Origin of the sequence: Bradyrhizobium sp. CCGE-LA001, assembly GCF_000296215.2 — a bacterium.
Lineage (GTDB): Bacteria > Pseudomonadota > Alphaproteobacteria > Rhizobiales > Xanthobacteraceae > Bradyrhizobium.
This window is the reverse complement of record NZ_CP013949.1, coordinates 2,726,115-2,783,033: the sequence shown is the minus strand read 5'-3', so window position 1 is coordinate 2,783,033 and position 56,919 is coordinate 2,726,115. Positions and strand designations below refer to the sequence as shown.

General features: G+C 63.8%; 49 protein-coding genes (2 of these 49 running past the window's edge). 13 read left to right on the top strand and 36 right to left on the bottom strand.

Annotation, left to right across the window (positions count from 1 at the left end; all coding sequences use genetic code 11):
* The 10 genes from paaC to BCCGELA001_RS12970 form a co-directional block, all read right to left on the bottom strand.
* Nucleotides 1–679, bottom strand: partial view of a 1,2-phenylacetyl-CoA epoxidase subunit PaaC gene (gene paaC / locus BCCGELA001_RS13015; protein WP_060735465.1) — the 5' portion only. It extends 98 nt beyond the left edge of the window; 679 of the gene's 777 nt are visible here — the first part of the coding sequence; the start codon lies at nucleotides 677–679; its stop codon lies off the left edge, out of view.
* The gene (gene paaB / locus BCCGELA001_RS13010) at nucleotides 679–966 is read right to left on the bottom strand and encodes a 1,2-phenylacetyl-CoA epoxidase subunit PaaB (RefSeq protein ID WP_008136594.1); all 288 of its coding nucleotides are present in this window, start codon (nucleotides 964–966) and stop codon (nucleotides 679–681) included. Before paaB ends, paaC begins: the two co-directional genes overlap by 1 nt.
* A gap of 10 nt (nucleotides 967–976) precedes the next feature.
* Nucleotides 977–1,969: a 1,2-phenylacetyl-CoA epoxidase subunit PaaA gene (paaA, locus tag BCCGELA001_RS13005; protein WP_008550205.1), complete on the bottom strand. Its 993-nt coding sequence runs from the start codon at nucleotides 1,967–1,969 to the stop codon at nucleotides 977–979.
* A 76-nt stretch (nucleotides 1,970–2,045) separates the two neighbouring features.
* Nucleotides 2,046–2,912 (bottom strand): phenylacetic acid degradation operon negative regulatory protein PaaX, encoded by an 867-nt coding sequence (gene paaX, locus BCCGELA001_RS13000; protein WP_008550206.1) that lies wholly within the window; start codon nucleotides 2,910–2,912, stop codon nucleotides 2,046–2,048.
* 91 nt (nucleotides 2,913–3,003) lie between these two features.
* Nucleotides 3,004–3,774 carry an esterase/lipase family protein gene (locus BCCGELA001_RS12995; protein WP_060735464.1) on the bottom strand — a complete coding sequence of 257 codons (771 nt, stop codon included), beginning with the start codon at nucleotides 3,772–3,774 and terminating at the stop codon, nucleotides 3,004–3,006.
* A 201-nt stretch (nucleotides 3,775–3,975) separates the two neighbouring features.
* On the bottom strand, nucleotides 3,976–5,262 hold the full coding sequence (locus BCCGELA001_RS12990) for a DUF445 domain-containing protein (protein WP_008550209.1): 1,287 nt from the start codon (nucleotides 5,260–5,262) through the stop codon (nucleotides 3,976–3,978).
* 170 nt (nucleotides 5,263–5,432) lie between these two features.
* Nucleotides 5,433–5,888 (bottom strand): phasin, encoded by a 456-nt coding sequence (locus BCCGELA001_RS12985; protein ID WP_060735463.1) that lies wholly within the window; start codon nucleotides 5,886–5,888, stop codon nucleotides 5,433–5,435.
* A 194-nt stretch (nucleotides 5,889–6,082) separates the two neighbouring features.
* Nucleotides 6,083–6,676, bottom strand: a complete 594-nt coding sequence (locus BCCGELA001_RS12980; protein WP_008550222.1) for a GNAT family N-acetyltransferase — start codon at nucleotides 6,674–6,676, stop codon at nucleotides 6,083–6,085.
* Nucleotides 6,673–7,755 carry a PHA/PHB synthase family protein gene (locus BCCGELA001_RS12975; protein ID WP_008550224.1) on the bottom strand — a complete coding sequence of 361 codons (1,083 nt, stop codon included), beginning with the start codon at nucleotides 7,753–7,755 and terminating at the stop codon, nucleotides 6,673–6,675. Before BCCGELA001_RS12975 ends, BCCGELA001_RS12980 begins: the two co-directional genes overlap by 4 nt.
* On the bottom strand, nucleotides 7,752–8,135 hold the full coding sequence (locus BCCGELA001_RS12970) for a hypothetical protein (RefSeq protein ID WP_060735462.1): 384 nt from the start codon (nucleotides 8,133–8,135) through the stop codon (nucleotides 7,752–7,754). The genes BCCGELA001_RS12975 and BCCGELA001_RS12970 overlap by 4 nt, the downstream gene beginning before the upstream one ends.
* Nucleotides 8,136–8,291: 156 nt before the next feature.
* Here BCCGELA001_RS12970 and BCCGELA001_RS12965 point away from each other — a divergent pair, with 156 nt between their 5' ends.
* Nucleotides 8,292–9,203, top strand: a complete 912-nt coding sequence (locus BCCGELA001_RS12965; protein ID WP_060737637.1) for an alpha/beta fold hydrolase — start codon at nucleotides 8,292–8,294, stop codon at nucleotides 9,201–9,203.
* On the opposite strand, the gene BCCGELA001_RS12960 is transcribed toward BCCGELA001_RS12965, so the two are convergent.
* From BCCGELA001_RS12960 to BCCGELA001_RS12935, 6 genes are all read right to left on the bottom strand, one after another.
* Entirely contained in the window at nucleotides 9,200–9,874 is a 675-nt protein-coding gene (locus BCCGELA001_RS12960; RefSeq protein ID WP_060735461.1) for a spermidine synthase, read from the bottom strand. The genes BCCGELA001_RS12965 and BCCGELA001_RS12960 overlap by 4 nt on opposite strands.
* A gap of 130 nt (nucleotides 9,875–10,004) precedes the next feature.
* A complete protein-coding gene (locus tag BCCGELA001_RS12955) occupies nucleotides 10,005–13,241 on the bottom strand; it encodes a bifunctional cytochrome P450/NADPH--P450 reductase (RefSeq protein ID WP_060735460.1) in 3,237 nt (1,078 codons plus the stop codon).
* Nucleotides 13,242–13,379: 138 nt separating this feature from the next.
* Complete coding sequence (locus BCCGELA001_RS12950) at nucleotides 13,380–14,375, bottom strand: alpha/beta fold hydrolase (RefSeq protein WP_008550232.1); 996 nt, start codon at nucleotides 14,373–14,375, stop codon at nucleotides 13,380–13,382.
* A 9-nt stretch (nucleotides 14,376–14,384) separates the two neighbouring features.
* Nucleotides 14,385–15,935: a wax ester/triacylglycerol synthase family O-acyltransferase gene (locus BCCGELA001_RS12945; protein WP_060735459.1), complete on the bottom strand. Its 1,551-nt coding sequence runs from the start codon at nucleotides 15,933–15,935 to the stop codon at nucleotides 14,385–14,387.
* Between the two features lie 47 nt (nucleotides 15,936–15,982).
* Entirely contained in the window at nucleotides 15,983–16,783 is an 801-nt protein-coding gene (locus BCCGELA001_RS12940) for an esterase/lipase family protein (protein ID WP_008550240.1), read from the bottom strand.
* A complete protein-coding gene (locus BCCGELA001_RS12935) occupies nucleotides 16,783–17,040 on the bottom strand; it encodes a DUF6489 family protein (RefSeq protein WP_008550241.1) in 258 nt (85 codons plus the stop codon). Before BCCGELA001_RS12935 ends, BCCGELA001_RS12940 begins: the two co-directional genes overlap by 1 nt.
* Nucleotides 17,041–17,345: 305 nt before the next feature.
* Between BCCGELA001_RS12935 and BCCGELA001_RS12930 the strand changes: the two genes are divergently transcribed.
* From BCCGELA001_RS12930 to BCCGELA001_RS12900, 7 genes are all read left to right on the top strand, one after another.
* Nucleotides 17,346–18,941 (top strand): ABC transporter substrate-binding protein, encoded by a 1,596-nt coding sequence (locus tag BCCGELA001_RS12930; protein ID WP_060735458.1) that lies wholly within the window; start codon nucleotides 17,346–17,348, stop codon nucleotides 18,939–18,941.
* A 104-nt stretch (nucleotides 18,942–19,045) separates the two neighbouring features.
* Entirely contained in the window at nucleotides 19,046–20,026 is a 981-nt protein-coding gene (locus tag BCCGELA001_RS12925) for an ABC transporter permease (protein WP_008550243.1), read from the top strand.
* Nucleotides 20,027–20,036: 10 nt separating this feature from the next.
* Nucleotides 20,037–21,008, top strand: a complete 972-nt coding sequence (locus tag BCCGELA001_RS12920) for an ABC transporter permease (RefSeq protein WP_008550244.1) — start codon at nucleotides 20,037–20,039, stop codon at nucleotides 21,006–21,008.
* A 13-nt stretch (nucleotides 21,009–21,021) separates the two neighbouring features.
* Nucleotides 21,022–22,008 (top strand): ABC transporter ATP-binding protein, encoded by a 987-nt coding sequence (locus tag BCCGELA001_RS12915; RefSeq protein WP_060735457.1) that lies wholly within the window; start codon nucleotides 21,022–21,024, stop codon nucleotides 22,006–22,008.
* Nucleotides 22,005–22,994, top strand: coding sequence for an ABC transporter ATP-binding protein (locus BCCGELA001_RS12910; protein ID WP_060735456.1), 990 nt, complete (start codon nucleotides 22,005–22,007; stop codon nucleotides 22,992–22,994). The genes BCCGELA001_RS12915 and BCCGELA001_RS12910 overlap by 4 nt, the downstream gene beginning before the upstream one ends.
* 81 nt (nucleotides 22,995–23,075) lie before the next feature.
* Entirely contained in the window at nucleotides 23,076–24,881 is a 1,806-nt protein-coding gene (locus BCCGELA001_RS12905) for a gamma-glutamyltransferase family protein (protein WP_060735455.1), read from the top strand.
* A gap of 9 nt (nucleotides 24,882–24,890) precedes the next feature.
* Nucleotides 24,891–25,601 (top strand): DUF1028 domain-containing protein, encoded by a 711-nt coding sequence (locus BCCGELA001_RS12900; RefSeq protein WP_008550260.1) that lies wholly within the window; start codon nucleotides 24,891–24,893, stop codon nucleotides 25,599–25,601.
* Between the two features lie 51 nt (nucleotides 25,602–25,652).
* Here the strand turns inward: BCCGELA001_RS12900 and cnbZ are convergent, their stop codons facing one another.
* The 9 genes from cnbZ to BCCGELA001_RS12855 form a co-directional block, all read right to left on the bottom strand.
* A complete protein-coding gene (cnbZ, locus tag BCCGELA001_RS12895; RefSeq protein ID WP_060735454.1) occupies nucleotides 25,653–26,399 on the bottom strand; it encodes a 2-amino-5-chloromuconate deaminase CnbZ in 747 nt (248 codons plus the stop codon).
* Between the two features lie 9 nt (nucleotides 26,400–26,408).
* Nucleotides 26,409–27,659, bottom strand: a complete 1,251-nt coding sequence (locus tag BCCGELA001_RS12890; RefSeq protein ID WP_060735453.1) for an adenylate/guanylate cyclase domain-containing protein — start codon at nucleotides 27,657–27,659, stop codon at nucleotides 26,409–26,411.
* Nucleotides 27,656–28,045: a response regulator gene (locus BCCGELA001_RS12885; RefSeq protein ID WP_008550277.1), complete on the bottom strand. Its 390-nt coding sequence runs from the start codon at nucleotides 28,043–28,045 to the stop codon at nucleotides 27,656–27,658. The genes BCCGELA001_RS12890 and BCCGELA001_RS12885 overlap by 4 nt, the downstream gene beginning before the upstream one ends.
* Nucleotides 28,042–30,090 (bottom strand): sensor histidine kinase, encoded by a 2,049-nt coding sequence (locus tag BCCGELA001_RS12880; RefSeq protein WP_060735452.1) that lies wholly within the window; start codon nucleotides 30,088–30,090, stop codon nucleotides 28,042–28,044. The genes BCCGELA001_RS12885 and BCCGELA001_RS12880 overlap by 4 nt, the downstream gene beginning before the upstream one ends.
* 125 nt (nucleotides 30,091–30,215) lie before the next feature.
* Nucleotides 30,216–33,314, bottom strand: coding sequence for a MexW/MexI family multidrug efflux RND transporter permease subunit (locus tag BCCGELA001_RS12875; RefSeq protein WP_008550299.1), 3,099 nt, complete (start codon nucleotides 33,312–33,314; stop codon nucleotides 30,216–30,218).
* 71 nt (nucleotides 33,315–33,385) lie between these two features.
* A complete protein-coding gene (locus BCCGELA001_RS12870; RefSeq protein ID WP_008550301.1) occupies nucleotides 33,386–34,576 on the bottom strand; it encodes an efflux RND transporter periplasmic adaptor subunit in 1,191 nt (396 codons plus the stop codon).
* A 1-nt stretch (nucleotide 34,577) separates the two neighbouring features.
* Nucleotides 34,578–35,264 (bottom strand): TetR/AcrR family transcriptional regulator, encoded by a 687-nt coding sequence (locus BCCGELA001_RS12865; RefSeq protein ID WP_060735451.1) that lies wholly within the window; start codon nucleotides 35,262–35,264, stop codon nucleotides 34,578–34,580.
* 139 nt (nucleotides 35,265–35,403) lie between these two features.
* Nucleotides 35,404–35,994, bottom strand: coding sequence for a thiamine pyrophosphate-dependent enzyme (locus tag BCCGELA001_RS12860; protein WP_060735450.1), 591 nt, complete (start codon nucleotides 35,992–35,994; stop codon nucleotides 35,404–35,406).
* A complete protein-coding gene (locus BCCGELA001_RS12855; protein WP_060735449.1) occupies nucleotides 35,991–36,533 on the bottom strand; it encodes a phosphonopyruvate decarboxylase in 543 nt (180 codons plus the stop codon). Before BCCGELA001_RS12855 ends, BCCGELA001_RS12860 begins: the two co-directional genes overlap by 4 nt.
* A gap of 106 nt (nucleotides 36,534–36,639) precedes the next feature.
* On the opposite strand from BCCGELA001_RS12855, the gene BCCGELA001_RS12850 reads away from it, so the two are divergent.
* From BCCGELA001_RS12850 to BCCGELA001_RS12840, 3 genes are all read left to right on the top strand, one after another.
* Entirely contained in the window at nucleotides 36,640–37,860 is a 1,221-nt protein-coding gene (locus BCCGELA001_RS12850) for a cytochrome P450 (RefSeq protein WP_060735448.1), read from the top strand.
* Nucleotides 37,861–38,086: 226 nt separating this feature from the next.
* Nucleotides 38,087–39,301 (top strand): ornithine--oxo-acid transaminase, encoded by a 1,215-nt coding sequence (rocD, locus tag BCCGELA001_RS12845; protein ID WP_008550313.1) that lies wholly within the window; start codon nucleotides 38,087–38,089, stop codon nucleotides 39,299–39,301.
* 582 nt (nucleotides 39,302–39,883) lie between these two features.
* On the top strand, nucleotides 39,884–41,383 hold the full coding sequence (locus tag BCCGELA001_RS12840) for a Spy/CpxP family protein refolding chaperone (protein ID WP_236840865.1): 1,500 nt from the start codon (nucleotides 39,884–39,886) through the stop codon (nucleotides 41,381–41,383).
* A gap of 806 nt (nucleotides 41,384–42,189) precedes the next feature.
* Here the strand turns inward: BCCGELA001_RS12840 and BCCGELA001_RS12830 are convergent.
* From BCCGELA001_RS12830 to BCCGELA001_RS35935, 4 genes are all read right to left on the bottom strand, one after another.
* Nucleotides 42,190–44,409, bottom strand: a complete 2,220-nt coding sequence (locus BCCGELA001_RS12830; protein ID WP_060735445.1) for a hypothetical protein — start codon at nucleotides 44,407–44,409, stop codon at nucleotides 42,190–42,192.
* Nucleotides 44,410–44,444: 35 nt separating this feature from the next.
* The gene (locus tag BCCGELA001_RS12825) at nucleotides 44,445–45,452 is read right to left on the bottom strand and encodes a hypothetical protein (protein WP_008550324.1); all 1,008 of its coding nucleotides are present in this window, start codon (nucleotides 45,450–45,452) and stop codon (nucleotides 44,445–44,447) included.
* Between the two features lie 122 nt (nucleotides 45,453–45,574).
* Nucleotides 45,575–47,206 carry a hypothetical protein gene (locus BCCGELA001_RS12820; RefSeq protein WP_144441281.1) on the bottom strand — a complete coding sequence of 544 codons (1,632 nt, stop codon included), beginning with the start codon at nucleotides 47,204–47,206 and terminating at the stop codon, nucleotides 45,575–45,577.
* A 482-nt stretch (nucleotides 47,207–47,688) separates the two neighbouring features.
* A complete protein-coding gene (locus BCCGELA001_RS35935; RefSeq protein WP_193409774.1) occupies nucleotides 47,689–48,030 on the bottom strand; it encodes a PilZ domain-containing protein in 342 nt (113 codons plus the stop codon).
* Nucleotides 48,031–48,447: 417 nt separating this feature from the next.
* Here BCCGELA001_RS35935 and BCCGELA001_RS37020 point away from each other — a divergent pair, with 417 nt between their 5' ends.
* Nucleotides 48,448–48,558, top strand: a complete 111-nt coding sequence (locus BCCGELA001_RS37020; protein WP_008550328.1) for a Spy/CpxP family protein refolding chaperone — start codon at nucleotides 48,448–48,450, stop codon at nucleotides 48,556–48,558.
* 69 nt (nucleotides 48,559–48,627) lie between these two features.
* Here BCCGELA001_RS37020 and BCCGELA001_RS37920 read toward each other — a convergent pair whose 3' ends face one another.
* Complete coding sequence (locus BCCGELA001_RS37920; RefSeq protein ID WP_158511619.1) at nucleotides 48,628–48,801, bottom strand: hypothetical protein; 174 nt, start codon at nucleotides 48,799–48,801, stop codon at nucleotides 48,628–48,630.
* Between the two features lie 132 nt (nucleotides 48,802–48,933).
* Nucleotides 48,934–51,108 carry a Vgb family protein gene (locus BCCGELA001_RS12815; protein WP_144441280.1) on the bottom strand — a complete coding sequence of 725 codons (2,175 nt, stop codon included), beginning with the start codon at nucleotides 51,106–51,108 and terminating at the stop codon, nucleotides 48,934–48,936.
* 171 nt (nucleotides 51,109–51,279) lie between these two features.
* Here BCCGELA001_RS12815 and BCCGELA001_RS37015 point away from each other — a divergent pair, with 171 nt between their 5' ends.
* Entirely contained in the window at nucleotides 51,280–51,390 is a 111-nt protein-coding gene (locus BCCGELA001_RS37015; RefSeq protein ID WP_008550332.1) for a Spy/CpxP family protein refolding chaperone, read from the top strand.
* Nucleotides 51,391–51,408: 18 nt separating this feature from the next.
* On the opposite strand, the gene BCCGELA001_RS12810 is transcribed toward BCCGELA001_RS37015, so the two are convergent.
* From BCCGELA001_RS12810 to BCCGELA001_RS12790, 5 genes are all read right to left on the bottom strand, one after another.
* The gene (locus BCCGELA001_RS12810) at nucleotides 51,409–52,272 is read right to left on the bottom strand and encodes a sugar phosphate isomerase/epimerase family protein (protein ID WP_008550333.1); all 864 of its coding nucleotides are present in this window, start codon (nucleotides 52,270–52,272) and stop codon (nucleotides 51,409–51,411) included.
* The gene (locus BCCGELA001_RS12805) at nucleotides 52,272–53,462 is read right to left on the bottom strand and encodes a dihydrodipicolinate synthase family protein (protein ID WP_060735443.1); all 1,191 of its coding nucleotides are present in this window, start codon (nucleotides 53,460–53,462) and stop codon (nucleotides 52,272–52,274) included. Before BCCGELA001_RS12805 ends, BCCGELA001_RS12810 begins: the two co-directional genes overlap by 1 nt.
* A gap of 136 nt (nucleotides 53,463–53,598) precedes the next feature.
* Nucleotides 53,599–54,750, bottom strand: a complete 1,152-nt coding sequence (locus BCCGELA001_RS12800; RefSeq protein ID WP_008550335.1) for a Gfo/Idh/MocA family protein — start codon at nucleotides 54,748–54,750, stop codon at nucleotides 53,599–53,601.
* A complete protein-coding gene (locus tag BCCGELA001_RS12795) occupies nucleotides 54,747–56,147 on the bottom strand; it encodes a hypothetical protein (RefSeq protein ID WP_060737636.1) in 1,401 nt (466 codons plus the stop codon). The genes BCCGELA001_RS12800 and BCCGELA001_RS12795 overlap by 4 nt, the downstream gene beginning before the upstream one ends.
* Before the next feature lie 126 nt (nucleotides 56,148–56,273).
* Nucleotides 56,274–56,919, bottom strand: the 3' portion of a protein-coding gene (locus BCCGELA001_RS12790) for an ABC transporter ATP-binding protein (protein WP_008550348.1). 185 nt of this gene lie beyond the right edge of the window; the window shows 646 of its 831 coding nt (coding positions 186–831); its start codon lies off the right edge, out of view; its stop codon occupies nucleotides 56,274–56,276.

Here is a 56,919-nt window from a genome sequence, read left to right as displayed (position 1 = left end):
GCATCCAGTCGTTCTGCGGCAATTCGAGCGTCGCCTCGCGGACGACATCGGACAGGATCGCCAACCAGTGGCCGCGCAAGCTCCCGGGATCAACGGCGATACCGGCTCGAATCAGGGCGCGCTCGCTCTCGTCGACCGCGAACATCTCGCCAGTGAAGGCCCAGAGATGGTTGATCGCTCCTTGCGCCCGGGCATGGCTTTCGTCCGTTCCGTCGCCAAGCCGGATGATCCACTCCGAGGCATGGCGCAGATGATAGGCGCTCTCTTTCTCCGACTTGGCCGCAATCGCCGCAAGCGTCGCGTCGCGCGAGGTCATCATCGCCCGCCAGTAGAGATCGGCGAAGGCGGAGTAGAAGAACTGCCGCACCAGCGTGTGGGCGAAATCGCCATTGGGCTGCTCGACCAGCAGCAGATTGCGGTACTGCCGGACGTCGCGCAGATAAGCGAGCTTGTCCTCGTCGTTGTCCTTGCCCTCGGCCTTGGCGGCGTAGCTGTAGAGCTCCCGCGCCTGACCGATCAGATCGAGCGCGATGTTGGAGAGCGCCATGTCCTCTTCCAGCATCGGCGCATGCCCGCACCATTCCGACAGCCTGTGGCCGAGAATCAACGCATCGTCAGCCCGGCGCAACGCGTAAAGCACCAGCGGCGTTTCGGAGACCTGGATGTTGGCGACGGCCATCACATGTGCCCCACTTCTTCCGGCACCTCGTAGAAGGTGGGGTGCCGGTAGATCTTCGATTCCGCCGGCTCGAACATCATGCCCTTTTCGGCGGGATCGCTTGCGGTGATCGCGGTCGACGGGACGACCCAGATCGACAAGCCCTCGCCGCGTCGGGTGTAGATGTCGCGGGCGGCCTGCAGGGCCATCGTCGCGTCGCTCGCATGCAGCGATCCGACATGCTTGTGCGCGAGCCCGTTGCGGCTGCGAATGAAGACTTCCCACAGCGGCGTGTTCGGCGTGGCCATCGTGATCTCCCTATTCGGCAGCCTGAGCTGTCTGACGCTGCGCGCGCTTGGCTGCATAGGCGGCCGCCGCCTCGCGCACCCAGGCGCCCTCCTCATGCGCCTTACGGCGCGCAGCCATGCGGTCGCGATTACAGGGGCCGTTGCCGGCAAGCACCTGCTTGAACTCGGTCCAGTCGATCTCAGAGTAGCGCCAGTGCCCGTCAGCATCCTGGATCATGCCGGGATCGGGAATGGTGAGGCCGAGATAGTGCGCCTGCGGCACCGTGGCATCGACGAATTTCTGGCGCAGCTCGTCGTTCGAGAAGCGCTTGATCTTCCACTTCGTGGAGGTGTCGCTGTGCTGGCTCGTCGCATCGGGCGGGCCGAACATCATCAGCACAGGCCACCACCAGCGGTTTAGCGCGTCCTGCGCCATCGCCTTCTGCTCGTCCGAGCCGCGGCACAGCGTCAGCATGATCTCATAGCCCTGGCGCTGGTGAAAGGACTCCTCCTTGCAGACGCGGATCATCGCCCGCGCATAGGGACCATAGGAGCATCGGCACAGCGGGATCTGGTTCATGATCGCGGCACCGTCGACCAGCCACCCTATGGTGCCGATGTCGGCCCAGGTCAGCGTCGGATAGTTGAAGATCGAGGAATATTTGGCCTTGCCCGCGAGCATGGCATCGACCAGCTCTTCGCGCGAGGTGCCGAGCGTCTCGGCGGCGGCGTAGAGATAGAGGCCGTGGCCGCACTCGTCCTGCACCTTGGCGAGCAGCGCCGCCTTGCGACGCAGTGTCGGCGCCCGCGTGATCCAGTTGCCTTCGGGCAGCATGCCGACGATCTCGGAATGAGCGTGCTGGGAAATCTGGCGGGTGAGCGTCTTGCGATAGGCCGCCGGCATCCAGTCGTTCGGCTCGATGCGCTCCTCGGCATCGATGCGGGCCTGAAACTGCGCGGCTTTGCCAGCGTCCTCCAGACCGCGATCGTCGGTCTCGGCCGTGTTCAGCGCCTGGGTGTACATGCGCATCCTCCCGATTTGTTGGGAGGGAATATATAACACAAATTAGTTCATGCAAGATATTTCTGTAACATGTACGTCAGGCGCCAAACCTTCGCTCCAGGAGCTTCCGGGCCGGTGGCAAGGCTCCCTTCTCGTTGGTTCCATGGCCATCGAGCCATTGCTCCGATGGAGCAAGGAGCGCGCGATAGATCTCGCCGCAGAGGTCGCGGGCGGCCCGCCCCGGCCAATCCGACGGCAGCAGGCTCTCGGGCAGCAGCGGATCGCGCAGCACGACCCGGCGGTAGTGGTGGATGAGGAGGATGCGCGCGGTGAAGGCATCGGCTTCCGACAAATCGGTGCCGCGCGCGAGTGCGGCCTGAAGTGGCTCGAAGGTCTTCATGAATTTCAGATAGGCATCCGCGGTGCGCTGCAGCGGCCAGCTCGCGCTGAGCAAACGGCGGCCGCTGTCATCCTCCGCCGAGACTTCGAGACGGATCGCGCCTGCGGCTTCGTCCGGAACCGGCACGCCCGACGGCGCGACCCAGACGCCCGGCAGCGGACTGCCGAAGCCGGCATTGCGGAGCGCTTCGCGCGAGGCGTCGCGGTCTTCCCCATTGCCGATCAGGAGCAACTCGAAGCGGCCCGTCCAGTCGGACGGCGGCGGATCGTAGATGTGACGCGTGGCGGCCTCGAAGGTCTGGCGGCCCTTGTCCGCGAGCCGGTAAAAACTGTTGCGACCGACTTTTTCGCGCATCAGCCAGCCGTCCGCCGCAAGGCGCGACATCGCGGTCCGCACGACGCCGCTGTCGATGTCGAGGCCTTCGAAGAATTGCAGCAGCGTGCCGAGCCACACCACACCGCCACGCGGCACGATGGCGTCGCCAAACACGGTGATGACGATGGAGCCGGTGCGCGACGGCTCGCGCTTGAGCTGGTCGATGATGCGGGACAACGGATGCGCCATGCGCGAGGCATAGCGCGTTTGGTGCGGGCGCGACAATGGACGCGAGCGACGCCTTGTCTCCTCCCCGCTGACAGCGAGGTGAAGAAGTGCACTACCGATGCGGGTCGGGATACACCATGCTGCGCCAGCCGCTGCGATCGAACGGGCGCCACTGGCCGTCCTTCTGCGCGAGACGGTCGGCGACCGCATAGACCGCCGCGGGATGATGGCCCATGCCGCAATGGCTGCTTTCGACCTCGATGCTCTCGGTCTGTGCGCCCGACTTCTCCATGCAGCCTTGCCAGGCGCAAACGCCGTCGGTCCGGCTGAAGATAGCGGTGGTCGGCACCGGCGGCGGCGCGGCGAGCTCACCGCCAAAACGCGGATCGACCTCGTCGGCCTTGCGCCCGCTCGCCCATTCATAGACGCGCCATGCGTTGGTCGAGCGCGGATCGCCGGCGAAGGGGCTGCCGAGCGTGATCACCTGGCGCACGCTGTCCGGCACCATCTTGGCAAGCTGGCGCGCATAGATGCCACCAAGGCTCCAACCGACCAGGCTGATCTTGCGGCCGTGGGTGTCGTTGAGCTCCCGGATCTGATCGAGCATCGCGTCCTGAACGCCGGGCCGCAGGCCGTAGTTACGGCCTTGGCGCCAACCAGCCACCGCATAACCCTTGCTGCTCAGAAACGCGCGCAGTGCGCCCGTGGACGTGTCAGAGGCCACGAGGCCCGGCAGCACCAGCACCGGATGCCCATCGCCGCGCGGCGCGAGGCTCAGCAGCGGCAGCGCGCCGAGGAATGCGCCGAACTCGTGGATCGCGCGCCCCTCCAGAAACATCAAGGTGCGGGACGGCGGGCGCAGCGTCTGGGCAGTTGCAGTCATCAAATTTCCCCTGGGAAGAATTCCTGGAAAGGCCGCCGGCTACGAGGCCGACAAATGGGCATGAATTCCAACACCCCGGCTTCTTGATCGTTCCGCAGCGCAACATGAATCAGCTAGGCGGCCGGTTCCCGATATACAAGCGGGAGAGAGGCGAGGCGACAATAGGCCCGCGCGTTAATGCCAACGGCCGTGACGCAAAAGTCACAACCATCGGAGCAGGAATTCTACGGAGTAGAGCGCAAGTCCGGCCAGCCCGCCGATCAGCGAACCGTTGAAGCGGATGTATTGCAGGTCGCGTCCGATGTTGATTTCGATCAGCGAAATCAACTGCGACATATTCCACGCCTTCACCTGGTCCGAGATGAAAGTCGACACGCCGCCTTTCTGATCGGCGACGAAGCTGCGCAGCACGGTCACCAGGCCCTTGTTGATCTCTCCGCGCAGTTCGGCATCGCCCGCGAGCGCCTCACCTGCGGCGACGAACATGCCGGCGAGATGATGCTGAAGCACCTGCGTCTCGCCGCTCGCGCTGCGCTCGATGAAGGAGCGCGTGTTGGCCCAAACGGTGCGGGCAAGGGCCGCAAGCTCGGGCCGCGCGAGGAGATCGCGCTTCAATCCGTCGATGCGGTCGATATAGGCTTGGTCGGTGCCGAGCCGATCGACGAAGGTCAGCACCATGCGGTCGAACTCGCCGCGAAACGGATGCTTGGGATCGCTGCGGACCTCATTGAAGAACGCGGTCGCGGACGCCACGATCTTGTTCACCAGGAATTTGTCGGCGCGATAGAGCCTCAGCAGGGTCGGCAGTTCCGCGCGCACCTTGTCGCGGATCATCGCCATCGTTTCCTTCTGGTTCAGCGTCTCGTGCATCACGCGCAGGAGATCGTCGAACAGGATCTGGTGCCGCCCTTCCGCCACGAAGCCGCGCAGCGTGCCGGCGGCCAGCGGCGCAAGGTCGATCGCCTGGAGTTGCGACGACATGCGGCGGATGATGAAGGTCATCAGGCCGGAGCTCTCGGTCGCAGACACGGCCTCCGGCAACAGGCGTAGCGCGAAGCGCGCCAGATCGTCACTGCGCTTGCGGTCGCGCAGCCAGTCGGCGACGAAGGAGCCGAAATCGATTTCCTTCAGCTTGGCCTCGACCGGGCCGGCTTCGAGGAAATGCACCTGGATGAATTCGCCGAGCTTGTCGGCAATGCGGGCCTGATTGCTCTGGATGATCGCGGTATGCGGGATTGGCAGGCCGAGTGGGCGCTTGAACAGCGCGACCACGGCGTACCAGTCGGCGAGCCCGCCGATGGTCGCGGCCTCCGCGAAGGCCGCGATGAAGCCGAAGACGGGATGCACGGGCAACAACCACTTTGCGATCACGAACAGCGCTAAGGTCGCGGCCAGCACCAGCGTCGCCAACGTTTTCACACGGCGAAGCTCGGCCGCGCGTTCGGCGTCACCGGGAGTGTCGAAGGAATAGGTCGCGAGTGGGATCATGACTGCATCACCCTACTCGTCATTGCGAGCGAAGCGAAGCAATCCAGAGTCTTTCCACGGAGAGACTCTGGATTGCTTCGTCGCAAGGGCGCCCTCTCAATGACGGCGGCTAACGCAAAAACAAAGGCCCGCCGAAGCGGGCCTCGAATTCAGTTTGCCGTCAGGTCGGATCAGGCGGTCTTGGTGTAGACCTTGGCGAAATTGTCCTGAGCGGACTTGGCACCGTTGGCGGCGAGCTTGCCGAAATAGTCGGCGGTCGCCTTGGCGCGCGAGACGAACACTTCACCGCGTGCGCGGAGCAGGCTCGACTGGATCTCGACGGCCTCGCTGACCGACTTGGCAGACGCGAGCTTGTCGATGCCCGAGAAGAACGCCTCGGCGTCTTCGTAGATCGCCTGCTGGATGTTGCGGCTGATCTTGCCGGCCTCGGCGACGGATTCGGTCACCGCGTTCTCGACGGCGGCGGTCACCCGCTCGGAGCCGGCGAAAGCTTCGGCGGCGCGGTCCTTGGCGGTGTTGGCGGTCTTCTTGACGAACTCGCGGGCAGCCTCAGGAACTTCCAAATTCTGGATGTTCTTGAAAGCGTCCTTGAAGCCCTCGAAGGCGGTGTTGGTTTCGGTCGTCATGGGGTTCTCTCCATCCTCATTGGTCTGAGCTATGGGCTCACCCCGTCCGCGTTGGCCCGGGGCACGGCTTATATGGCACGGTTAATTGTGCGTCGCAATATCCATATTGCGCTGCGATATCACGAAATCGTGAACTGCCTTAACAAGAGGCAATATGCTGCCTCTCCGGCCAGAAGGTTCCCGAGCTCTGGTTCCTAGTGCTGGACCGCACCCGGCAGCCCATAAGCCTCCATCTGGGCCTGGACCTGCGCGACGTTGTGCCCGAGCACGACGATGTCGTGGGTTTTGCCATCGACGTCCCGGACATGATCGCGCAGCAGCGCCTCGGCCTTGAAGCCGAGGCTCTCGAACAGGGCAATCGCGGCCTGCTGGTCGACCGTCATCTGCACCGACAGCTTTTCCAGGCCGGCACCGAGCGCAAGCGCAAAGGTCTCCTGCGACAACGCCTTGCCCACTCCCTTCCCGCGCACATCGGACGAGACCACCATGCGGATCTCGCCGACATGGGGCGACCAGGAATGCGGATCGCGCACCAGCGTGCCGCAACCGACGACCCGACCGTCCGTCACCGCCAACAGGCTCGTGATGGCGCCGCGCTCGATCTCCTTGACCCAGGCCGAGAGCACCTTCGGCTGGCTGATATTGCGCGGCAGGAACAACAGATCATGGGTCGGAAGAGCTTGGCCGAAGGCGAGCACCGCGGCTTCGTCGCCGGGTGACATCAGGCGAACCTCGATATCGCCGGCATCGGTCTTGACCTGACGCGGATAGGAACGGTGCTCACTCATGTCGATCTCTTTCCCAGCCAGGAGTCCAGTTTCGGCCACAGCCGCTTCACCGCGTTGGCACCGGCGACCAGCGAGACGTGACCGCCTTTCAGCATCACCTCTTCCTTGTCCTCGGAGCCGATCTTCGCGATCAGGTGCTTTGCCGCATTATAAGGCACGATGTGATCGTGCTCGGCCACCGCATGCAGGATCGGCACCTTGATATTTTCGAGCTTCGCCGCGCGTCCGCCCACCGACATGGTGTCGTTGAACAGCTTGTTGTCCCACATCAGGTCCTTGGTGATGGTGCGGAAATATTCGCCGGCCAGCGGCAGCGTGTCGGTCGCCCAGCGATCGAACATCCGGTAGGACTTCACGAACTCGTCGTTCCAGATGTTCTCCCAGAGCTGGATCTGGCTCACCGTGCGCGAGGCCGGGCGCAGCATCTCGAACGAGGACAGGATCATCTCCGGCGGCACGTTGCCGACGCTGTCGACGAGACGGTCGACGTCGAAATAGCGGCGATCGGAGAAATTGGAGAACAGCTTCATCTCGCGGAAGTCGATCGGCGTGGTGAAGCAGATCAGATTCTTCATCGGCCCGTCCTTGTGGATCGAGCCGTACAGCAGCGACAGCACGCCGCCGAAGCAATAGCCGATGACGGAGACGTCCTGCTCGCCGGAATCGGCCTGCACGCGGCGGACGCAATCCGGAATGAAGTCGAGGACGTAGTCCTCCATGCGCAGGCTCTTCTCCTCCGGCCGCGGCGCACTCCAGTCGAGCATGTAGACGTCGTAGCCGCGCCTGAGCAGGAATTCGATGAAGCTCTGGCCGGGCACGAGGTCGAGGATGTAGCCGCGGTTGGTGGTCGCCATCACGATCAGCACCGGCACCCGGTAGATCTCATCCGACATCGGCCGGTAATGATAAAGGCTCATCGTGCCGCGCGAATGCAGCACGTCCTTGGGCGTTGAGCCGAGCGTGGGACCGGAGGTCGAGAAATATTCGACGCCCTTGATGCTGCGCTGGATCGCACGTTGCACCTCGGACTGGATGCGTTCCGGGATAGATGCGAAATCAAGTCCCGTTTGCGCGTTCATGTCTGCGCTCCGCCTTCGGAGGGCGGGCGCTTCGTCCGCGGCGGCCGCGGCGCACTGTCCAGGCCGGTCGACATTCCGGAACTTGCCGCCATCTGACTCAGCATCGACTTGATCTCGCCGATCTGGGCTTCGACGGATTGGAGCCGCTCGGCCAGTCCCGTGACCTGCTCCCGGCTCGGCAGGTTCATCGTGACGAGATATTTCTCCATGAGTTCGCCGAGCTGCTTCTGAGCACCTGCAGCAACTCCGCCCGCACGGTTCATCGCCTGGGAAAACTCGGGTCGAGACATGGCCTGGTTGGCGAAGGAGTTGAACCCCTTCTCCATCTCGCCCATCATCTTCTGCCACATGGCGACGGGGTCATTGGTCTTGTCGGTCATCGGCGTCCTCCTGAAATCGAGAGCTTCGATGCCCTTCTTTTTCGGCCATACCACACCGTTGCGAGGGGCCGGTCAACCGGCAAGCAGCCCGGTGCCGCACTCACGGCTTCTTTGCCGCGCCAAAGCGTGCAATACAGCATTGATCAGCAGCGAGGGATCGCGACCGTGACCGTCCAGACCATCCGCGCCAATGGCATCGACATCTGCTACGAGATCTTCGGCAACGACAATGCCGAACCGCTGCTGCTGATCATGGGGCTCGGCGCGCAGATGATCCATTGGGACGATGCGTTCTGCGAGCAGCTCGCCGCGCGCGGCTTTCGCGTGATCCGTTTCGACAATCGCGACATCGGCAAGTCGAGCCATCTCACGGGAGGCAAACGGCTGACGCCGTTCGAGCTGTTGAAGCTGCGCTTGTTCCGGATTCCCGTGGCGGCGACCTACAAGCTGATCGATATGGCCAAGGACACGGTCGGGCTGATGGACGCGCTCGGCATCAACTCGGCGCATCTGGTCGGGGCGTCCATGGGCGGCATGATCGCGCAGGAGGTGACGCTGTCGTTTCCGCAGCGCGTACGGTCGCTAACGTCGATCATGTCGACCACGGGCAATCCGCGCGTGCCGGGACCGACACGCGAGGCGGCCGCCATGCTGATGGCGCCGCCGCCGCGCAGCAAGGAGGAATTCATGGTTCGCTTCGGGCAGACCTGGAAGGTGTTGCGCGCCGGGCATTTTCCCGAGGAGGAAGCGCTGGACGTCGGGCGGGCCGAGCGGGTGTTCGCGCGCGGGCTCAACCCGGCCGGCGTCGGACGGCAGCTCCGCGCCGTGCTTGCCTCCGGCAGCCGCAAGGAACGGCTCCGCCGCGTGAAGATTCCGACGCTGGTCATTCACGGCACCGTCGACCCCCTGGTCCGTCCCGAGGGCGGCAGGGACACGGCTGAGTCGATCCCGGGCGCCAAGCTCCTGATGATCGAGGGGATGGGCCACGCGCTGCCGATGCGGTTCTGGCCGGAGATCATCGGCGCGATCGACAAACATGCACATGGCGCGGCGGCCCAGGCAGCTTAGCTCTTCTTCGCGATCCAGATCACATGTCGGGCGCCGCCGCCTCTTCCGGTGGCGCGAACGTTCACTTCGTTGACGTCGAAGCCGGCGCTGCGCAGACGCCTGGTGAACGCCGGATTGGGTCCGGACGACCAGACGGCGAGCACGCCGCCCGGCCGCAGTGCCGTCTTCGCCGAGGAGAGCCCGCTCGCGCTATACAGCGCATCATTGCCCTTCCGGGTCAGCCCTTCCGGTCCGTTGTCGACGTCGAGCTGGATGGCATCGAAGGCCGATCGTCTTGCCCGGATGATCTCGCCGACGTCGGTTTCCTGGATGCTCACCCTGGCATCATCGAGGCTGTCGCCGAAGACCTCAGCCATCGGACCCCGTGCCCATGCGACGACCGACGGGACCAGCTCGGAGACTACGATCTTCGCCTTGCTTCCGAGCACGGCGAGCGCCGCGCGCAGCGTAAAGCCCATGCCGAGGCCACCGATGAGAACGATCGGCTTTGCGACCGTCTCGATCTGCTTGGCCGCCAGCGTCGCGAGCGCCGCTTCAGAGCCCGACAGGCGGCTGTTCATCAGCTCGTTGGTGCCGAGCTTGATGGAGAACTCCTTGCCGCGCCGCATCAGGCGGAGCTCTTCGTCGGAGCCGGGGATTTTGGCGGTGTCGAGCTTTTCCCAGGGAATCATGCCAGAGCTTTAGCACGATTAATCCGTAGCCCGGATGGAGCGAAGCGTAATCCGGGAAACTCTCTCGTGAGGAAAAGACCGCCCCGGATTGCGCTGCGCTCCATCCGGGCTACGGCGGCGAGGGCTTGGCCTACCCTCCCGCCCAGACGTCGAGCACATAGCGGTTCGTCGCACCCATCTCGTCTATCCAGCGTGCGCTGGCAGCGGCATCGCTGCCGCTCTTCTCGCCGTGGATCGCGACGAGGGCCACCTTCACGTCGGGCTCCATCTTGCTGCCATCGCCGCAGACATAGATGATCGCACCCTGCTCGATCAACGGCCAGACCTTGTCCTTTTGCGCGGCGAGCACATGCTGCACATAGGTCTTCGGCCCGTCAGCGCGCGAGAACGCCGTGAACAGCTCGGTGATGCCGCCCGCCGCAAGCGCCTTGAGCTCATCGGCGTAGAGAAAATCCTGGTCGGGATGACGGCAGCCGAAGAACAGCAAGGCCGGTCCGAGGGTCGCCCCCTTCGCTTTGCGCGCGGCGCGCTCCTGGAGGAAGCCGCGGAAGGGCGCAAGGCCCGTTCCCGGGCCTATCATGATGATGGGCACGGAAGGGTCATCGGGCAGCCGGAAGCCGGCCTTGGTCTCGCGCACCGTCGCATAGATCGCGTCGCCCGCGCGCCGGTTGGCGAGATAGTTCGAGCAGATGCCTTTGTAGACACCGCGGCCGGAGGCGGCCGGACCTTCGACCACGCCGACCGTAACGCTGCAACGCGCCGGATCGACCGACGGCGAGGACGAGATCGAGTAATAGCGCGGTGCCAACAGGGAGAGCATTTCCAGATAGACGTGGAACGGAAGCTCGCAAGCGGGGTATTCGAGCAGCAGGTCGAATATCGATTTGCGTTTGGCCAGAATCTCGCTTCGATAACGCTCGAGCGGCTCATCCTCCTCGCCGACGAAGGCCAGCAATTTCGGCTTGGTGACCGGGCACCGGGTATGCTCGGCCATCGTCTGGATCTGCTTGCGTGTCGCGACCTGCTGCAGCTCGACGAATTCGCTCAGCAGGCGGCCGACCGACACGGCCGCGCCGACCGGCAATTGCGCGCGGCGACCCTCGGCAACCTGGAGCCTGATCTGGTCGGCGGGCAAGAAGCCGAAGCGGCGGGCGACGGAATCCACCAACGTGGGATCGTTGCGCGGAACGACGCTCAAATGGTCGCCGACGCGATACGTCAGATTGGACGGCAGTTGCACCTCGATGTGCCGCGTCGAGCGCTCCGACCGATTGGCTCCGCTCCTATTCTGAAGCTCGTCGTTGACCAGCACCTTCATCGCGACCGCGCCGCCCTGGGCCACGATGGTGTTGACGGCGGTCACCGCCACCGGCTCGATCGCGTAGAGCGGATCGTCTTCCGCGGTCCGGGTGAAATTCCAGTCGATGCCGAATTCCTTGGTGGCGACCTGAGCCGCGGCCGGGAACCATTTCTGAAACTGGCCGTCCAGATCGCTGCGCGCATCGCCTTCGCCGCGCGGATAGACCGCGCGCGCACCGCGCTTCGCCAATTGCTCGTCGATGAAGCGCGGCACCGATTGATAGGTCGCCGCCCAGTCGCTGTTGCCGCAGCCGAACACGGCGTAACGCACGTTGGCAAAGGCATCGTTCGGCAAGTCGCTGCCGAGCCATTTGACGAACTGCGTGGCATTGTCGGGCGGCGCGCCGTTATAGGATGCGCAGATGATCAAGACGCCACCTTCCTGCGGCAGCTTGCCGACATAGTCGTCGAGCGGACCGAGATGCACGGCAAAACCGTTGATCTCGGCGAGATCGGCCATGCGCGTTGCGAGCTCCTCGGCGGTGCCGAGATTGGAGCCGTACAGCACCAGCATCGGCGTGTTGTGGCCGGGCCGCGTGGTGGGCTGGCGCTGCGCCTTCGGCGCGGAAGCCACGGCCGCGACGGGCCCGCCATAAGCACCGCGATCGCGGTCGGCACGTGGGCGCACCTTGATCTTGAAGCCTTCCGGCTTCATCGTCAGCGTTTCCTTCAGATGCATCTGGTAGCGCTGGTGGTCGATCAGCTTGAAGCGCTGGAGGATCATGCCTAGCGCGAGCGCAGCCTCATGCATGGCAAAGCCCCGGCCGATACAGGCACGCTGGCCATTGCCGAACGGCTTCCAGGCATTGATCGGCCGCTTGGCTTCCGCCTCCTTGCTGAAATTCTCGGGATCGAAGGCATCTGGGTTCGGCCCCCAGACCGATGGATCGCGATGCAGCGCCGTCACAAGGATGGTGGTGAACGTGCCCTTCCTAAGCCTGTACTTGCCGCCGCCGATGGTCTCGTCATTGAGCGGCGAGATGCCGTAGGCGGGCGCCGGCGGCCACAGCCGCAGCGCCTCCTTGAGGATCTGCGTGATGTAAGCGAGCTGCGTCACCTGCTGATAGGTCGGCTTCGCATTGACATCGGGCCCGAAGACGCGGTCGACCTCGTCATAGGCCTTCTTGAGAATGTCCGGATGCTTGAGCAAGGCGTAGAGCGTGTAGGACAACAGGCCGCTGGTGGTCTCATGGCCCGCGATCAGGAAGGTGTTGATCTGGTAGCGGATGTTGATGTCGTCGAGCTGCTCGCCGGTCGCACGGTCGACGCCGGTCATCATCGCGGCCAGCATGTCCTTCTTGTCGTCGATCCCTTCCGAACTCTTGCGGCGCTCGGCGATGATCTCGTCGACCATCCTGTTCATGAAGGCGACGTCTTCGGCGAGCGTCTTGCGCCGCTTCTGCATCCAGATCTGCTCGAACGGCAGGCCGCGCGTCATCATGATGGTTTCGAGCGAGCGCACGAGCGACTCGACGAAGGGATGGTAGTCCCGCCGGTAGAACGAATTGAAGCGGTACTCGAAGCCGCACAGGCCGATCGTGTCCAGCGTCAGCGCCGTCATATCATGGACGACGTCGATCTCGTCATCGGCGTTGAGCCGCTCCCATTTTTGCACCAGCTGCTCGGCGATATCGACCATGCTCGGATGGTAGGACTGCATGGCGCGGTTGCCGAACGGCTGGAGCAGGATGTTGTGCGCCTTGCTCCAGTTCGGCTCCCTGGTATCGGCCGTGAACAGGCCGTCGCCGCCGACCGCACGTACGCGGCGCAGCGCGCCGCGTACCGTCTTGTCGAAGCGCTTCTCGTCGGAGAGTTCGTCGACGAGATCATGGCCGGAGACGACGACGATCGGCGAGCCCATCATGTCGAGCCAGAAGATCGGACCGAGCTCCTTGGCAAGCCGCGTCAGATGCTGCACGGGGGCGGCTGCATCGAGCGACAACATGTTGCCGACCACCGGCTTGGTCGGCGGATGCGGGATCGGATCCAGACGGTTCTTCGATGACATTAAAAGTGCTTCCCCCTGCCTCAATATTCACCGCCGTCATTGCGAGCGAAGCGAAGCAATCCAGAGATGTTTCCGCTGTGGCAGGTCTGGATTGCTTCGTCACTTCGCTCCTCGCAATGACGAGCTTGCAATGACGGATTAGCCAAACCGCCTTCTACGCCATTCGATCAGCTTGGCGCTGACCTCTTCCGGCTTCTCCTGCTGCGTCCAATGGCCGCTGTCCTTCACCAGATACTTCTCGAGATCGCCGATCAGCTTTTCCATGCCGTCGGCCGCCGATGGCGGCAGCACGGCATCGTTCTCGGCCATGATCATCAATGATGGCACGTGGACGTGATGGTCCAATTCCTTCGACCGCTCCCAATTGCGGGTAAAGTTGCGATACCAGTTGATGCCGCCGGTGAAGCCGGTTTTCGTGAATGTATCGACGAACACCTTCTTCTCATCGGCCGACAGGATCGGCATCCGCGGATCATGCTTGGCGTCGTAATTCGCGATCATCTGCGGAAAGGCCAGGTTGATCCGGGGCGAAGCACCGACGCCGGCAATCGGTTCTTCGGCCGGCGTACCGGCCGGCCGCGCGACCGGCTTGCGCATGAAGGCATCAAAGGTTTCTTCGACGCGGCTGCTGAATATCCTGTCCGGCTCGCGGGCGGGATCTTGGAACTGGACGATGTACATCTGGTCGCCGAAGCGCTGGCGGAACAGCGCGATCGGGTCCGCCGGCGCACGGTCCCAATGCGGCGTGTTGACGCCGACCACCCCGGCGACGCGCGCGGGATGCCGCAACGGCATCTGCCAGACGACGAAGCCGCCCCAGTCGTGGCCGACGAAGATCGCCTTATCGATCCCGAGATGATCGAGCAGACCGACGAGATCGCCGGTCAAATGCTCCATGTCGTAGTCCTCGACCGGCTCGGGCCGATCGGACGCGCCATAGCCGCGCTGGTCGGGCGCGATCACGCGGATGCCGGCTTCGCTCAGCGCCTTGATCTGGTGGCGCCAGGAGAAGGCGAGTTCGGGCCAGCCGTGGCACAGCACGACCGGCGGCTTGTCGTTGGCCGGGCCCGCTTCGTAATAGCCCATGCGAATTCCGTTCGTCGTCGCGAACTTGAGCGGCGGCATTTCAATCATCACGAACTCCTACTCGGCAGCGCCCTTGATGTCCGCGGCCGGCGGCGCGTAGGCCGCCTCTAGCGCGGCGAACTCTTCCGGCAGCATGTCGCACATCACCTGCACATGCGGAATGATGTTGGCGCCCACGATGAAGCCGAAGTCGAGTTGGTCGCGATAGCTCTGCACGGTGATGTTGAGCGCCTGCCCGTGGGTCGAGATCGACACCGGGAAGATGTGCAAGAGCTCTGCGCCCGCCGCGTAGAGCGTCTGCCGCGGTCCCGGCACGTTGGACACCGTGATGTTGGCGGCCGGCGGCAGCACGTCGGACAGGTTCGAGCGGCTGTAGAGCAGCGCCAGGATCTGCACCATGATCGGCGCACCCAGCATTGAGATGTTGGAGACCTGCGGCATCAGCGCCCGCAGCGGGTGCGACATCTCCTTGGATTTGGTGGATTGCGCGATGATGGCCTCGAGCCGCGCCTTGGGATCGTCGATGTTGGTCGCGATCGAGCAGATCATGCCGAACACCTGGTTGTTGGCCTCGGTGTTGCCCTCCTCGCGCAGCGAGATAGGCACGGCGGCGGTCAGGGATTTCGCCGGCAGGGTGCCGTATTGCCGGAGATAGCGGCGGACCACGCCGGAGGCGAGCGCCAGCACGACGTCATTGAGCTTGCCGCCGGCCTGCTTGGCCAGCGCCTTGGATCGCGACAGCGAGATCGACACGCCGGCGAAGCTGCGCTCCGAGGAGATGGTCTTGTTGAGCATGGTCGGCGGCGACACCATGCTGGCGAGGCTCTCGCGCGACTTGGGATCGGCGACCTTGCCGAGCACGTCGGACACGCTTTTGAGCACGGTCGGGATGTTGCCGGCAAAGCGCACAGCGCTCTCGATCTGGTACATTGCATTGTCGAACAGGATCGAGCCGATGTCGCTCTTGCCAGTGCGGGGCAGTTGCAGGTTCTTCGCCACCTGCGAAGCGTCCAGCGGCTGGCTGAACAGCTGCTGATAGGAATCGAGCAGGTTCGCAGCGATGTCGCGCGGCTCCTGCCCCGGCTTCGCTCCCGCCATCGGCGGATCGACCTGCCGCGGGATCGGCGAGATGTCGTAGATCATGTTGGTCAGCGCCGCACCGGCGCCGCCGTCGATGGCGGCATGATGCATCTTGGAATAGAGCCCGACCTCGTTGTCCTTCATGCCCTCGAACACGTAAAACTCCCAGAGCGGGCGTGCGCGGTTAAGCAGCTTGGCATGCATCCAGCCGACGATGCGCTCGAGCGTGGCGCGGTCGCGCGGCTGCGGCAGGCTGGCGCGGAAGATGTGACGGTCGATGTCGAACTGGTCGTCCTCGACCCAGGAGGGATGATCGATGTCAAGCGGCGCCTTCTCCAGGCGTGCTTTGAGGATCGGCGCGATGTGCAGGCGCGAGACGATCATCGCCTTGAAGTCTTCGAAGAAGTCGCCCTTGTAATCGTCGGGCAGGCGAAAGATCGCCATGCTTCCGACATGCATCGGCATTTCCGGCGTTTCCAGATAGAGAAACGACGCGTCCAGTGACGACAGCTTCTTACCGTCAGCCATAGTTCCCTCCCGCAAGATTTCGACGGTCGCCTTGGTGGCGCTTCTCGTCAGGCCGATACTGCCTGTTCCGCCGGGGCATATGCAATGGCAAACGGCCCGGCCCGGTCAAATGGCGCGAATTCCCCCTCCGGCTGCGCCAGGCGGTCCGCCACGGCCCACAGCGCTGCGGGGTTCACGCCGAGCCCGATATGGCTCGCCAGGTGCACCTCGATGTTCTCGGCGCGGTCGGACGGGCGCAGCAGGCAGGTCCGCCAGTTGACGACACCGTCGGCGCGCGAATAGATCGATGTCGTCGGCACCGGCAGGTCCCCGGCGATCGCCTCGCGCAACGCGGCCAAATCTTCAACCCGCTCGCCGGACATCGCCTCGTAGAGCCGCGTCGCGTGGGTCGCCCGCACGTCGTTGGCGAAGGGGCTGCCGAGCGTCACGACATAACGCACCATGTCGGGCGCCCAAAGCGCGAGATCGCGCGCGTAGACGCCGCCGAGGCTCCATCCGACCAGGCTCACTTTGTGTCCCGTGGCGGTGTGGATCTCGGCCAGGCGCGACCGCAGAGAATCCCGCATCCGTGCCACCCCGCCGAGATTGCGGCCCATCCGCCAGGCATGTGCCTCATGACCGAGCTCGCTGAGATAGCGTCGCATCGGCGCCATCGACAGGTCGCTGGCGAGGAACCCCGGCAATGCCAGCACCGGATGGCCGTCGCCCCTCGGCGCCCGCATCAGGAACGGCGAGAGCAGCAGGCTCGCGTTGAGCTCGAACAAGCCGCGCGCCTCGGCCAACAGCAGGCCGAAAGGTGGCGGACGAAGCCGGCCCTCTTCCAGCGTCCCGTCCCGTCCGGGCGACACTATTTCTTCTTGTCGCTGCTGCGCGTGCCACCGAGGCCCGCCATCGTGACGAACATGTCCTGAAACCGCTCGGCAATCTTCGGATCGAAGGTGAACCAGCTCTGAATCAGCGATTCCGGCGAGACCTTCTCGATGTTGCTCAGCACCTGCTGCTGCAGCTTCTCCATCACCGCCGTCTGCATCGGTGCCACATCGGGCAAACCGAAGAATTGGCGGGCCTCCAGAGGGGTGCAGTCGATTTCAATGTTAACTTTCATATCCCCTCCGGATGAGATTCGAGCGGCCTGTCGCAGTATCGCCGCGACTTGTGGTACGACGCAAGCGACCTGATCCCGGCCCGACATGTCCCGCCCGCAATCGGCCAAGTATGGTCAACCAAAGTCGAAAGCCGCAAGTCCTCTATGCCCAGCGGCATGACCAGCATTGCTGCACAGCGGCGCAACTTTGGCGCGTTCCTTGCTGGATGGCGCTTGCACGGGTCGAGAACTCTGGGCAACATGGATTCATCGGCCGGCCGAACAAATCAAAAATCATCGGCACGGCAGTGTGGAGAGGGTCAAGAATGTCAGTAGGTCGAAGTCTGTTTGCGGCGACGCTCGCCGGTGCGCTTGCGTTGTCGGTCTCGCCGGCATTGAGCCAGACGCTGCGCTATGCCAACCAGGGTGACCTGAAGTCGCTCGATCCTTATACCCTTAACGAAAGCACCACCCACGCCCACCTCGGCCACGTCTATCAAGGCCTGACCGCGCGCGACAAGGATCTCAAGATCATTCCGGCGCTGGCGGAAAGCTGGGAAACTCCGGAGCCGACCCGCTGGCGCTTCCATTTGCGCAAGGGCGTGAAATTCCACAACGGCGATCCCTTCACCGCCGACGATGTGCTGTTTTCCGCGGATCGCGTTCGCAAGAAGGGGTCCAATATGCAGACCCGCCTTGCAGCCGACGTCAAGGTCGTCAAGGTCGACGATTACACCGTCGACTTCATCCTGCCCTCGCCCAACCCCATCCTGCATAACTCGTGGGATGTTTGGTACATCATGGACAAGAAATGGGCGGAGGCGAACAACGTCGTCGATCCGACTCCGGTCGCGGCGACCACGCCGAGCTACGCCTCGCTCAATGAAAATGGCACCGGCCCCTTCATGATCGAAAGCCATCAGCCCGGCGTGAAGACCGTATTCAAGGCCAACCCCAACTATTGGGGCAAGGTGGAAGGTAATTTGAAGGAGATCATCTTCACCCCGATCTCTTCCGACGCGACCCGCGTCGCCGCGCTGCTGTCGGGCGAAGTCGACGTCATCGAGCCGGTGCCGATCCAAGATATTTCCCGCGTCGATTCCAGCCCGAACGCGCAGGTCCTGAAAGGGCCGGAGCTACGCACCATCTTCCTCGGCTTCGACCAGACCCGCGACGAATTGCTCTACTCCAACGTCAAGGGAAAGAATCCGTTCAAGGACGTCCGCGTCCGCGAGGCCTTCTACAAGGCGATCGACATCGAGCTGATCAAGACGCGCGTGATGCGCGGATTGTCGACACCGTCGGCGCTGATGATCGCCCCGGAATTGTTCGTGCTCTCCAAGGACTTCACGCGGCCGAAATTCGACCCTGACGGCGCCAAGAAGCTCCTGACGGAGGCCGGCTATCCCGACGGCTTCGAGGTCACCATGGATTGTCCGAACGATCGCTACGTCAACGACGCCGCGATCTGCCAGGCCGTGGTTGGCATGCTTGCCCGCATCGGCGTCAAGATCAATCTGCTGGCGCAGCCGAAGGCTCAATATTTCGCCAAGGTCTTGAAGCAGGGCAACTACCAGACCTCGTTCTACCTCTTGGGCTGGACGCCGAGCACGATGGATTCCCACAACGTGCTCTATGACATCATGGGCTGCCGCGACGATGCGAAATCTTCGCGTGGCGAGGCCAATCTCGGCGGCTATTGCAACAAGGAGTTCGACGCCATCACGGACAAAGTGCTGGTTGAAACCGACACCTCCAAACGCAACCAGCTGATCAAGCAGGCGTATGAAATCAGCATCAAGGATTGGGCCTACATCCCGCTGCACCAGCAGGCTCTGGCCTGGGGCGTATCGAAGAAGGTCAACCTGCCGCAACGTGCCGACAATCTGGTCATGTTCCATTGGGCGACCAAAAAGGAATAGCGTCCGTTGAACACGAGGTCCCGGAAGCGTTAGGCGTCCGGGACCTTTCCTTTTCCGGCTGACAAGGACGTCAGCCGCACGCACACCCAAGGTCAGTGGAAGGCATGCTCGCTTTCACTCTTCGCCGCGCCATTCAGGCCATCGGCGTCATGTTCGCCGTCGGCATCATCGCGTTCTCGATGTTCCGCTTCGCCGGCGACCCCGTCAACCAGATCGTCTCGATCGACACGCCTGCGGCCGAGCGCGCAGCCGTGCGCAAGTCGCTCGGCCTCGACGATCCCGTGCCGGTCCAGTTCGTGCGCTATTTCGCCGATGCCGTTCAGTTCAAGTTCGGCGTCTCCTACCAGTTCCGCCAGCCGGTCTCGACGTTGTTGATGGAGCGGATGCCCGCGACCCTCGAACTCGCAATCTGCGCGACCGTCTTTGCGATGGTGCTCGGCATCCTGATGGGCGTCTATTCGGCGCTGAGACGCGACACCGTGCTCGCCAAGCTATTCCAGGCGGTGTCGCTGATCGGCATCTCGCTGCCGACCTTCCTGATCGGCATTCTCCTGATCTATCTGTTCGCGGTCACACTGGGCTGGTTGCCCTCGTTCGGCCGCGGTGAGGTGGTCAAGCTCGGCTGGTGGACGACGGGCCTGATCACGCTGTCAGGGCTGAAGGCACTGATCATGCCCTCGATCACCCTTGGCTTGTTTCAGATGACCCTGATCATGCGGCTGGTGCGCGCAGAGATGCTGGAAGTGCTGCGAACCGACTATATCCGCTTCGCTCGCGCCCGCGGGCTGACCACCCGCGCCATCCATTTCGGCCATGCGCTGAAGAACACGCTGATCCCCGTGATCACGGTGGCCGGGCTTCAGTTTGGCTCGGTTATTGCATTTTCGATCATCACGGAGACCGTGTTCCAATGGCCGGGCATGGGACTTATGTTCGTGCAGGCCGTGCAAAACGTCGATATCCCGATCATGGCCGCCTACCTGCTGATGGTTTCGCTGATCTTCGTCACCATCAATCTGGTGGTCGATATCCTCTACACCGTGGTCGATCCGCGCTTGCGCTCGACCGTCGGTCGCGCCGCATAGGGCAGCCTGCATGTCCGACGCAGTCGTTTCCAATTCCGACGAGCAGAGTGCAAAGCCGCACCGTGCCGCCCAGAGCTGGTTCAGCCGGGCGCTCGACAGCGATCTCTTCTATTCGTTCCGCCGCTCCAAGCTCACCATGGTGGCGGCGGCGATCACGCTCTTGTTCTTCCTGCTCGCGATCTTCGCCAACTGGCTCGCGGTTCAGAACCCCTTCGACCCCGCACAATTGCAATTGATGAATTCGCGGATCTCACCGCTGTGGACCGCGGACGGCCAGAGCCCGTTCCTGCTCGGCACCGACGAACAGGGCCGCGACGTGTTCTCCGCCATCCTCTACGGCATGCGCATCTCGCTCGCCGTCGGTGTCGCCGGGGTGATCTTCGCCGGTGCGCTCGGCATAGCGCTCGGCCTGATCGCCGGCTATTTCGGCGGCGCGGTCGACGGCGTGATCATGCGCATCGCCGACGTGCAGCTCACTTTCCCCGCCATCCTGATCGCGCTGCTGGTCAACGGCATCGCGAAATCGGTCCTCGGCAACCGCTTGGACGCCACCAGCATGCTGGTCGTGCTCGTGATCTCGATCGGCCTGAGTTTCTGGGTGGGTTATGCCCGCACGGTGCGCAGCTCAGTGATGGTCGAGAAAAACAAGGACTATGTAGCCGCCGCGCAGCTGATCGGCCTGCCCGCACCGAAGATCATGTTGCGGCACGTGCTGCCCAACACGATGGGTCCGATCCTGGTCATCGCCACGATCAACCTTGCGCTGGCCATCATCACCGAGGCAACGCTGTCCTTCCTCGGCGTGGGCCTGCCCGACACCATGCCTTCGCTCGGCACGCTGATCCGGATCGGCAACAACTATTTGTTCGCAGGCGAATGGTGGATCGTCGCCTTCCCCGGTATCGCGCTGGCGGCGCTGATCCTGTCGATCAACCTGCTTGGCGATTGGCTGCGCGACGCGCTCAACCCGAAACTTCGATGAGCGTGCGTTCCAAATGACCGAACCCGTCCTCTCCGTGCGTGATCTTCATGTGGAGTTCGCCTCCCGCCGCGGCACGCTGCGCGCCATCGACGGCGTCTCTTTCGACATCGCCAGGGGCGAGGTGCTCGGCGTCGTCGGCGAATCCGGCGCCGGCAAGTCCGTCACTGGCCTCTCCGTGATCGGCCTGATCGATCCGCCCGGCCGCATCGCCGGCGGCGAGATCCATCTCGCAGGCCTGCGCATCGACAATTTGCGGCCCGAGGAGATGCGCCGCATCCGCGGAAAACGGATCGGCATGATCTTCCAGGATCCGCTCACCTCGCTCAATCCGCTCTACCGGGTCGGCGACCAGCTCGTGGAGACGATCCGAACTCATCTGAATCTGTCCGAAACGGCGGCCCGCCGCCGCGCCATCGACCTCCTGGCCGAGGTCGGCATCCCCGCGCCGGAAAAGCGCATCGACGGCTATCCGCACGAGTTCTCCGGCGGCATGCGCCAGCGCGTGGTGATCGCGCTGGCGATCTGCGCCGAGCCGGAACTGATCATCGCGGACGAACCGACCACCGCGCTCGACGTTTCCGTGCAGGCGCAGATCATCTCGCTGATCAAGCGGCTCGGGCGCGATCACGGCACCGCCGTGATGCTGGTGACCCACGACATGGGCGTGATCGCGGAGACGTCGGACCGCGTCGCGGTGATGTATGCCGGCCGCATCGCCGAGATCGGGCCCGTGCAGGATGTCGTGAAGAACCCGCTGCACCCTTACGCCAAGGGCCTGATGGGCGCGATCCCGACGCTGGCCGGAGACCACGACCGCCTCGTGCAGATCCCCGGCTCAATGCCGCGCCTGTCGGCAATCCCGCCCGGCTGCTCGTTCAATCCGCGCTGTGCGTTCGCCTTCGATCGCTGCCGGGTCGATCGCCCCGAACCGCTGCCGCGCGGCGCGCAATCGGTCGCCTGCCATCTCTATGACAATGTGCCGGCGGAGAGCGCAGCATGAGCGCTCCCTTCGTCCAGGCGACAGACCTGCGCCGTGTCTTCGACGTCTCGAAGCCCTGGCTCAACCGCGTGCTCGAAGGCGGGCACCTCGAATACCTCAAGGCGGTCGATCACGTCACCTTCGATATCCGGAAGGGCGAGACCTTTGCGCTGGTCGGCGAGTCCGGCTCGGGCAAGACCACCGTGGCGCGCATGGTCGTCGGCCTGCTGCCGCCGAGCTCCGGCGACGTGCGGATCGACGGCGTGTCGATGACCGATCCCCGGCAGGCCGCGGCACGAAGGAAGCTGCGCCGCCGCATTCAGATGATCTTCCAGGACCCCTATGCGAGCCTGAATCCGCGCTTCCGCGTCGATGCCATCATCTCCGAGCCGATCCGCGCCTTCGACCTGATCCAGGGCGAGCGTGACATTCAGGCCCGCGTCAGCGAGCTGCTCAGCCTCGTCGGCCTGCACCCCGACGACCGGCTGAAATTTCCGCACGAATTCTCCGGCGGCCAGCGCCAGCGGATCGCGATCGCGCGGGCACTCGCATCGGACGCCGAATTCATCGTCTGCGACGAACCAACATCGGCGCTCGACGTCTCCGTGCAGGCGCAGATCCTGAACCTGATGCGCGACCTCCAGGACAAGTTCGGCCTGACCTACATGTTCATCAGCCACAACCTCGCCGTGGTCCGTCACATGGCGAGCCGCGTCGGCGTGATGTATCTCGGCCGCATCGTCGAGATCGCGGAAGGACGCGAGCTGTTCGCGCGCCCGCGCATGCCCTACACCAAGATGCTGCTCGGTGCGGTGCCCGATCTCGCCATGAGCGGCCGCCAGCGCATTCCAGTGAAAGGCGAGATCCCGAACCCGATCAATCCCCCCTCAGGCTGCGCCTTCAATCCGCGCTGCCCACTGGCGTTCGATCTATGCCGCAAGGAGACGCCGGAACTGATCGGCGGCGTCGCCTGCCACGCGGTCAACACCGCGCCGGTCCCGGCGTGACGCGCGCGTGCCATGCAGCCTGCGCATTTGGCGCTGGCGTGGCCCTGTGATCAATTGCGCGCGTCGCAAACGAGGTAGCCCATGGCCAGCAACGTCAATCCCGATCCGTTCACGACGAGGCCGGAGATCGAAGGCACCTTCGGGGTCGTTGCCACCACGCACTGGATCGCGACCGCCGTCGGCATGAGCGTTCTGGAAAAGGGCGGCAATGCCTTCGATGCCGGTGTCGCCACCGCCTTCACGCTTCAGGTGGTCGAGCCGCATCTTAACGGGCCCGGCGGCGACGTGCCGATCATCGTCCATGACGTCAAACGTGGCCGCACCGAGGTGATCTGCGGCCAGGGCCCGGCCCCGGCGCGCGCCACCATCGCGCATTACAGGAGCGAAGGCCTCGACATGGTGCCCGGCACCGGTCTCCTCGCGGCCTGCGTGCCCGGCACCTTCGAATCCTGGATGATGCTGCTGCGCGACTACGGCACGATGCGCGTGCGCGACGTGCTGGAGCCCGCGATCTCCTATGCCCGCGACGGCTATCCGCTGGTCGAGCGCGCCTGCGCCACGATCCAGACCGTCGAGCAGCTGTTCCGCAAGCACTGGCCGACCTCGGCCGCGGTCTATTTGCCGAACGGCGAGGTGCCTAGGCCCGGCACGCTCTTCACCAACAAGACGCTGGCCGCGACCTATGCCCGCATTCTCGGCGAGGCCGAAAGCGGCGGCGGTGGCCGCGATGCAGAGATCGAGCGAGCGCGAAAGGCCTGGTCGGAGGGCTTCGTCGCGGAAGCCATCGACAAATTCTGTCGCACCCAGGAAGTGATGGACGTCAGCGGCTCGCCACATCGCGGCGTGCTCTCGGCCGACGACATGGCGCGCTGGCAGCCGACGGTCGAGGCACCGCTCACCTACGATTACGGCCGCTACACCGTCTGCAAAGCCGGCGTCTGGAGCCAGGGCCCCGTGACGCTGCAACAGCTCGCGCTGCTCAAGGGCTTTGCGCTCGACGGCCTCGACCCAACCGGTCCGGACTTCATCCATCTCCAGATCGAATGCGCCAAACTGGCCTTCGCCGACCGCGAAAAATTCTACGGCGACCCCAAGTTCACCGAGATCCCGATCGCGACCCTGCTGTCGGATGCCTACAACGACGAGCGCCGCAAGCTCGTCACCGACAAGGCCTCGCTCGACTTCGTGCCCGGCTCCGTTGAAGGCTTCGGCGGCGTGGTAAAACTGCGCCGCGCAGAAGGGCAGCGCGAGGCGGTCGGTGCGCTCGGTGCCGGCGAGCCGACGGTCGGGCGCTTCGGCGAAGTGCGCGGCGACACCGGGCATTTTGACATCATCGACAGGGACGGCAACATGGTGTCCTCGACGCCGTCGGGCGGCTGGCTGCAATCCTCACCGATCATTCCGGAGCTCGGCTTTTGCCTGGGCAGCCGCGCCCAGATGTTCTGGCTGGAGGAAGATCATCCAGCCGCGCTCGCGCCGGGCAAGCGGCCGCGCACCACGCTGTCGCCGACCATGGCGCTACGCGACGGCGAGCCGTATCTCGCCTGGGGCTCGCCCGGCGGCGATCAGCAGGACCAGTGGATCACGCAGTTCTTCCTGCGCCACGTCCATTGCAACCTCAACCTCCAGGAGGCGATCGACGCGCCGGCCTGGCACTCCGAGCATTTTCCGATCTCGTTCTGGCCGCGCACCGCGCGCCCGGGCGTGCTCGTCGTCGAGAACCGCGTGCCCAAGGCGACGATCGAGAATCTGCGCGAGCGCGGCCACATCATCGAGGTCGGCCCCGACTGGTCGGAAGGCCGCCTCACGGCGGCCTCGCGGGTCGGCCCGCGCCGGCGCGCCGCCGCCAATCCGCGCGGCATGCAAGGCTACGCGGCGGGACGCTGAGGACAGCACATGACCTGGTCGATCATCGCGCGCGATCCTGCCACCGGCCAGTTCGGCATCGCGGTTGCGACACGCTTCTTCGCCGTCGGCGCACGGGTCCCGTACATCGCCGCCGGTCTCGGCGCCATCGCAACGCAGGCCTTCGTCAATCCCTATTACGGCATCGACGGCATCAAGCTGCTGCGTGAAGGCCTCAATGCGCATGACGTGCTGGCCACCCTCCTCGCAACCGACGACGGCCGCGAAAGCCGCCAGATCCACATCATGGATTCGAGCGGCGAGATCGCCGCGCATACCGGGCGCGATTGTGTCGATTGGTGCGGCCACATCGCAGGCAGCGGCTTCTCGATCGCCGGCAACATGCTGGCGGGTGCCGACGTGCTCGACGAGACCGCCAAGACCTACATCGCCAATGACAGCCTGCCCTTCCCGCGCCGTTTGCTCGCGGCGATGCGCGCGGGCGAAGCCGCCGGCGGCGACAAGCGCGGCAAGCAATCCGCGGCTCTGCTGATCCACGGCGAGGAGGAATGGCCGGCGCTGGACATTCGCGCCGACGACCACCCCGATCCGCTCGGTGAGCTCGACCGGCTGGAGCGGGTCAGCCACGAGCTGTGGGTGCACTTCCGCGCGTCCATGCCGACGCGGCAGAATCCGGCCGGCAACACCGATCGCAGCGTCATCGACGCCAGCATCGCGGCAGCACACGCAAAGCGGTCTTGAAGGGATGCGTCGCCCCCGCCCCTTGGTGTAGGTGAAAATCGACCCGTCCGATCAGATCACCACCTCGCGCAGCACGCGGCGGCAATCCATCTCGTATTCGAGATCGACCACCGGCGGCCGGGCAAAATGCCACGTCAGGCCGGAGCGCAGCGCGCCGCGACGGACCAGCTCGTCGACCAGCGCGTGATGGAAGTCGTGGACGGAATAGGCCTGCACGCCCGTGGTGTCCTTCCAACCGAAGCCAAAGGCCGCCATCCGGCTCTCCATCTGCGAGGTCGTCGTGAAGCGCACCTTCTCGCGCAGGCCTTCCGCACTGAGGTCGCGGTAGCGCACGGTGCGCTCGACATAGGTCCCGCTGCCCTCCCGTGCCTCGGCGCCGCCGGCGATGACGAAGCTCGGCGCGCTCGAGCGGCTCGGGCGCGTGAAGGAGAACGCATAGAACGATGGCTCCGAGGGCGGGTCGATCTCGGGGCAGACATTGCTGCGCGCCACCGGGTTGGTGGTGCCGTCAAAGATGCCCCATTCCGACAGCGTCTTCACATAATGCAGGTTGAAGGCCCTAAAGCCTTCCTCGCTGAAGGCTGCCGGCGAGCGCAGCTCGCAAGCACAAAACGCCGTGAGCGGACGCCCGGCCTCCTGGATGAATTTCGCCGCCAGCGCGAACCCTTCCACGAGCGGCACCAGGCGGTCGAAGCGAACGCGCTCGATCTCGTAACCGTCATCGGCGGCCGCACCTGCCGAATACTGAAACACGGACGGAATGAAACGATAATTGCCGGCAGAGAACTCACGAACCATGACAAACTCCTATTCCAGTTGCATACGAATGCCCTTGGCGCCGTTTAGCAGGCGCTTCAGGTGAAAGCCCGCCAAGGCATCGTCGGCATGCATGCCGACCAGCGCGGCGAAGGCCGGCATGGCCGCTGGGTCGCCGGCTTCCATCTTGGCGAAAGCCTCGGAATATAGCGCCGTTTCCGGCGCTTCGAATTTTGCCTGCGGCAGCGGCTCGAACGCACGCAGCGGTTCGCTGCGTCCGCGCAACATCAGCTCGCCGACGAGCCGGCCGTGAAACGTCTCGGCCGACTGCGCAACGCTGGCGCTGACGCAAATCCGCGTTCCCAGGTGCTTGTTGGCGGCCTCAAGCCGCGCCGCGATATTGATGGAATCCCCATAAGCCGTGTAATCGAAGAAACGGTTTCCGCCGAAATTCCCGACCAGCGCCGGGCCCGCATGAATGCCGATGCGCGTCGTGCCGAAGTTCACACCTCCGGCTTTCTGACGGACGCAAAAGTCTTGCGCCCAAGCGTCGAGATCATGGGCGCAGGCGACCGCGCGCGTCGCATAGTCCGGCTGGTCGCCGGGCGCGTTGAACAGGACCTGGATCGCATCGCCGATGATCTTGGCGACGGTTCCCTCATGCGCGAAGACGATCTCGGTCATGCCCCCGACATACTCGTTGAGCAGCGCGCCCAGCGTCTCGGGCGGCGCGCTTTCGACCAGCGAGGTGAAACCGGTGATGTCGGTGAAGATGGTCGCGACCTCGCGCCACTGCACTTCGATCCCCTCGCCTTCGCCGCTGGCCGCGAGACGCTTAGCGAGTTGCGGGGAGAAATGACGCGAAAGCGCAGCGTGGGCACGTTCGGCCTCCGCCTGGCGCCGGCGCACCTCGCGCAGCATCTCGACGTGGCGAATGGTCTTGTCGATCGTGGCTTCCAGGTCGGCGAAATCGATCGGCTTGGTCAGGAAGTCGAATGCGCCGCGGTTCATGGCAGTGCGGATGTTGCTCATGTCGCCATAGGCGGAGACGATGATGGTCGACTTCTTGTCCTCGGCCTCCTGGAGCTTGGCGAGCAGCGACAGTCCGTCCATCCTGGGCATGTTGATGTCGGAGACCACCATGTCGACATGCGGGTTCTGTTCGAGCGATTGCAGCGCCTCGAGGCCGTCGCGCGCGAACTTGATATCGATCAGTCCGTCGCGGATCTGCCTGCGGAACTTCTGCAGGATCAGTGCCTCCAAATCCGGCTCGTCATCGACGAAGAGGATGGTCGCAGTCATGCGGCTTGCTCGAGCCTCGTGTCGATTTCCTGCCGCAGCAGCGCAAAGTCGATCGGCTTGGTCAGCAGCCCGACGGCACCGCGCTCGATCGCCTTGCGACGCGTCTCGGCATCGCCATAGGCTGTGATCATGATGACGGGAACGTCCGGATGGGCGGCACGCACCTTCGGCAGCATGTCGAGCCCGCTCATGCCGGGCATGTTGATGTCGGAGAGAATGAGGATCAGCGAGGGATCGCGAACCTCGGCGGCGACCCTGAGCGCATCGGGCGCAGAGGGTGCGAATTCCATCTGGAAGCGGCCGGCGCGCAGCTCGCGCCGGAACTGTTGCCGGAACAGCGCCTCGACGTCGGGTTCGTCGTCGACGACCAGGATGTAAACGTTCAAGTCTTGCCTCCGGAAGTGCCGCCTGCCGCCATCGTGCGCGGCAGCGTGATGATGAATTCGGTGAATACACCTTGTGTCGTGTTCACGTCGATCGTGCCGCCATGTTGCTTCACGACGATATCATGGCTCATGGAAAGGCCGAGCCCAGTGCCCTCCCCGGCCGGCTTGGTGGTGAAGAAGGGATTGAACATCTTCTCCTTCACTTCGGGCGGAATTCCGGTGCCGTTGTCGCGGATCCGGATTTCGACGCTGCCGCCGAGATCTTTGGTCGCAACGCTCAAGATGGGCTCGAAGGCGTCGCCCTCGCCCTCCTTGCGCTTGGCCGTGGCATAGAATCCATTCGAGATCAGATTGAGGAAGACGCGCGTGATCTCCTGCGGATAGATGTCGACCACACCCGCCGCGGGATCGAGGCTGCGCTGGAGCGTGACGTTGAAGGCAGGCCGTTCGGCCCTGGCGCCGTGATAGGCCAGGTTGAGGCTTTCCTCCACGATGCCGTTGATATCGACGGCGCGATGCTCGCCGGAGCCCTCGCGCGAATGCAGCAGCATGTTCCTGACGATGGAATCGGCACGTTTGCCATGCTGCACCACCTTCTCGAGGTTGCCCCTGAGCATGCCGGTAAGCTCGTCGACCTCCTCCTTCGTCTTGCCGTCGAGCGCGGCCGATCGCAGGGTCTCATTGAGCTCGTCGATCAGCTCCGTCGACACCGACGAGAAGTTATTGACGAAGTTGAGCGGGTTCTTGATCTCGTGGGCGATGCCTGCAGTGAGCTGGCCGAGGGACGCGAGCTTCTCGGTCTGGATCAGGCGGTCCTGCGCGGTGCGTAGATCGTTCAGGGATTGCCGGAGCTCTGCGGTACGCTGCTCGACCTTGTTCTCGAGGTCGGCATAGGATTCCTGCAATCGCGCGCCCATGTCGTTGAACTGGTTGGCGAGGCCTTCCAGCTCGTCGCCGGTTGCAATCGAGATGCGCTGCGAGAAGTCGCCACCGCCAATCCGCTCGGCGCCGCTGCGCAGCGCCTGGATCGGACCGACCATGCGGCGCGCCAGGAATATCCCCGCGAGCACCGCGAAGATCGATGCCGCCAGCAGCACGATCGCGAGCCGCTGCAACGAGGCGTAGAGCGCGGCATAAGCTTCCTCGACCGGCAGCTCGACGAACATGGTCCAGCCCAGCGGCTGGATCGGAGCGGAGGCTGTCAAGACCTTCTGACCCTGAATATTGTGCGCTTCCTCGATCACAACCGGCATGGTGCCGCCGGCGGCCTGTGCGGCGCGGACCTGTGCGAGGCCGGACATGTCGGTATTTCGAAGAACGAGACTGATATCGGGATGCGCGATCAGGCGTCCCCCCGGTCCGACCACGTAGGCGTGCCCGTGCTGGCCGACCTTGATCTGGGACACGACGTCCCAGATGAGCTTGAGATTGACTTCCGCGATGCTGACGCCGGCGTCCTTGCGCGCGCCGGCCAGAGCCAGCGTCATGTAGGGCTCGGAGTCCCTGCGGAAATAGACCGGACCGTAATAGACCTTGCGCGCGACCGCCTCAGTGAATTTCGGATCGCTCGACAGATCGATCCCGCTGTCGAGCGCGTCCATCGCCAGCCGCGAGACCCGCAACCGCTCCTTGCCCGTCGAGTCCACCTGGGCGAGCTCGGTAATGGCAGGCACCTGGCGCAAAAGGCGCAGCGCGTCGAAGCGGCGTTGCTCGATCGAGCCGCCGGACCAAGGCAGTTGCGTGGTCCATCCGAGCTGGCTCTCGATCTCCTTGACGAACTGGCCAATCTTGGTCGCGGCCGCCTCGGCCTGCTCGTGCTGGACCCGGATCAGCGAAGCCTTGTGTTCGCGATAATAGAAGAAGACTTCGAATAGGCCATTGGCCAGCAGCGCGATTGCGACGACGGCCACGAACAGCGCGACATATTTGGTGAAGAGCCGAGTCCTGATCCCCTGCCCCGCCGCCGCGCCGGCAGCGACGCCATCAGCTGCCGCGCTCGGCAGCGTTCTGGCTCGCGGAGTATCGCGATGGATCGAGAGGCTCATCCGCGGAACCTAGCAAGAAGACGGGACCTTGTCTCTCGCAGGCGCGGGAGAGCGAAGCACCAGCGCAACGAAAAAGGGCGGCAACGGGAACCGCTGCCGCCCTCTGGTTTGCTTCGCTTGCGGCCTCAGGTCGGGCGCAGGGCCTTGTCGGAGCCGAGGTCGAGATCGGCAATCTGCTTGTTGCGCTCCGAATCGGCCGTCGCGCGATGGTCGGTCGCCAGCACCACATAGACCGCCGGCAGCACGAACAGCGTGAACAGCGTGCCGATCGACATGCCTGCCACGACGACCAGACCGATCGAGAAGCGGCTGGCCGCGCCCGCACCGGTCGCAGTCAGGAGCGGGATCAGGCCCGTCACCATCGCGGCCGTGGTCATCAGGATCGGCCGCAGACGGATCCGGGCCGACATCTCGATCGCGGAGCGGCGGTCGAGCCGCTCGTTGACCTGGAGCTCGTTGGCGAACTCCACCATCAGGATGCCGTGCTTGGTGATCAGGCCGACCAGGGTGAGCAGACCGACCTGCGTATAGATGTTTATGGTCGCCATGCCGAAGAACAGCGGGATCAGCGCGCCGACGATCGCCATCGGCACCGAGATCATGATCACCAACGGGTCGCGCAGACTCTCGAACTGCGCCGCCAGAACCAGGAAGATGATGATCAGCGCGAAGCCGAAGGTGATCGCGAGCTGATTGCCTTCCTGCACGTACTGCCTGGAGTCCGCCAGATAGTCGTGGCTGAAGCCTTGCGGCAGCTTCTTGGCCTCGCCTTCGAGGAAGTCGACCGCAGCGCCGACGGTCACGCCGGGCATCGGCACCGCAGAGAACGTCGCCGAATTGAGCTGGTTGTAGTGCGTCAGCGAATTCGGATCGGTCTTGGTCCTGATCGAGACCACGGTCGACAACGGAAGCTGTTGGCCGGTATTGGTCGTCACATAATAGCCGCCGAGCGATTCCGGCGAGAGCCGCTTGCCGCGCGGCACCTGCGGGATGACCTGATAGGAACGGCCCTCGAGATTGAAGCGGTTGATGTAATTGCCGCCGAGCAGCACCGCCAGCGTCGAACCGAGGTTCTGCATGTTGACGCCGAGATCCTGCGCCTTGGTGCGGTCGATCGTCACCTCGACGTTCGGCTGGTTGTAGGCGAGGTCGCTGTCGGAGACGATGAACATGCCGCTATTGCGTGCGGATTCCTTCAGCTTCTCCATCTGCTCATAGACGGTCTGGAAGCTGGCCGTGGAGTTGATGACCATCTGGATCGGCAGGCCGCCGGGTCCGCCCGGCAGCGGCGGCAAGTTGAACGCGAACGCCTGCACACCCTCGATCTTGGAGAGTTCGGCCTGCACCAGCGGCTTCAAGGCGATCGACGAACGTGTGCGCTCGTCCCACGGCTTCAAGAGCATACCGGCAATCCCGCCCTGCGGGCCATTGATGCCGTTCAGAACGAAACGCAAATCGGTCTCGGGAAACTTCTGGAATTCCTTGTCGAGCTTCTCGCCGTAAAAATCGACATAGTCGATGTTGGCGTATTTCGGCGCCTTGGTCACCGCAAACACGATGCCCTGATCTTCCTCGGGAGCCAGCTCCTTCGAGGTGTGCATGTAGAGGAAGCCGACGAGCCCCAGGATCGTCACGGCGAACAGGCCGGTGATGGCCTTGTAGTCGAGCGAGCGGTCGAGCTTGCGGCCGTACCACCGCGTCATGGCGCCGAACACCCGGTTCACGAGCTTGGCGAAACGGCCCTCTTCCGTGTTCTTGAGCAGCACCGAGCACATCATCGGCGACAGCGTCAGCGCGACCACGCCCGACACGATGACCGAGCCCGCCAGCGTAAAGGCGAATTCCCGGAACAGCGATCCGGTGAGGCCGCCGAGGAAGCCGATCGGCGCATACACCGCCGCAAGCGTGATCGTCATCGAAATGACTGGCCCGACGATTTCGCGCGCGCCCTGCAGCGACGCCTGGACCGGCGTCTTGCCCTCCTCCAGATGGCGGTGAATGTTCTCCACCACGACGATGGCGTCGTCGACCACGAGACCGATCGCGAGCACCATCGCGAGCAGGGTCAGGAGATTGAAGCTGAAGCCCAGCGCCAGCATCATGGTGCAGACGCCGATCATCGACAACGGTATGGTGACGACGGGAATGATGACGGAGCGCAGCGAGGCCAGGAACAGGAAGATGACCACGATCACGATGATCACGGCTTCGCCCAATGTATTCCGCACCTCGTCGATCGAGGATTGAATGAACTTGGTCGAGTCGTAGGCGACCTTCATCTTCATCGAGGGCGGCAGGTTGCGTTCGAGCTCGGGAAACAGCGCGCGCACGCCCTTGACCAGCGTCAGCGGGTTACCCTGTGGCGTCGCCTGGACGCCAATGAAGATCGCACGCTCGCCGTTGAAGGCGACACTGGCATCCGTGCTTTGGGCCGCAAGCTCCACGGTGGCGATGTCCTCCATCCGCACGAAGCCGCCGTCCTTGGCCTTGACGATCATCTTCTTGAACTGATTGACGTCGGTCAGGCCCGTATTCGTCGAAACGTTCGAGACGATGAGATAGCCCTTGGTCTGGCCCGCCGCGGACTGGAAGTTGTTGGCGGTGATTGCCGCGGCAACGTCCGCCGGCGAGACATTGCGGCCGGCCATCTTCACGGGGTCGAGCCACAGCCGCATCGCAAAGGTCTGGCCGCCCAGAATGTCAGCCGAGGCCACGCCGTCGACGGTCGACAGCACCGGCTGGACCACACGCGTCAGGTAGTCCGAGATCGCCGAGCCGGACAGCTCATCTGACGAGAAGCCGAGATACATCACGGCCGTGGTCTGGCCGGTGGTCTTGGTGACGATCGGGTCGTTGGATTCCTTGGGAATCAGGTACTTCACCGAGTTCGTCTTCGCCAGCACCTCGGTGAGCGCCTGATTCGGATCGAAGTTCAGCTTGATGTAGACCTGGATCGTCGAGGTGCCGAGCACCGAGGACGAGGTGATGTAGTCGACGCCTTCGGCGGACGCGACCGCCTGCTCGATCGGCGTGGTGATGAAGCCCTGGATCAGGTCCGCGGAGGCGCCGGGATAGACGGTCGTGATGTTGATGACCGTGTTCGACAGCTTCGGATATTGCCGGATCGGCAGCACCATCGCCGCACGTAGACCGATCAGCAGGATCAGCAGGCTGACGACGACCGACAGGACCGGTCGCTTGATGAAAATATCGGTAAAGCGCATCGCGGCGATCTCGAATTCTATGTCTCAAGAAGCGTGATCCGGCCGAGCCGGATCACGCGAATGTAGTTGGGTCAGTAACGCGGCGGCTGCGCCGGGATCTGCGGGGCCGGGTCGGTCGAAATCGACACCGCCGCACCCGACTGCAGCTTGAGCTGGCCGACGGCGACGATCTTGTCGCCCGCCTTCAGGCCCTTGATGATTTCGACGCGACCTTCGACCCGGTTGCCGGTCTGCACGAAGGTGCGCACCGCGGAAAGGCTGGTCTTGCCGTCCTCTTCCTTCTTCTCGGTGATCACGAACACCGAGTCGCCGTACAGCGTGTAGTCGACCGCCGTCTCGGGAACGGTGATCACGGCCGGCTTGTCCGGCAGAACCACCGTGGTGGTCACGAACATGCCGGGCTTGAGGATCTTCTCCGGGTTCGCGATCGTCGCCTGCACGCGGATGTTGCGGGTGTCGGTCGAGATTTGCGGCTCGATCGTGGTGATCTTGCCGTCGAAGGTGCGGCCCGGATAGGCGTCGACCTTCAACCGGACGACCTGACCGACCTTGAGGTTGCCCGAGTCCTTTTCCGTCACCGTGAAGTTGGCCCACAGCTCCGACAGATCGGTCAGCGAGACAATGGCGGTGCCGGCGGTGAGATACTGGCCGACCTCGACCTTGCGCACACCGAGATCGCCGGAGAACGGCGCACGCACCAGCTTCTGCGAGATCAGCGCCTCGGTCTTGGCGATGCCCGCCTGCGCCTGGTCGTAGGCGGCCTGGGCCTGATCGACGGTCGCCTGCGGACCGAACTGGCGCGCGGCCAGCTGCTTGGCGCGGTCGAGCGAGAGCTGCGCGACGGTGGCCTGTGCCTTGTAGTTGGCGAGATCGCCCTGCTCCGGCGCATCGAACAGCTGCACCAGCGGCGTGCCGGCTTCGACACGCGTGCCCGGCTCGAACTTGATTTCGGTAACGCGGCCGTTGACGTCGGCGGAGACGTCGACCTGATGCACGGCGACGAGGCTGCCGACCGCCGTGAGCAGGTTCGGCACCACCTCGGACTTCGCTTCAGCCGCGCTGACTGCGGTCGGCGGCGGCTTGTTGTTCGCGAAGAACTGCTTGATCATCTGGCCACGGAAATAGTTGAACCAGACGAGACCGCCGACGAGCACGGCCAGAAGCGTGCCGACGATGATGAACCAGCGCACCGGCTTGACCGGACGCTTCGGCGCTTTGTCGATCGGTTCGCCCGATATCTTGTGTTCGGCTACGATGTTCATGTCATGCACTTTCTGCAATCGCCGTCCTGCCCGCGTCCGTGGCCTGATCGTGGCCCAGATGCGAAGCAATTGCGGCGTCGTTAAGTCCGATACCCCTCAGGAGGAACTCACAGAGCTGCCGCTCCAAATCGTTCGCCTTGCCGTAAGCGAGACAGGGCGTGGCCGGCAGCCTGGTCAGCGCCGCGGTCATCACCACATGATGCGCGAACCAGAACAGGTTGAGCGGATCGCCCGTGCAGGGCCGCGCGTCACCGCTCGCAATCGCCCGCTCGAGTGAGGTGACGAACACGGCCCCGATCAGCGTCTCGATCTTGGCATACAGCAAGCGGGCGAATTCGCCATCGTCCAAATGGCTCGTGGCCATCAGTCGCAGGCGCTGCGCCTCTTCCTGGTCGGGCCCGTCCGCGATCGCGAGGAAATGCTGCACCATGCCGCGGATCAGCTCCACCAGGGCCGCCGTCGACGGCTCCCGTTCGAGCAGCTCCATCAGCGCCGGATCGGCCTCGCATTCGTCGCTCAGGATCTCGGCGTAGAGCGCCGCCTTGGACGGGAAATGCTTGAACAGCAGCGCCTCGGAAATGGCGGCGGCGGCCGCCACGCTCTTGGTCGTGGTGCCGTTATAGCCGTGTCGGGCAAAGCAGCGTTTCGCGGCACCGAGGATCAACTGACGCCTCAGGTCGCTCGTCATACGCAATGAGCTCATGGTGGGTGAGTAAGCACTCACCCACGCAAAAGTCAAGCACTATGCTGCATCGCAACCTCTAGATTCGGTAGAAGTCGCCTGAGTACACGGCCTCCGTGCAGGACGGAGGCGCCAAGCCGGCCTCCTAGATTGGCTGGAAGCCGAGGTCACCACGGATCCGGTTGACGATGTAGGTCCCGTCCCGGATCGGCAGGATTCGCTCCAGATTGGCGCTGTCGATCTTCACATTGGCAAAGCGGGGCCCGGCCGAGACGTCGTGGACCGCCTTGGCGAAGGCCTCCACCTCCGCCATGGTCGATATCGACTGGCAGTCCGCAATCCCGCAAGCCTTGGCGATGCCGACGAGGTCGGCCGCCGCGGAGGTGTGACTGGTCTGGCCGCCGGTCTCGCCATAGGCCTCGTTGTCGAGCACCACGATGGAGAGGTTGGACGGTTTCTGCAGAGCGATGGTGGCAAGGCCGCCCATGCCCATCAGCATCTCGCCGTCGCCTGTGATGACCAGCACCGGCAGCTTCGGCTGCGCCAGCGCCAGTCCGAGACCAATCATCGCGGCGCCGCCCATGCCGCCCCAGAGATAAAAATTGCGGGCGTGGTCGCCGGCCGCGCACATGTCGTTGGTGGAGGCACCCAGGCCTCCGATCGCGACGACGTCCTTGCGGTCGGCGAGGAGCGCGGAGACCACTTGGCGGCGGTCGAGGAGATTGGCCTTGCTCATTTGGTGAAAACCTTGGCGCCGATCAGGCGCTGCGACAGAAGGACGGCGGTGGGCGTGAGCGCGTTGAAGGCCTGCGACGCGGCCGCCTCCAGCACGGCCGGCACCTCCGCTGCGTGCGAGGCGCGCAGCACCTGGACGCCGGAGAGTTCGAACACGCCTTGCGTGGTCGATCCCATCGGCACCTGCCAAGGATTGAACTCACCCCACTCGCCGCGCATGGTCACGAGCGTGAGGAACGGAAAGCGCAGGATCGGGATCAGCGACAGCATGTTGATGCAATTGCCGACGCCGCTCGACTGCATCAGCAGCACGCCGCGCTGCCCGCCGGTCCAGGCGCCCGCCAAAAGCGCAACGCCCTCCTCCTCCGTCGTCAGCGGAATGCCGCGCATCGTCGAGGAGTCCAGCACGCGCTGGATCAGCTTGGAATGGCCGGCGTCGGGCACGTAAGGCACCTGCCGGACGTCGAAGCGTTGCAATGTCGCGAAAATATCGTCGGGCCAACTCGGGGCCGTGTCGGGAGCGTCAGCGCGCGCGTGCATTTTCCTGTCCGGTCGGCTAGCAGTGTTTCGAAGACTGTAGACGCATGCACGTGTCGACCAGAACAACAAAAACGGCATATCGGCTTTAACCGGCGAGTATAACGGGATGAACGCAGATGCGAAGGCGCTGGCGGCAAGCTTCGACCTCGAGAAGCTGACGCCGGAGTTCTACGACAACCCCTATCCGACCTATCGTGCACTGCGGGAGAACGAGCCGGTCAAGCGCCTGCGCAACGGCACCGTGTTCCTGACCCGCTACGACGATCTCGTCACCACCTACAAGAACACGAAGTCGTTCAGCTCGGACAAGAAGCGCGAGTTCGCGCCGAAATACGGCGACACGCCGCTTTACGAGCACCATACCACCAGCCTCGTCTTCAACGATCCGCCCGCGCATACCCGCGTGCGTCGCCTCATCATGGGCGCGCTGTCGCCGCGCGCGATCGCGGGGATGGAAGGCGATCTCATCACGCTGGTGGACGGCCTGCTCGATGCGATCGCCGCCAAAGGGACTTGCGAGCTGATCGAGGATTTTGCCGCGTCCATTCCGATCGAAGTCATCGGCAATCTGCTCGACGTGCCTCACGACGAACGCCGGCCGCTGCGCGACTGGTCGCTGGCAATCCTCGGCGCGCTCGAGCCGGTGGTGTCGCCGGAAGCGGCTACGCGCGGCAACAGGGCAGTGACGGACTTCCTCGCCTATCTCGAAACGCTGGTCGCGCGCCGGCGCGCGAGGCCCGGCAACCCTGATCGCGACGTGCTGACGCGCCTGATCCAGGGGGAAGAGAACGGCGAGCGGCTGACCGAGAAGGAGCTGCTGCACAATTGCATCTTCCTGCTCAATGCCGGCCACGAGACCACGACGAACCTGATCGGCAACGGCCTCGTCGCACTGGACCGCAATCCCGACCAGAAACAGCGCCTGATCGACCACCCCGACCTGATCAAGACCGCGGTCGAGGAGATGCTGCGCTACGAAAGCTCGAACCAGCTCGGCAACCGCATGACCACCGAGAAGATCGAGCTCGGCGGCGTCATGCTCGAGACCGGCACCTCGGTGACGCTGTGCATTGGCGCGGCCAACCGCGACCCCGCGCAGTTTGCGGACCCCGAACGCTTCGACATTGGCCGCACGCCGAACCGGCACCTCGCCTTCGCCACCGGCGCGCATCAATGCGCGGGCATGGCGCTGGCACGGCTGGAGGGCGCCGTCGCGATCTCACGCTTCCTGGCGCGCTTCCCGAACTATGCCGTCAGCGGGGCGCCGGTGCGGGGCGGACGGGTCCGGTTTCGGGGCTTTTTGAGCGTGCCCTGCGCGCTTCGCTGAGGGGGACGACAACAAGACTACGAAAACAACCCCATGCACAGTAGAGCGTGGGTCGGCGGACGACGTGCTGTCATGCGGCAGAACCATCTGAGATTTCGGGCAAATCAGGCCGCGCTGCGCCATCGGACGCATCAGGGCTTCCGAGCGGGCAGACCGGTCCCCACATCAGTTTGAGCGCGGCCGTGCGGCCGGTTGGCGCCGGCGCGCAGCAATGGAGTGACGGCAGATGAGCGCGTCGGTCATTGATTTCGTTGCTACGGAAGCACGCTTTGGCGCCCATAATTACGAGCCGATCGGCGTCGTCCTGTCGCGCGGCGAAGGTGTCTGGGTCTGGGATACCGAAGGCAACCGCTACCTCGATTGCCTCTCGGCCTACTCGGCGGTCAACCAAGGCCACTGCCACCCCAAGATCCTGGCGGCGATGGTGGAACAGGCGCACAGGCTGACGCTCACCTCGCGTGCCTTCCACAACGACCAACTCGCCCCCTTCTACGAAGAGATCGCGGCGCTGACCGGCTCTCACAAGGTGCTGCCGATGAACAGCGGCGCCGAGGCGGTCGAAAGCGCGGTCAAGTCGGTCCGCAAATGGGGCTATGAAGTGAAGGGCGTGCCTGACGGCCAGGCCGAGATCATCGTCTGCGCCAATAATTTCCACGGACGCACGCTGGGCATCGTCGGCTTTTCAACCGACCCCGAGACACGCACGCACTTCGGCCCGTTCGCGCCAGGCTTCAGGATCATCCCGTTCGGCGACGCCGCGGCGCTGGAAGCGGCCATCACGCCCAACACCGTCGCCTTTCTGGTCGAGCCGATCCAGGGCGAAGCCGGTGTCATCATTCCCCCATCCGGCTATTTCGCTGAGGTGCGGAAGCTCTGCAGCGCCAACAACGTGATGCTGGTGCTCGACGAGATCCAGACCGGGCTCGGCCGCACCGGCAAGCTGCTCGCCGAACAGCACGAGGGAATCGAGGCTGACGTGACGCTGCTCGGCAAAGCCCTGTCCGGCGGCTTCTATCCGGTGTCGGCCGTGCTCTCGAACATCGACGTGCTCGGGACATTGAGGCCCGGGCAACACGGTTCGACCTTCGGCGGCAACCCGCTCGCCTGCGCCGTGGCGCGCGCGGCGATGCGCGTGCTGGTCGAGGAAGGCATGATCGAGAACGCGGCCAGGCAGGGCGCACGCTTTCTGGACGGCTTGAGGGACATCCGCGCCAACACGATCCGCGAGGTGCGTGGCCGCGGCTTGATGCTGGCGGTCGAGCTTCATCCCGAGGCCGGGCGGGCACGCCGCTACTGCGAGGCGCTTCAGAGCAAGGGCATCCTCGCCAAGGATACCCATGAGCATACGATCCGCATCGCCCCGCCGCTGGTGATCACAACCGACCAGGTCGACTGGGCGCTGGAGCGGTTCGCTGCGATCCTGACGCAGGATTTCTCTTGAGCTGCCTGCGTCGGAAGATCGCAATGCCGGCCGTGGCCAAGAACGAACGATTGCGCCGTCTGCGCGTTGAAAGTCGTGGGCAATTACGAGTTGGGAGCCAAGATCATGCTTCCGCGTGGCGTTTGCCTGACGGCTGTTTTGGTTGGCGTCTCGATGCTGACGACGAGCGCGCCGGCCCAGGGACCCCTCGGACACGGACGGGGTGGAGGCCCACCAGGGCCAGCCGCAGCGCCGCCAGCAGGACCACCGGCCATGGCCCGACCGTCAGCACCACCGGCGATGGCTCGTCCAGCGGCGCCGCCTGCCATGGCGCGTCCCGCCGCGCCGCCAGCCATGCCGCAGCGACCGGCGATGGCGCCACGTCCGGCGCCGCACATCGCCTCACCGCCACCGCGTTCGACCCCTCATATCAGTGCCCCCCGCACCGCCCCGCAGGTGGCCGCGCCCCGGCGCGAATTCCATCGGCCGCCGGCAGCGGCCGAACGTCCGGCCATGGCGCCACGTCCGGCGCCGCATATCGCCGCCCCTTCGCGTCAAAGTGCACCCCCGGCCGTAAGCCAGCGACCGGGGCCGCCCCGTGAGATGCTGTCGCGCCAATCCGCGGAACGCCAAGACCGCATCGACCGCTTGCAGCAGCGCGTGCAGCAATTGCAATCGCAGAAGCCGGAAGGCGCAAGGGCGCAGCAACAGCAGCAACGGTTGCTGCAGTCGCAGAGCCGTCTTCTGGAGCGTGAGCAGCGTGTCCAACAGCGCTCGCAGCAGGTCGAGCAACGGCAGCGCGAGATGCTGTCGCGCCAGACGACGGAGCGCCAGACCCGCATCGACCGCCTGCAGCAGCGCGTGCAGCAATTGCAATCGCAAAGGCCGGAAGGCGCGCAAGCGCAACGCGCACAGCAGCGACTGCTCCAGGCGCAGAACCGCCTGCTTGGCCGTGAGCAGCGCGCGCAGCAATTTGATCTGGCGCGCCAGCAGCGGCTTGGACTGCAGGCTCCGGCGGGGCGCGCTCCGGCCCTTGCGGCCGCCGCGCAGGCCGCCGAGCGCGGACGGTTTGCGGCGCGCTTCCGCGAGCAGGCCACGTCGCAGACTCAAGCGGCGCTCGTCACGCGCCAAAGCGGCTGGGGTCCCCGACAGGCCTGGCGTCACCGCCACCCCGCGGCGTTCGTGGCGTGGCTTGGGCCCGTGTTCTGGCCTTACGCCTATTCCGACATCTTCAACTACACGTTCTGGTCCTATGGCTACGAGCCCGGATATTGGGCGTACGCCTATGACGACTTCGTCGACACCGTGTTCTGGGGTGGTGACGGCCCCTATTCCGCCTATGCCAGCACCAACCCGTATGACTATCCGCAAGGCGGCGGCGGCAGCCGCGCACGCCAGCGTGCCAGCGTGAGCCCGCAGACGCTTCAGCAGTTGTGCGCCACGCCGGACAAGGGCGTGACCGCCTGGCCACTCGCCGATATCGCACGGGCGGTGCGGCCGACGCCGGAGCAACGCACACTGCTCGATGAGCTCAAGACGGCGGCGGCCAACGCCGCCGGCGTGTTCAAGGACTCCTGCACGGAGACTTATGCACTGACTCCCCCTGGCCGCTTGCGGGCGATGATGAACCGCATCAGCGCGACGCTTGAAGCCGTCAAGATCGTTCGACCGGCACTGGAGAACTTCTACAACTCGCTCAGTGACGAACAGAAGGCCAGCTTCAACGCGCTTGGTCCCAATGTCGGCGAGCGCTCGCCGCAGCAGCAGGAGGCCAGTGCCGAAGGGTGCGCCGATCCGAAGTCCGGGCTCACGCAGTTGCCGATCCAGAGGATCGAGGCTGTGCTCCACCCCGCAGGTAAGCAGAAGGAGGCGCTCGACCGCCTCAGCGAAGCGACGGCGAAGGGCGTTGAGGGCCTACAGGCGGCCTGTCCGAACGATGCGCCGCTGACACCGGTCGGACGGCTGGAGACGATGCAGCACCGGCTCGAGGCCATGTTGACCGCCGCCAAGCTGGTCGAACCCGCCCTCGACGAGTTCTATGCCACGCTGAGCAGCGAGCAAAAGGCGCGCTTTAACACGCTGCAGCAGGTCGCAAGCCCGTGAGGTAGCGATCGAACTCCGAACCACGGCGAGACGACGCGATGGGCCAGAAGCGCCAGCCGTCAACGAGGGGAACGATGCAACGCATCTGCCCTCTCAACCGAGGCGGTCCCCCTCTTCCTCGCGTTACAATTGTGGCCGACGCAGGGGCCTAAAGTCGGGCAGGCAGGCGATCGCTTGTTCCAGCTCTCTTGCGATTGCACTGTAGCGCGTAAGCGTCCGCGCATAGACGTCGCGCTTGAGCTGGCTCCTCGCTGCCTGTTGAAGGCGCTCGCACTCAGCCATTTGCACGCGGAGCAGTTCTAGATGGGCCAGCATCTCTTTCATGGACAGCTAATCTATCCCACCTCAGCTTTGGTTCAACGGCGAACTTGGACAAGCGCCAGGGCAAGCCACGAGAACGTCGGATGAGGTCCGGCAATGGGGTCGGAAGCTGACGCTGGAAGGGCAGCAGGCAAAGTCAGCTATGGGCCAGCAGACAATATTCGATCAGTTCGGTTGCCTAGTTCGTTCGGTATCGTGATGCCAAAGCGATGATTGACTTTTCCTCGCGCCGAAGAAACCGTCCGGCGCGACAATCAAGCAACCGGCACTTTGCTCGCCGACGCCAGCCAAGGCTGTGTCGATCTCGCGCTCACTACTCGCCCGCACAACCGACAGCCGTCGTCCCAGCGCATGCGCTGCCTCCTGCATCGCCTGCACCACAGAGTTGGCGGCAGGATTCCGGATTGATGAGCAAGGTAATGCATCTTTCAGTATGTTCGTTTCTCAAGGCTCGTCCCCGATTGGTAATTGATGAAGGTTCGCGCTTAAGCGGGCGTATAGCTGATGATAATGAGTCCATCGCCCCCGACACCCGGAGTGCCGTCAACACCGGCTCCGTTTTGGCCGCCGCCACCGCCGCCGAAACGTCCGCCGCCACCCGCGACGGACCCGGCTCCGAAGGTACCGCCTCCACCACCGCCTGGGCCGAGGCGACCGCTGAGATTGCTGCCCGGCGCGCCGCTCACTCCCGATGGCCCACCGAATCCTCCTAATCCGCCCTCGCCGGCGCCGCCGGTACTTTCCACTCCCGGAGTGCCGTCGGCGCTCGGCCCCGCCGCCCCACCGCCACCGCCGCCGACGCTGGAGCTGCCCTGGCCGTCTGCTCCAGCTCCGCCGCTCGTCGTGAGGGAACCGATGCCGGAGGCCGCCGCACCGCCTGCTCCTCCAGACCCGGTCGTTGCCGTGACACCGCCTTTCGCAAAACAAACATTAACGGCGTCGGCATCGTCCTTGACAAAGGTGTCGCCTGCCACGCCGCCAACCTGCACGGTAATGACTTTGCCGGGCGTGTAGGTCAGATTTTCCGCCCGGCTGTAGGCTCCGCCGCCGCCGCCGCCACACGACTGCTCCAAAGCGCCGCGGCCGCTGCCGCCACCACCGATGCATTCGATGGAGTTGCTGTTATTGTTCCAGTCGAGAGGAACGGTCCATGCTGTCGTCCCGGTCTGCAGGGGTACAACCTTGCGCTCCCCTAAAACAGGCGGCGGCGGCGGGGGCGAATTCTTCGGCGCGCGAACCAACTCGTCAAAAAACATGCGCCAGAAATTCGGGAACTTCATCCCGGCGCGGCGCAACTGCGGGTCGCGCTCGACGCGCGGACCCCACCGGCCAGTGTAGCCATGCACGTTGGAGCTGACATCATCGGACCATAGAATCTGGCTGTCGCGGTCGACGCTTGAATCATAGCGTCGCGACTCGAACTGAAGATTGTCTTTGCTCCGCCACTCCTTTGATCTTTCTTGCGCGACCCCAGGCGGGCGCAGCCCGGCCGGGTGCACCACCGTCCCATTGGTGCTGAGCGCATCGGTGAGGGGACCGGGTGCTCCGCGCCCAGGCGGGAAGCTGGTGTCAAATTCGTCAAAATCCGGCGCAGCCCCAACTGCAAGTTCGGCCAACCCCACGAACAATCCGATGACCGCACCAACTGGCGCTCCCCCGAATTGTGCGGCGGCGGCTGCCCCGGCCAGGATCTTGGCCGCGAGGACAGCGAACCAGTCGGGCTGTGTCGATTCACTCAAGGGGGCCTGAGGGGCCTCTGCCCTGCCGCAGGAATTACGCGACGGATCCGCGTCCGTCAGCGGCACAACCGGTTCAGCCGTCTCCCCGAACAGGTACATGGCGTGGCTGCCTCCTGCGATGACCAGGCGAGCATGGGACATATCTACCGTCAGCTGCGGCCAGGGAAAGACTCGCATGCCAACGCGCACTTCCTTGTCCTGCTGCCGAATCACGCCGACGTTGCGCCGAGTTATTCCCGCCCATTTCGGCTCGAAGGCGCCGGCCGCCGTGGGCTTGTCGAGCAGCACGGCGAAGCAGTGCCACTCCCCCGCGAAGCTTCCAAATTTATCGGCCTCGGGCACATTCTCGCAACCGCCCAGGCCCTCATCATGTCCGGGATAGAACAGATAGTAGCATATCAGCGCCGGAATCTTCAGCTCCGGCGCGCGGCCCGGAGAACCTGCGGTGAGGCTCGCAAAATCATTACCACCGCTTTGCTTCAGCAATGTCCAGAGTTGCTCGAGGCGCCCGGAGTCAAAGAATTCGGCATGATACCAGAAGCGGCTGTTTTCGAGCGAGCCGTTGTAGACCTCTGCAATCTTGTCAAGATTTGCGAAGCTATCTGGAGGAGGGTCGGACGAACCTGCCGGCCTCCAGCCTTCGAGCGCGAGAAAACATTCTTTGTCCTTCGGCGTTTCGAGGAAATCATAGGTGCTCCCCGTTTTTTTGCCCAGAAAAACTGAACCTTCGCCCCCTTCGCCCTCGATTGCGCTGATCTTGCCCGCTTCAATCGCGGCGTTGCCGCCCCAAGTGCTCCGCGTATCGAACGGATCGCTCGCCTTCCACAATTCGCAGCGCTCCAGGTAGCGTTTGGCGTCGCTGGGAAAGAAGCGCTCTTTCGGTTGGTCTGCGGGCCCATCGTAAAAGAATAAAATCGGTTCATAGTCGCGGATCAACTTCAGCTGCGCTGCAGTCGGTGGAGGCATCGGCCGGTTCTCCCTTCGAGCGGCTCACGCCGTACTCATCGTGGCGCAATCAGCACCCCAATCAGGCGCTTGAACTGGGGATCGCATTCCGGTGACGGTAGCGCGTCGGTCAATGTCGCCAAGCAGGGATCACCGAACAGTTCCAGCAAATCCGCGTTCGAGATCAAGTTCTCGGCTGCGAGCCAGTCGCGCATGCGGGCGAAAAGCGCCTGCATCTGAGGGCTATCGACGTGGCCGCCGAACCACAAATCGCGGTACTGGCGGCACATCTCCCTGAACTCGGCAATCTTGTCATCGCTTTTCTGCGCCAATTTCTCCAGGAAGTTTCGCTGCAAGCCGGACACGAGCTGAACAATCCATTCTGCGCACTTCGGATTATCGCGCAGTGACTTGTTGAGCTCGCGCAGGAATTCGGCCCAGCAAGCCGCAAGCGCGCTGTCGAACGGGCGCGCTAGAAATTGCTTTGTCATCGATGCCGGATCGCGGCGCCAGATCCGCACGCTGGCGATATCGCCCCGCATATGGCGGGCTGAGGCTCCGATCCTGTTGCCGATGAGGATGCCTTTGGCTCCTACTGGCGGGACCAGACCATGTAGGATGCGCGTGGCGCTTCCGCCGGCGGAGCCAGGGCCAGGGCCCAGTGTGCTATAGCCGACTGCGAGCGCGTTGAAGCCATCGTGGCGAAACGTGAGCCGCACCCAGCGGTCGGCCGGGATGCTGATCGAGAGCGACATTCCTGAAACCTCGCCGGTCAGGTCGCCATTATCGGAGCTGACGCGAAAACTGTTATCGGCATCGATCAAAGTGCCGGAAGCCTGCGCGAGAAAGCGTGCCGTGACCTCAACGCCGATGGCATCGAGTGAGCCCCAAGGATCGCTCGGACGCCGCGGTATCGCGATCTGGCTGGCGGGTGACGAGAACCGCAACGCGCTGACGTCCGCGAGGGGGGTGACGCCCGAGCTGATGCCATTGCTGCCCCATGGCGACCGATCGGCGGCGATGTCGGCCCACTGGTAACGATGATCGCAGATCAATTGCCACACGTCCCGGCCCTTCGCGTTGGTATTAGCATGTAAGGCGACACAACAGCAGCAGGCCAGTCACGGCTCTAGCGATGGCCATTTCTTGCGTTAGCCGCTTCGCAAGCGGATCGTTGCGGGGCGTTCTACATCCCGAAAATGAAGTCGGCAGCGTTTAGGACGTTGACCTGAACGCCGGCAAGTACCAGCGTATCGTTATTATCGAGGCGAATGACCACGTCCCCGCGAGTATTCTGTCGTATCGCATCCTGTAGTTCGCCGAAATCCGAGAAGAACGCCGACACGTCAATTGTATCCCCGCTCGCGTCACCCGCTATAAAATCCGCAACGCCCGTCCTACCAGAACCGTTTTCGACGAAAACCAAGTCAGCGCCCTCACCGAGAAACAAATTGCCCGCAAGGACGCTTCCTTTCGCAAAAGCGAACGTATCATCGCCGCCGCTCAATTCGACATTCCCGACGATGCGGCCGCGATTGATAACCGTCTCTTGGCCATCGCCACCGACTATCGCGGTGTTCACGCCGCGAACAAGGCCAGAATTTGCGAGTTGCGACGACATGCCTTCGGCAGGCAGACCCTCGCGTTCCAAGACGTTTAGCTCGACCGCCGCCGACGCGGCATCCCCGCTCTCGATCACGCCCGAACGGGTGTTCTCCAGCAGCACGTCGTCGCCGGACACGAGCACGCCCGCCGCCCGGAATACGCCGTGGACTTCGCTGTCAAATGTTTCACCATCCGCTTTGATTCGACCGCTGTTGGTGAGGTGATGACCATCTCCGATCAGGACAATGCCCGCAGCCCCGTCGCCACGGGTTTCGATAATGCCTCGGTTAGTGATCTCACCGTTCCCAGCAGCAATGAACCCGAATCGACCCACACCGATAGCGATGCCGAATGCGATGTCACCCTCGGTTGTGATACGGCCGGTGTTAAGAACATCGGAATCGAGGCCGGGCAATTGAAGTGGGCCGCCGCCACGCGCCGCCATACCAGTGGCCAAAGTCCCTTCCGTCTCTATTAATCCAAAATTACTGATCTCCTGGTTATTCCCGAAGCCTCCCATCCCGGCGCTTTCATCGCCGGTAACGCGGATGACACCTCGGTTCGTGATGTGCGTGTTTTCCAGTACGCCCTGGATGCCGACCATAACGGTACCATTGATAAAGATGCGCCCGAGATTGACGGCTGCGGCATCCGCGCCGCGTGCAAACATGGCTGCATTGTCGGAGCCACCGGCCGATATCAAACCTGCATTGATTGACGTCGCATTGTCACCAATGGAAGCAATCAAAGATGAGTTAAAGGAGGTGCTTTCAACGTGACCGTAGTTGATGATGGTGCCGTCTGCGCCGACACCTGACAGACCGGTGGCGGACTCGCCCTCGACGCGAACGGTGCCGAAATTCGCGATATGGAACCGGTCTCCGATTGTGACCACGCCTTCAGAGAAAGCCTCGTCGCCTTCGACATTCGGATCGGGATCGAAAAATCCGCCGCGCGTTACCACCGTGCCGTAATTCTCAATGCTGACGTCATTGCCAGTCCCGAGGATGCCGGCGGCGCCAAGACCGCCGGTCTCTATCCGCGCGAAATTGCGGATCGTTAAATTGTCGGCGCGGGCAAAGATGCCGTCCGCGAGATCGCCCGTTGTCGTCAGCTTCCCGAAGTTCAAAACGCGCTCACCTTCCGTGGTCGTCGTCAGGGCATCTTGGTTGTACCCGGACGTGAAACGGCTTCTAACATTGACAATTGCCATTTTTTCCTCTCCTCCCATTAGCGCGGTAATGGGGTCTTTGAGGACCGCTGCGATGCAGGCACCACTTGGGTGCATCGTTCTGCTTCTTCGACTTGAGATCGGAGATCTTCGAGTTCCGAGAGTTTGGCGGCGAGTTCCTTCAGCCGTTGGGCAAAGGAAATCGTGCGGCCGTCTTGCATCAAGGCCACTCCCTTATTGGGATCAGTCAGTCCGGAATACGCCGGCCGTTCGATTTCAGAAAGAAATGCCCTAGCTTTGTTGGTAGCGCGAGGAGGCTTTGGATCTCTTGATGTAGCTCAAGGAAACTATTCAGCTCCCTCAGGGGCTCTCTGGCAGGGCGAGGCTTCCGGCGGGCGCCGGACTAGGACCTCCAGCTTCGGGGTCATAAGCTGACGTATCGACGGAAAGGCGCCGCCCGCGGAAGTGGCTGGTCCATATGACCGCCTCGTCAGCACACGGGCGGAGGCGCTGACCACACCAAGTCAAGGGCCGCCTGCCGGCCCACGATCCAGCGATCGTGTCGCGCCATGCTTGCGGGTTCGCCGAAAATCATTCGCCGGTTTCGGCGAACGACGACGCAGGAGGAAACAAACGCCGCAAAGCGTCACCTTTCGCCACGCAACCCGGCAGATGAAGATTCCGGAATGTCCGTCGAAGGACAGCACAAACTCATTCGCAAATACATAGTATGGCGTGGAGATACAGGCCCCCAAGGTGCTCATGTCGCGCACCACGCATGGGTGCGTCCCGCGAATTCCATCAAATGACAGCCGCGCGGCCCGGTTGACCGGTATCCGCTCCATTGCCCGACGTTCGATCATCATGGCGAGATCTCCAGGTGAGAAGGCTACTTCCCATTGAACGACCGCGGCGATTGCGATCGCATTCCCTGAATTCCCGCCCGCCGAACCGGGAAGACGGCAGCATCCGCCACGTTGGTTCGCCCAAGGCACGCTAACAAGCAGTCATGCTGTCCTTTTAAAATTGGATCGAGGCTGAAGGTTAATTCGGACTTCTGACATTTCAAAGCAACCGGTCAGCTTGCGCGGGATGCCGCCTTTGACGCGGAAATGCAAGATCCGGCAAACATGCTCAATTGACTCGTCTGACGACAGCCAACTGTTCTTGACTGGATGGTCTAAAGCGTCTGCTGCGGGTCCAATCGCGACCGGATCGGGCCGGCAGTAAGTCCGAGCAATGTCCACTCTGCCGCTGAAAGCGGAAGTAAATTCAGGGGGGCCATGTCGACGGCCGCCAAGCTGGTCGAACCCGCCCTCGACGAGTTCTATGCCACGCTGAGCAGCGAGCAAAAGGCGCGCTTTAACACGCTGCAGCAGGTCGCAAGCCCGTGAGAGCAGCGCGCGTCCGCCCTCTCAACTGAGGCGGTCTCCCTCTTCCTCGCGTTACGCAGGGGCCTAAAGTCAGGCAGGCAGGCAGGCGATCGCTTGTTCCAGCTCTCTTGCGATTGCACTGTAGCGCGCAAGCGTCCGCGCATAGACGTCGCGCTTGAGCGGGCTCCTTGCTGCCTGTTGAAGGCGCTCGCACTCAGCCATTTGCACGCGGAGCAGTTCTAGATGGGCCAGCATCTCTTTCATGGACAGCTAATCTATCCCACATCAGCTTTGGTTCAACGGCGAACTCGGACAAGCGCCAGGGCAAGCCACGAGAACGGTCGGATGAGGTCGGCAATGGGTCCCCACAAGCTAATCAGCAGCTTACCAGATCGCTTACCAGCGTCGCATTTGACTGCCGATCACAGGTGTTCTCACGGGTTTTGCCAAGCCAAAGAACACCACGAAGGCGTTGCCGCCGCAGCGCGTTGAAAGGGTTTCGTCAGGGGTCTTCGTCAGACAAACCTCATCCATAAGATCGATATTGTTGGCGGCCCAGACATTTCCGGCTGGGTCGACGACAACACCGGTCAGGAATTGCATGCCCTTGCCTGCGTAGCCGGATTTGGGTGGAGAGATCGGGTCGCCCGTCTTGAAACCGGGAGGGCATGTCTCGGTCCTGACGCCGCAAAGCTGCGTCAGCGTTTTGCCGAAGCCGTTCGCAACCCATACGTGGTCATTGCCATCGACGGTGATGCCCCAGGGCCCGCTGATGCTCCCTCCACCGTCGAACGACGGGGCGGTCCCGTGGTTGCCATCCGGACGTATCATGCTGACGCTGCCGCCGGGAAACTCCTCGATAATGCGGACCAGGGCGATGAACTTTTCCACCGTCTCGTCACCGCCGCCCGCCGGCTTCAGTTTGCTTTCCAGGCTGCTTCGCAGCTTCATCCGGAGCAGGTCCAGCTTTTCCTTGATGCTCGGCTCGCCCAACACATTTGCGACCCAAGCGTTGCCTTGGCTGTCGATCGCGATGGCATGGGGACTGTAACCGACCTTCAATTCTTCGGCCTTGCCGGGATCATTCGCCGGGAAGCGAGTCACCGTGTTGGAGTTGGAGTTGGAAACCAGGACCCGGCCCTGCAGGTCGAACGCGACGTGGAAAGGCCCTTTCACCTGGCAGGTGCCGTCGACCGGCTTGTCGTCGACGGTGCGGCACAGGATGCGCGCTTGAGCCGGATCGCCCTTCGGGATGTGGACGATCTGGCTCTTGCTCGAATCCAGCGCCCAGACATCTCCATCCGGCGTCGTGTTGACACCCTGCATTCCACCGAGTTGTCCATTCAGATTGTAACCGGTCGATGGGGAGAGCGGCTTTCCGGTTTTGTCAAACACCGAAATCGTCTTACCGCCGATGCTGGTCACCCACACCTTGCCGTCACCTGCGATGGTAAGACCCCAGCCCGGAAAGTCCACGCCGCCGCCGGTAAAGCCGGTCGTCATCGGCGAGATAGGGCGGCCGTTCGGGGCGAGCGCGGAGAGCGTACCGCCGATGCCGCCGAACATGGTCGATTGCGAGCCTGCCATCTGATTGTTTGCCGCCCAGGCGTTGCCATCGCCGTCGATACCGATGCCGCCGAGGCCGTTCAAACCGCCACCTGCGTATCGCAGTGCGATCGTCCATGTGCCGGGAGCGAACAGGAGGTAGGGTCGGAACGGAACGGCACGCGAGCCTGGCCCCTCCCGTCCAGCCGGATAGAAATGGCCCAACAGCGCAAACAGTTTTGCAGGCTGATTCCAGGGATGCAGCGCTATCGCCTGCGCCGCGGTCAATGTATCGGTGGGAGCAGACTTTCCCGGCGGCGTCGAGGCGGCAAACAACCTTTCGCAGGCGTCCGCCTGCACGCGCGTGATGCAACCCGCCAGCAAGCCACCCAAGGTGTTCAACACAGCCAGAGAGGTGGTTTGCGTGCTGTTCAGTGGATCCTGGACCACCGTGCCCCATCCGCCGGTCGTGAGGTCTACCAGGTTAGGCACATTGCCCGCGGCGATCTTCAGGCCAAGCGCATGGCCGCTAAGCGCTTCACCTTTGAGGAATTGCGCGCCCGTCCATACCGATGCCACGGTCGTGAGTTCGTTGATGGTCGCTTCCTTCGGTGCGGTGGTGCCCAACGTTGTCATCAGCGCGATAGCCGGGTTCGGTCCATGGGAGCCGCCAATCTTGGGCTCTCCACCCTTGGCAGTCAGGTAGAGCACACCGCCGCCGGCCTTCTCGGTGTCGAACTGCAAGCGAAAAGCGCCATCGTCGCCCGTGCTTGTTTCCGACAGCTTGGTGGGGGCGCCCTCGCCCGCTGCCCATAGCGTCACCGTCGACGTTGCGATAGGACCACCGCCGCCATTGACCTTCCCAAGAAGCTGCTGGGCCGAGGCGTGGCTGACGGTCAGCGCGACTAAAGTGAAGGCAAGAAATGGTACGCGCATGGCGTCGCCTCGCACGATGGCAATGAGCAGGTGTTCCGCTGGAAAATTCAGTCCGGCGTGTGGTGATGGCAGGTCGTCCGTATCCTGCACTGTCTAAAAACAAATCCTTGACGTAGATCAAAGCGGCTTTTGGCTCAGAGCAGCTCTCCGCCGCATCGCCGTGGATGTCCGCTTGGGGTCAATCGCGACCGGATCGGGCTGGCAGTAAGTCCGAGCAGAGTCTGTTCTGCCACTGAAAAGCGGAAGTAAATTCAGGGGGCCATGCTGACGGCCGCCAAGCTGGTCGAACCCACCCTGGTCGAGTTCTATGCCACGCTGAGCAGCGAGCAGAAGGCGCGCTTCAAGACGCTGCAACATGTCGCAAGCCCGTGAGAACGGCAGCCGAGAAACCTACACCACCGTCTTATGCCGCGTGATGCAGGTGCGGAGCACCTCGTCCATCGACCTGCCCCACCAGTCGTTGGAGAAGATCTCGATCTCGGAGTAGCCGGCAAAGCCCTGCGCTTCGACCGCTTGGCGCACCGATTTGATGTCGATGACGCCATCACCCATCATGCCGCGATCGTTGAGGATGTCCTTGGTCGGCACCAGCCAGTCGCAGACATGGAAGGCGAGCAGGCGATCCTTGCCGGCGCGCGCGATCTGCCCCATCAGCTCGGGGTCCCACCAGATGTGATAGACATCGAGCGCGACGCCGAGCATGCCGGTGCGATCGGGGTCGAGCCGGTCGCAGATGTCGAGCGCCTGTTTGGTGGTGTTGACGCAGGCGCGGTCGGCCGCATAGGCCGGATGCAGGGGCTCGATGGCGAGCGGCAGCTTTGCCTGTCTGGCGTAATCGAGCATCTCGGCGAGCGCGTCTTCGACCTGCCCGCGCGCCGCCGCGATATCCTTCGAGACATCGCTGCCCGGCCGCGAATATTGCGGCAGGCCGCCGACGACGAGGACGATGCAGGGTGCGCCCAGCGCCTTGGCTTCGTCGACGCAGCGCCTGTTGTCGTCGCGCACCTCGCCCCGGCGCGAAGCGTCCGACGTGAACATGCCGCCGCGGCAATAGCCTGAGAGATCGAGACCGGCATCGCGCACCGCACGCGCGGCACGGTCGAGACCGACGGTTACGACCTGGTCGCGCCAGGGATCGATGGCGCGAATGCCATGCTTCGCAGAGGCATCGATGATCTCGACGAGGTCACCCTGCTTGCGGACGGTCGCCGTGTTCAGCGACAGCCAGCGGTGGTCGGACGAGAAATCGCGCATCAGGATTCGATACCGTGGGTGGCGAGCACGGTCTTCATCCGCTGCGTCGCGAGTTCAGGATTGGCGAGCAGGCCGGCCTGGTCGGCCAGACGGAACAGCTCGGCGAGGTGCAGGGTGGAGCGTGTGCTCTCCTGTCCGCCGACCATGGTGAAATGGTCCTGGTGACCGTTCAAATACGCCATGAACACGACACCAGTCTTATAGAAGCGCGTCGGTGCCTTGAAGATATGGCGCGACAGCGGCACGGTCGGCCCCAACACGTCGTGGAAGCCGGCCTCGTCCCCGGCCGCCAGCCGCGACAGCGCGTAGGACGCCGCCGGCGCGATGGCATCGAAGATACCGAGCAGCGCATGGGAAAAGCCCTGCTCGTCGCCGGCGATCAGCTCCGCATAATTGAAGTCGTCGCCGGTATACATCTTGATGCGCTTGTCGAGGCGGCGGCGCATGTCGATCTCGCGCTGCTTGTCCAGCAGCGAGACCTTGACGCCGTCGACCTTGGCAGCATTGCTGTTGATGATGGCCACCGCCGTATCCATCGCCTTGTCGAGGTCTTTGGTGCCCCAGTATCCCGTCAGCGCGGGATCGAACATGTCGCCGAGCCAGTGGATGATCACGGGGTCGCGAACCTGCGACAGCACGCGGTCGTAGACCTTGGCGTAGTCGTCGGCATTGCGGCCGAGCTTGGCCAGCGCGCGCGAGGCCATCAGGATGATGCGGCCGCCGACCTTCTCGACCGCCGAGATCTGTTCTTCGTAGGCGCGGATCACGTCATCGAGGCTCCTGGCATCCTCTACGGCGAGATGGTCGGTGCCGGCGCCGGAGAATACCAGCGCGTTGCGGCGCTTGGCAGCGCTGACCGAACGCGTGATCAGCTCCAGCGAGGTCGGCCAGTCCAGGCCCATGCCGCGCTGTGCGGTGTCCATGGCTTCGGCGACGCCGAGGCCGAGGTCCCAGACGTGCTCGCGGAACGCAATGGTCTTGTCCCAGTCGACCGCGACCGAGAGCCAGGGATCGTTGTCGGCGAAGGGATCGGCGACGGTGTGCACGGCCGAGAACGCGATGCGGTTCAGCGGGCCCTCGAGCTTTGCGGGGAACGTGCGCGAGGCCGCGAGCCGGTAGGTCTCGATCGACCGATCGGCTTTCGGCAAATTGAGCGACAATGACGACATGGGTTGGACTGGCTTGTTCATGACTTCAGACCTCTCCCCGTCATTGCGAGCGAAGCGAAGCAATCCAGGGTGCCTCCGCGGCAACAGTCTGGATTGCTTCGTCGCTTCGCTCCTCGCAATGACGGCTTGGTAAACATCGGGGCTTATCCAATCGACCTCACGCCTTGATCGGGGCGACGTCGATCCAGCGCCGCTCCTTCCAGCTCTTGAGCGCACATTCGGCGAGCTGCACGCCCTTGGCGCCTTCGAGCAGCGTGAACTTGTAGGGCGCATCCTCGTAGACGTGGCGGATTAACATCTCCCACTGCTCTTTGAAGCCGTTGTCGTAGGTAACGTTGTCGGGCAGCTTCTGCCAATCGCCGTAGAAATCGTGCAGCCGCTTCTCATCCGGATTCCAGACCGGCCTCGGAGTAGCCTGCCGCGCCTGGATCATGCAGTCAGTGAGCCCCGCGACCGCCGAGCCGTGGGTGCCGTCGACCTGGAAGGTCACGAGGTCGTCGCGATAGACGCGCGTCACCCATGACATGTTGATGTGCGCGATGATGCCGCCCTCGAGCTGGAAGGTCGCATAGGCGGAATCATCCGCGGTCGCCTTGTACTTCTTGCCCTGCTCGTCATAGCGCTCGGGAATGTCGGTGTTGCCGATGCAGACCACGCTCTGGACGTTGCCGAAGAGGTTGTCGAGCACGTAGCGCCAATGGCAGACCATGTCCAAGATGATGCCGCCGCCGTCCTCGTCGCGGTAATTCCAGGATGGCCGCTGCGCCTCCTGCCAGCCGCCTTCGAACACCCAATAGCCGAACTCGCCGCGCACCGAGAGAATGCGACCGAAGAAGCCGGAATCGCGCAGGAAGGCGATTTTCTTCAGGCCGGGCAGGAACAGCTTGTCCTGCACCGTGCCGTGCTTGACGCCCTTGGCATTCGCAAGCTTCACGACCTCGACGGCTTCCTCGAAATTCGTCGCGATCGGCTTCTCGCAATAGACATGCTTGCCCGCGTTGATCGCCTGCGTCAGCAGGCCGGGGCGCGCCTGCGTGGTCGCCGCGTCGAAGAACATGGTGTCGTTCTTGTCGGCGAGCGCGGCATCGAGATCGGTGGTCCAGCGCGTGATGTTGAAGCGCTTGGCGAGCCCCTCGACCTTGTCGGCGCTGCGGCCGACCAGGATCGGATCGGGCATGACGCGGTCGCCGTTCTTCAGGCGGACGCCGCCCTGGTCACGGATCGCGACGATCGAGCGGATCAAATGCTGGTTGAGCCCCATGCGGCCGGTGACGCCGTTCATGATGAGGCCGAGGCGTTGGGTGGTCATGCCATTTGCTCCTGAAGTGATCTTGGCTGTTCGAGCGGGTTCAGCGCCGACCAGTCCGGATGGATTGAGGTGGCGAAGCCCGCCGTGTGAAGCGATCCCGTCAGGAGATCGCCATTGTGAATCTTGAGGCGGATGCCCTGCCCGGCATCGGCGTAGAGATCGGGATGCGCGACTGCGAAGGCCGTAGCTTCCGCGGCAGGCGTGTCGCCGAAGCCGTCGACATAATGATGGCCGTTGCGTTCGGCATGGGTGACGCCGATGAAGGCGCCGAGCGCGAGGTCCTGCTGCACGGCGAGGCCGGCCTGGCAGGTGAGGTCCTCGCCGGTCACGAAGAACCTCTCCCGTTCCGCGCTCCATTTCGCCGCGCGCGTCGCATTGACGATCGACTTATAGAGGCCCTTGCAGGATTTCGAGGAGATGCCGCGATAGCCGAGTGCCCGGGCCGCCGGGAAAGCACCGTAGGAATCGTCGGCCTCGTCGATGATGAAGCCGTGCCCGGCCAGTGCACCGAGCGGCGATTGCCGCGTGATGTCGCGCGGCATCGGCTGCTCGACATAAAGCAGGCGCGTGGCGATCGGGCGCAGCGCGGAATCATGATCGAGGCGATCCATCAGCGCCTGCAACGCCGCGAGGTCGGCGTACTGCTCGTTGGCGTCGAGCGTCACCTTGTAGTCATGTCCCAGCGTAGCGAGCTCCTTGCCAATGCGGGCGAGCCGCACCGCATCGGCCGTGGGATCGCCCGACAGCTTGAGCTTGAAGTAGCGCGCGCCAGCGTTCTCGCGCGGATCGGCAACGCCCCCCTCGCCTTCCACGGTATCATCGAGGCCGACGGTATGCCTGATGGCAACGCGCGCCAGCGGCATCCGGCTGGAGAGAAACGTCCTGATGTCCCTCTCGCTCAGGTCAGGAGAAAGCCGCGCATCGACGCCCGCGATGTTGGCAGCCATCCCGTCGAAGAAATTGGTTTCGGCGGCGCGCAGCAGCGCATCGAGGACCGCCTTGTCGATCTCGGCCGGGCCGTAAGCCGCTGCGAGCGGCGGAATGTTCTTCTTCGCACAGGTCGCGACCTGGGCACCGATGCACGAGGCGTGCAGATCGAATGCAGTCTGATATCCGGTGCGTGCCAGATAGAGCCCGCGCGCGATTTCGAGCGACCGCCGCAAGCCGTCGACGGTCTGCGCCGGCGACAGCTCCGGCCGCTTGTCGAACCATTTCGGCACCAGCAGCTCGGCGCTCGCGCCGATCGCGACGCCCCGGCCCTCGACCTCGATTTCGGCCCGCACGAACAGCTGCGGCGTGGCGTTGATCGTGATCGCGCCGAACCGGAACGGCCGCGCGAACTGCACGGGGCGTTCGAAGAAGGCGATATCTCGCAGCTTCAGGCGCAATGGCGTGATCCTGAGAAGGTCGTCATGCCCGGGCTTGTCCCGGGCATCCACGTTCTTTGTTGCACGGAGCAAGACGTGGATGGCCGGGTCAAGCCCGGCCATGACGCTCTAAAATTTCGAGCTAGCTCCATTGCCTTAATCCAATGCACCTTGCGAGAAGAAATGCTTGCGGATGCGTTGCACCAGTTCGGTGAAGACCGGATCGGCCATCACGTCGAGCGAGCGCGGGCGCGGCAGGGGCACATCGTAGATCGCGGCGATCGCGCCCGGCCGCTCGGTCATGACCAGCACGCGGTCGGCCAGGAAGACGGCTTCGGGAATCGAATGCGTGATCAAGAGCACCGTCTTCTTCGTCTCGCGCTGGATCCGCATCAGCTCGACATTCATGCGTTCGCGCGTCAGCGCATCGAGCGCGCCGAACGGCTCGTCCATCAGCATGATCTTGGGATCGTGCACCAGCGCCCGGCAGATCGAGGCGCGTTGCTGCATGCCGCCGGAGAGCTGCCAGGGCAGCTTCTTCTCGAAACCTTCGAGACCGACGAGCTTCAACAGCGCCTTGGCGCGGTCGAGATATTGTTGTCGCGGCAGCCGCTTCATGTCGATCGGCAGCATCACGTTGTTGAGGATGTTGCGCCATGGCAGCAGCAACGCGTTCTGGAACACGATGCCGACATTGCCGTGCGGCTTCGTCACCTTCTCGCCCTCGACCAGGACCTCGCCTGATGTCGGCGGCAGCAGGCCCGAAATCAGCTTGAGCAAGGTGGACTTGCCGCAGCCGCTC

What these genes read in the sequence shown, in the direction of transcription:
- paaB (WP_008136594.1), bottom strand. Translation starts at nt 966, where the DNA reads ATGGCCACGCCGAACACGCCGCTGTGGGAAGTCTTCATTCGCAGCCGC.
- paaA (WP_008550205.1), bottom strand. Translation starts at nt 1,969, where the DNA reads ATGTACACCCAGGCGCTGAACACGGCCGAGACCGACGATCGCGGTCTG.
- paaX (WP_008550206.1), bottom strand. Translation starts at nt 2,912, where the DNA reads ATGGCGCATCCGTTGTCCCGCATCATCGACCAGCTCAAGCGCGAGCCG.
- BCCGELA001_RS12995 (WP_060735464.1), bottom strand. Translation starts at nt 3,774, where the DNA reads ATGACTGCAACTGCCCAGACGCTGCGCCCGCCGTCCCGCACCTTGATG.
- BCCGELA001_RS12990 (WP_008550209.1), bottom strand. Translation starts at nt 5,262, where the DNA reads ATGATCCCACTCGCGACCTATTCCTTCGACACTCCCGGTGACGCCGAA.
- BCCGELA001_RS12985 (WP_060735463.1), bottom strand. Translation starts at nt 5,888, where the DNA reads ATGACGACCGAAACCAACACCGCCTTCGAGGGCTTCAAGGACGCTTTC.
- BCCGELA001_RS12980 (WP_008550222.1), bottom strand. Translation starts at nt 6,676, where the DNA reads ATGAGTGAGCACCGTTCCTATCCGCGTCAGGTCAAGACCGATGCCGGC.
- BCCGELA001_RS12975 (WP_008550224.1), bottom strand. Translation starts at nt 7,755, where the DNA reads ATGAACGCGCAAACGGGACTTGATTTCGCATCTATCCCGGAACGCATC.
- BCCGELA001_RS12970 (WP_060735462.1), bottom strand. Translation starts at nt 8,135, where the DNA reads ATGACCGACAAGACCAATGACCCCGTCGCCATGTGGCAGAAGATGATG.
- BCCGELA001_RS12960 (WP_060735461.1), bottom strand. Translation starts at nt 9,874, where the DNA reads ATGATTCCCTGGGAAAAGCTCGACACCGCCAAAATCCCCGGCTCCGAC.
- BCCGELA001_RS12955 (WP_060735460.1), bottom strand. Translation starts at nt 13,241, where the DNA reads ATGTCATCGAAGAACCGTCTGGATCCGATCCCGCATCCGCCGACCAAG.
- BCCGELA001_RS12950 (WP_008550232.1), bottom strand. Translation starts at nt 14,375, where the DNA reads ATGATTGAAATGCCGCCGCTCAAGTTCGCGACGACGAACGGAATTCGC.
- BCCGELA001_RS12945 (WP_060735459.1), bottom strand. Translation starts at nt 15,935, where the DNA reads ATGGCTGACGGTAAGAAGCTGTCGTCACTGGACGCGTCGTTTCTCTAT.
- BCCGELA001_RS12935 (WP_008550241.1), bottom strand. Translation starts at nt 17,040, where the DNA reads ATGAAAGTTAACATTGAAATCGACTGCACCCCTCTGGAGGCCCGCCAA.
- BCCGELA001_RS12930 (WP_060735458.1), top strand. Translation starts at nt 17,346, where the DNA reads ATGTCAGTAGGTCGAAGTCTGTTTGCGGCGACGCTCGCCGGTGCGCTT.
- BCCGELA001_RS12925 (WP_008550243.1), top strand. Translation starts at nt 19,046, where the DNA reads ATGCTCGCTTTCACTCTTCGCCGCGCCATTCAGGCCATCGGCGTCATG.
- BCCGELA001_RS12920 (WP_008550244.1), top strand. Translation starts at nt 20,037, where the DNA reads ATGTCCGACGCAGTCGTTTCCAATTCCGACGAGCAGAGTGCAAAGCCG.
- BCCGELA001_RS12915 (WP_060735457.1), top strand. Translation starts at nt 21,022, where the DNA reads ATGACCGAACCCGTCCTCTCCGTGCGTGATCTTCATGTGGAGTTCGCC.
- BCCGELA001_RS12910 (WP_060735456.1), top strand. Translation starts at nt 22,005, where the DNA reads ATGAGCGCTCCCTTCGTCCAGGCGACAGACCTGCGCCGTGTCTTCGAC.
- BCCGELA001_RS12905 (WP_060735455.1), top strand. Translation starts at nt 23,076, where the DNA reads ATGGCCAGCAACGTCAATCCCGATCCGTTCACGACGAGGCCGGAGATC.
- BCCGELA001_RS12900 (WP_008550260.1), top strand. Translation starts at nt 24,891, where the DNA reads ATGACCTGGTCGATCATCGCGCGCGATCCTGCCACCGGCCAGTTCGGC.
- cnbZ (WP_060735454.1), bottom strand. Translation starts at nt 26,399, where the DNA reads ATGGTTCGTGAGTTCTCTGCCGGCAATTATCGTTTCATTCCGTCCGTG.
- BCCGELA001_RS12890 (WP_060735453.1), bottom strand. Translation starts at nt 27,659, where the DNA reads ATGACTGCGACCATCCTCTTCGTCGATGACGAGCCGGATTTGGAGGCA.
- BCCGELA001_RS12880 (WP_060735452.1), bottom strand. Translation starts at nt 30,090, where the DNA reads ATGAGCCTCTCGATCCATCGCGATACTCCGCGAGCCAGAACGCTGCCG.
- BCCGELA001_RS12875 (WP_008550299.1), bottom strand. Translation starts at nt 33,314, where the DNA reads ATGCGCTTTACCGATATTTTCATCAAGCGACCGGTCCTGTCGGTCGTC.
- BCCGELA001_RS12870 (WP_008550301.1), bottom strand. Translation starts at nt 34,576, where the DNA reads ATGAACATCGTAGCCGAACACAAGATATCGGGCGAACCGATCGACAAA.
- BCCGELA001_RS12865 (WP_060735451.1), bottom strand. Translation starts at nt 35,264, where the DNA reads ATGACGAGCGACCTGAGGCGTCAGTTGATCCTCGGTGCCGCGAAACGC.
- BCCGELA001_RS12860 (WP_060735450.1), bottom strand. Translation starts at nt 35,994, where the DNA reads ATGAGCAAGGCCAATCTCCTCGACCGCCGCCAAGTGGTCTCCGCGCTC.
- BCCGELA001_RS12855 (WP_060735449.1), bottom strand. Translation starts at nt 36,533, where the DNA reads ATGCACGCGCGCGCTGACGCTCCCGACACGGCCCCGAGTTGGCCCGAC.
- BCCGELA001_RS12850 (WP_060735448.1), top strand. Translation starts at nt 36,640, where the DNA reads ATGAACGCAGATGCGAAGGCGCTGGCGGCAAGCTTCGACCTCGAGAAG.
- rocD (WP_008550313.1), top strand. Translation starts at nt 38,087, where the DNA reads ATGAGCGCGTCGGTCATTGATTTCGTTGCTACGGAAGCACGCTTTGGC.
- BCCGELA001_RS12840 (WP_236840865.1), top strand. Translation starts at nt 39,884, where the DNA reads ATGCTGTCGCGCCAATCCGCGGAACGCCAAGACCGCATCGACCGCTTG.
- BCCGELA001_RS12830 (WP_060735445.1), bottom strand. Translation starts at nt 44,409, where the DNA reads ATGCCTCCACCGACTGCAGCGCAGCTGAAGTTGATCCGCGACTATGAA.
- BCCGELA001_RS12820 (WP_144441281.1), bottom strand. Translation starts at nt 47,206, where the DNA reads ATGGCAATTGTCAATGTTAGAAGCCGTTTCACGTCCGGGTACAACCAA.
- BCCGELA001_RS35935 (WP_193409774.1), bottom strand. Translation starts at nt 48,030, where the DNA reads ATGATGATCGAACGTCGGGCAATGGAGCGGATACCGGTCAACCGGGCC.
- BCCGELA001_RS37020 (WP_008550328.1), top strand. Translation starts at nt 48,448, where the DNA reads ATGTCGACGGCCGCCAAGCTGGTCGAACCCGCCCTCGACGAGTTCTAT.
- BCCGELA001_RS37920 (WP_158511619.1), bottom strand. Translation starts at nt 48,801, where the DNA reads ATGAAAGAGATGCTGGCCCATCTAGAACTGCTCCGCGTGCAAATGGCT.
- BCCGELA001_RS37015 (WP_008550332.1), top strand. Translation starts at nt 51,280, where the DNA reads ATGCTGACGGCCGCCAAGCTGGTCGAACCCACCCTGGTCGAGTTCTAT.
- BCCGELA001_RS12810 (WP_008550333.1), bottom strand. Translation starts at nt 52,272, where the DNA reads ATGCGCGATTTCTCGTCCGACCACCGCTGGCTGTCGCTGAACACGGCG.
- BCCGELA001_RS12805 (WP_060735443.1), bottom strand. Translation starts at nt 53,462, where the DNA reads ATGAACAAGCCAGTCCAACCCATGTCGTCATTGTCGCTCAATTTGCCG.
- BCCGELA001_RS12800 (WP_008550335.1), bottom strand. Translation starts at nt 54,750, where the DNA reads ATGACCACCCAACGCCTCGGCCTCATCATGAACGGCGTCACCGGCCGC.